At 67.4% G+C, this 55,291-nt stretch carries 56 protein-coding genes (1 of these 56 cut by a window edge); 35 read left to right on the forward strand and 21 right to left on the reverse strand.

Features of this window, described 5'->3' with window-relative positions; translation table 11 throughout:
* Positions 1-102: 102 nt before the first annotated feature.
* Together HWX03_RS25965 and HWX03_RS25970 are read right to left on the reverse strand one after the other, a co-directional pair.
* The gene (locus HWX03_RS25965; protein ID WP_175873198.1) at positions 103-753 is read right to left on the reverse strand and encodes a methyltransferase domain-containing protein; all 651 of its coding nucleotides are present in this window, start codon (positions 751-753) and stop codon (positions 103-105) included.
* 275 nt (positions 754-1,028) lie between these two features.
* A complete protein-coding gene (locus HWX03_RS25970; protein ID WP_175873199.1) occupies positions 1,029-1,847 on the reverse strand; it encodes an oxidoreductase in 819 nt (272 codons plus the stop codon).
* Between the two features lie 510 nt (positions 1,848-2,357).
* On the opposite strand from HWX03_RS25970, the gene HWX03_RS25975 reads away from it, so the two are divergent.
* Genes HWX03_RS25975 through HWX03_RS25995 form a run of 5 tightly spaced genes read left to right on the forward strand, consistent with a single transcriptional unit; the run spans position 2,358 to position 7,266 of the window.
* Entirely contained in the window at positions 2,358-3,107 is a 750-nt protein-coding gene (locus HWX03_RS25975) for an FkbM family methyltransferase (protein ID WP_175873200.1), read from the forward strand.
* Positions 3,108-4,106: a phosphotransferase gene (locus HWX03_RS25980; protein ID WP_175873201.1), complete on the forward strand. Its 999-nt coding sequence runs from the start codon at positions 3,108-3,110 to the stop codon at positions 4,104-4,106. It begins immediately after the preceding gene.
* Position 4,107: 1 nt separating this feature from the next.
* Entirely contained in the window at positions 4,108-4,986 is an 879-nt protein-coding gene (locus HWX03_RS25985; RefSeq protein ID WP_175873202.1) for a 4Fe-4S cluster-binding domain-containing protein, read from the forward strand.
* Entirely contained in the window at positions 4,983-6,050 is a 1,068-nt protein-coding gene (locus tag HWX03_RS25990; protein WP_175873203.1) for an asparagine synthase-related protein, read from the forward strand. Before HWX03_RS25985 ends, HWX03_RS25990 begins: the two co-directional genes overlap by 4 nt.
* Before the next feature lie 7 nt (positions 6,051-6,057).
* Positions 6,058-7,266 carry a glycosyltransferase gene (locus HWX03_RS25995; RefSeq protein WP_175873204.1) on the forward strand — a complete coding sequence of 403 codons (1,209 nt, stop codon included), beginning with the start codon at positions 6,058-6,060 and terminating at the stop codon, positions 7,264-7,266.
* Here the strand turns inward: HWX03_RS25995 and HWX03_RS26000 are convergent.
* Entirely contained in the window at positions 7,223-7,912 is a 690-nt protein-coding gene (locus HWX03_RS26000) for a CmcI family methyltransferase (RefSeq protein WP_175873205.1), read from the reverse strand. The two genes, HWX03_RS25995 and HWX03_RS26000, sit on opposite strands and share 44 nt — an antisense overlap.
* Positions 7,913-7,937: 25 nt before the next feature.
* Here HWX03_RS26000 and HWX03_RS26005 point away from each other — a divergent pair, with 25 nt between their 5' ends.
* Positions 7,938-8,903 (forward strand): phosphotransferase, encoded by a 966-nt coding sequence (locus HWX03_RS26005; RefSeq protein ID WP_175819751.1) that lies wholly within the window; start codon positions 7,938-7,940, stop codon positions 8,901-8,903.
* Between the two features lie 12 nt (positions 8,904-8,915).
* On the opposite strand, the gene HWX03_RS26010 is transcribed toward HWX03_RS26005, so the two are convergent.
* Both HWX03_RS26010 and HWX03_RS26015 read right to left on the reverse strand, forming a co-directional pair.
* Positions 8,916-9,494 carry a polysaccharide deacetylase family protein gene (locus HWX03_RS26010; RefSeq protein WP_175873206.1) on the reverse strand — a complete coding sequence of 193 codons (579 nt, stop codon included), beginning with the start codon at positions 9,492-9,494 and terminating at the stop codon, positions 8,916-8,918.
* Between the two features lie 16 nt (positions 9,495-9,510).
* Positions 9,511-10,065 carry a hypothetical protein gene (locus tag HWX03_RS26015; RefSeq protein WP_175819753.1) on the reverse strand — a complete coding sequence of 185 codons (555 nt, stop codon included), beginning with the start codon at positions 10,063-10,065 and terminating at the stop codon, positions 9,511-9,513.
* Positions 10,066-10,348: 283 nt separating this feature from the next.
* Between HWX03_RS26015 and HWX03_RS26020 the strand changes: the two genes are divergently transcribed.
* Positions 10,349-10,831, forward strand: coding sequence for a DUF2501 domain-containing protein (locus tag HWX03_RS26020; protein WP_174387778.1), 483 nt, complete (start codon positions 10,349-10,351; stop codon positions 10,829-10,831).
* A 148-nt stretch (positions 10,832-10,979) separates the two neighbouring features.
* Here HWX03_RS26020 and HWX03_RS26025 read toward each other — a convergent pair whose 3' ends face one another.
* Complete coding sequence (locus tag HWX03_RS26025) at positions 10,980-11,345, reverse strand: hypothetical protein (protein WP_006488152.1); 366 nt, start codon at positions 11,343-11,345, stop codon at positions 10,980-10,982.
* A 267-nt stretch (positions 11,346-11,612) separates the two neighbouring features.
* On the opposite strand from HWX03_RS26025, the gene HWX03_RS26030 reads away from it, so the two are divergent.
* From HWX03_RS26030 to HWX03_RS26040, 3 genes are all read left to right on the forward strand, one after another.
* Positions 11,613-13,049, forward strand: a complete 1,437-nt coding sequence (locus tag HWX03_RS26030; RefSeq protein ID WP_174431595.1) for an aldehyde dehydrogenase family protein — start codon at positions 11,613-11,615, stop codon at positions 13,047-13,049.
* Positions 13,050-13,172: 123 nt separating this feature from the next.
* A complete protein-coding gene (locus HWX03_RS26035; protein ID WP_175873207.1) occupies positions 13,173-14,363 on the forward strand; it encodes a nitronate monooxygenase family protein in 1,191 nt (396 codons plus the stop codon).
* 65 nt (positions 14,364-14,428) lie between these two features.
* Entirely contained in the window at positions 14,429-15,070 is a 642-nt protein-coding gene (locus tag HWX03_RS26040; protein ID WP_174387775.1) for an OmpW family outer membrane protein, read from the forward strand.
* A gap of 75 nt (positions 15,071-15,145) precedes the next feature.
* Here HWX03_RS26040 and HWX03_RS26045 read toward each other — a convergent pair whose 3' ends face one another.
* A complete protein-coding gene (locus HWX03_RS26045; protein WP_027784516.1) occupies positions 15,146-15,349 on the reverse strand; it encodes a DUF1289 domain-containing protein in 204 nt (67 codons plus the stop codon).
* Positions 15,350-15,767: 418 nt separating this feature from the next.
* Here HWX03_RS26045 and HWX03_RS26050 point away from each other — a divergent pair, with 418 nt between their 5' ends.
* The 4 genes from HWX03_RS26050 to HWX03_RS26065 all read left to right on the forward strand — a co-directional run bounded on the left by HWX03_RS26050 (position 15,768) and on the right by HWX03_RS26065 (position 19,851).
* Positions 15,768-16,862 carry a polyamine ABC transporter substrate-binding protein gene (locus HWX03_RS26050; protein WP_175819758.1) on the forward strand — a complete coding sequence of 365 codons (1,095 nt, stop codon included), beginning with the start codon at positions 15,768-15,770 and terminating at the stop codon, positions 16,860-16,862.
* Positions 16,863-16,949: 87 nt separating this feature from the next.
* A complete protein-coding gene (gene potA, locus HWX03_RS26055; protein WP_175819759.1) occupies positions 16,950-18,110 on the forward strand; it encodes a polyamine ABC transporter ATP-binding protein in 1,161 nt (386 codons plus the stop codon).
* Entirely contained in the window at positions 18,107-19,033 is a 927-nt protein-coding gene (locus HWX03_RS26060; protein WP_174387773.1) for an ABC transporter permease subunit, read from the forward strand. The genes potA and HWX03_RS26060 overlap by 4 nt, the downstream gene beginning before the upstream one ends.
* Positions 19,030-19,851, forward strand: a complete 822-nt coding sequence (locus tag HWX03_RS26065) for an ABC transporter permease subunit (RefSeq protein ID WP_089500223.1) — start codon at positions 19,030-19,032, stop codon at positions 19,849-19,851. The genes HWX03_RS26060 and HWX03_RS26065 overlap by 4 nt, the downstream gene beginning before the upstream one ends.
* A 101-nt stretch (positions 19,852-19,952) precedes the next feature.
* Here the strand turns inward: HWX03_RS26065 and HWX03_RS26070 are convergent, their stop codons facing one another.
* From HWX03_RS26070 to HWX03_RS26080, 3 genes are read right to left on the reverse strand one after another with little or no spacing between them, the layout of a single operon-like run.
* On the reverse strand, positions 19,953-20,759 hold the full coding sequence (locus HWX03_RS26070) for a sulfite exporter TauE/SafE family protein (protein WP_175873208.1): 807 nt from the start codon (positions 20,757-20,759) through the stop codon (positions 19,953-19,955).
* Positions 20,760-20,777: 18 nt separating this feature from the next.
* Positions 20,778-22,445, reverse strand: a complete 1,668-nt coding sequence (locus tag HWX03_RS26075; RefSeq protein ID WP_175873209.1) for a bifunctional protein tyrosine phosphatase family protein/NAD(P)/FAD-dependent oxidoreductase — start codon at positions 22,443-22,445, stop codon at positions 20,778-20,780.
* A 34-nt stretch (positions 22,446-22,479) separates the two neighbouring features.
* Positions 22,480-23,364, reverse strand: a complete 885-nt coding sequence (locus HWX03_RS26080) for an MBL fold metallo-hydrolase (protein WP_175873210.1) — start codon at positions 23,362-23,364, stop codon at positions 22,480-22,482.
* Between the two features lie 254 nt (positions 23,365-23,618).
* Here HWX03_RS26080 and HWX03_RS26085 point away from each other — a divergent pair, with 254 nt between their 5' ends.
* The 5 genes from HWX03_RS26085 to HWX03_RS26105 all read left to right on the forward strand — a co-directional run bounded on the left by HWX03_RS26085 (position 23,619) and on the right by HWX03_RS26105 (position 27,243).
* Positions 23,619-25,016 (forward strand): sigma 54-interacting transcriptional regulator, encoded by a 1,398-nt coding sequence (locus HWX03_RS26085; RefSeq protein WP_175873211.1) that lies wholly within the window; start codon positions 23,619-23,621, stop codon positions 25,014-25,016.
* Between the two features lie 83 nt (positions 25,017-25,099).
* Complete coding sequence (locus HWX03_RS26090) at positions 25,100-25,633, forward strand: DUF4124 domain-containing protein (protein WP_175873212.1); 534 nt, start codon at positions 25,100-25,102, stop codon at positions 25,631-25,633.
* Between the two features lie 155 nt (positions 25,634-25,788).
* Positions 25,789-26,349, forward strand: a complete 561-nt coding sequence (locus HWX03_RS26095; protein WP_174387767.1) for a DUF2975 domain-containing protein — start codon at positions 25,789-25,791, stop codon at positions 26,347-26,349.
* Positions 26,350-26,357: 8 nt separating this feature from the next.
* A complete protein-coding gene (locus tag HWX03_RS26100; RefSeq protein ID WP_012328573.1) occupies positions 26,358-26,582 on the forward strand; it encodes a helix-turn-helix transcriptional regulator in 225 nt (74 codons plus the stop codon).
* A complete protein-coding gene (locus HWX03_RS26105) occupies positions 26,557-27,243 on the forward strand; it encodes a hypothetical protein (protein WP_175873213.1) in 687 nt (228 codons plus the stop codon). The genes HWX03_RS26100 and HWX03_RS26105 overlap by 26 nt, the downstream gene beginning before the upstream one ends.
* A gap of 47 nt (positions 27,244-27,290) precedes the next feature.
* On the opposite strand, the gene HWX03_RS26110 is transcribed toward HWX03_RS26105, so the two are convergent.
* The 4 genes from HWX03_RS26110 to HWX03_RS26125 form a co-directional block, all read right to left on the reverse strand.
* On the reverse strand, positions 27,291-28,319 hold the full coding sequence (locus HWX03_RS26110; RefSeq protein WP_175873214.1) for a MerR family transcriptional regulator: 1,029 nt from the start codon (positions 28,317-28,319) through the stop codon (positions 27,291-27,293).
* Between the two features lie 124 nt (positions 28,320-28,443).
* Positions 28,444-29,997, reverse strand: coding sequence for an efflux transporter outer membrane subunit (locus tag HWX03_RS26115; RefSeq protein ID WP_175873215.1), 1,554 nt, complete (start codon positions 29,995-29,997; stop codon positions 28,444-28,446).
* 2 nt (positions 29,998-29,999) lie between these two features.
* Positions 30,000-33,179 carry an efflux RND transporter permease subunit gene (locus HWX03_RS26120; protein WP_175873216.1) on the reverse strand — a complete coding sequence of 1,060 codons (3,180 nt, stop codon included), beginning with the start codon at positions 33,177-33,179 and terminating at the stop codon, positions 30,000-30,002.
* Positions 33,176-34,285 carry an efflux RND transporter periplasmic adaptor subunit gene (locus HWX03_RS26125; RefSeq protein WP_175873217.1) on the reverse strand — a complete coding sequence of 370 codons (1,110 nt, stop codon included), beginning with the start codon at positions 34,283-34,285 and terminating at the stop codon, positions 33,176-33,178. Before HWX03_RS26125 ends, HWX03_RS26120 begins: the two co-directional genes overlap by 4 nt.
* Before the next feature lie 188 nt (positions 34,286-34,473).
* Here HWX03_RS26125 and HWX03_RS26130 point away from each other — a divergent pair, with 188 nt between their 5' ends.
* Positions 34,474-35,094 carry a TetR/AcrR family transcriptional regulator gene (locus tag HWX03_RS26130; RefSeq protein ID WP_175873218.1) on the forward strand — a complete coding sequence of 207 codons (621 nt, stop codon included), beginning with the start codon at positions 34,474-34,476 and terminating at the stop codon, positions 35,092-35,094.
* Positions 35,095-35,121: 27 nt separating this feature from the next.
* Here the strand turns inward: HWX03_RS26130 and HWX03_RS26135 are convergent, their stop codons facing one another.
* A complete protein-coding gene (locus tag HWX03_RS26135; protein ID WP_208449935.1) occupies positions 35,122-36,855 on the reverse strand; it encodes a ClcB-like voltage-gated chloride channel protein in 1,734 nt (577 codons plus the stop codon).
* A gap of 127 nt (positions 36,856-36,982) precedes the next feature.
* Positions 36,983-38,059 carry a YeiH family protein gene (locus HWX03_RS26140; RefSeq protein WP_175873219.1) on the reverse strand — a complete coding sequence of 359 codons (1,077 nt, stop codon included), beginning with the start codon at positions 38,057-38,059 and terminating at the stop codon, positions 36,983-36,985.
* A 112-nt stretch (positions 38,060-38,171) separates the two neighbouring features.
* On the opposite strand from HWX03_RS26140, the gene HWX03_RS26145 reads away from it, so the two are divergent.
* The 8 genes from HWX03_RS26145 to HWX03_RS26180 all read left to right on the forward strand — a co-directional run bounded on the left by HWX03_RS26145 (position 38,172) and on the right by HWX03_RS26180 (position 45,968).
* Positions 38,172-39,065, forward strand: a complete 894-nt coding sequence (locus HWX03_RS26145) for a LysR family transcriptional regulator (protein WP_174387756.1) — start codon at positions 38,172-38,174, stop codon at positions 39,063-39,065.
* A gap of 160 nt (positions 39,066-39,225) precedes the next feature.
* Entirely contained in the window at positions 39,226-39,990 is a 765-nt protein-coding gene (locus HWX03_RS26150) for a TIM barrel protein (protein WP_175873220.1), read from the forward strand.
* A 28-nt stretch (positions 39,991-40,018) separates the two neighbouring features.
* Positions 40,019-41,011, forward strand: coding sequence for a sugar kinase (locus HWX03_RS26155; protein ID WP_175873221.1), 993 nt, complete (start codon positions 40,019-40,021; stop codon positions 41,009-41,011).
* Positions 41,012-41,123: 112 nt separating this feature from the next.
* Complete coding sequence (locus HWX03_RS26160) at positions 41,124-42,404, forward strand: MFS transporter (protein ID WP_175873222.1); 1,281 nt, start codon at positions 41,124-41,126, stop codon at positions 42,402-42,404.
* 4 nt (positions 42,405-42,408) lie between these two features.
* Positions 42,409-43,374, forward strand: coding sequence for an NAD(P)-dependent oxidoreductase (locus tag HWX03_RS26165; protein WP_175873223.1), 966 nt, complete (start codon positions 42,409-42,411; stop codon positions 43,372-43,374).
* A gap of 331 nt (positions 43,375-43,705) precedes the next feature.
* Positions 43,706-44,749 carry a LacI family DNA-binding transcriptional regulator gene (locus HWX03_RS26170; RefSeq protein WP_175873224.1) on the forward strand — a complete coding sequence of 348 codons (1,044 nt, stop codon included), beginning with the start codon at positions 43,706-43,708 and terminating at the stop codon, positions 44,747-44,749.
* 54 nt (positions 44,750-44,803) lie between these two features.
* Positions 44,804-45,592, forward strand: coding sequence for a YhfC family intramembrane metalloprotease (locus HWX03_RS26175; RefSeq protein WP_175873225.1), 789 nt, complete (start codon positions 44,804-44,806; stop codon positions 45,590-45,592).
* A 13-nt stretch (positions 45,593-45,605) separates the two neighbouring features.
* Positions 45,606-45,968, forward strand: a complete 363-nt coding sequence (locus HWX03_RS26180; protein ID WP_174387749.1) for a DUF3022 domain-containing protein — start codon at positions 45,606-45,608, stop codon at positions 45,966-45,968.
* Positions 45,969-46,001: 33 nt separating this feature from the next.
* Here the strand turns inward: HWX03_RS26180 and HWX03_RS26185 are convergent, their stop codons facing one another.
* Together HWX03_RS26185 and HWX03_RS26190 are read right to left on the reverse strand one after the other, a co-directional pair.
* Complete coding sequence (locus HWX03_RS26185; protein ID WP_175873226.1) at positions 46,002-46,433, reverse strand: PGDYG domain-containing protein; 432 nt, start codon at positions 46,431-46,433, stop codon at positions 46,002-46,004.
* 132 nt (positions 46,434-46,565) lie between these two features.
* Complete coding sequence (locus HWX03_RS26190) at positions 46,566-47,117, reverse strand: Spy/CpxP family protein refolding chaperone (protein ID WP_175873227.1); 552 nt, start codon at positions 47,115-47,117, stop codon at positions 46,566-46,568.
* A gap of 247 nt (positions 47,118-47,364) precedes the next feature.
* Between HWX03_RS26190 and HWX03_RS26195 the strand changes: the two genes are divergently transcribed.
* Together HWX03_RS26195 and HWX03_RS26200 are read left to right on the forward strand one after the other, a co-directional pair.
* Positions 47,365-47,829: an Lrp/AsnC family transcriptional regulator gene (locus tag HWX03_RS26195; protein WP_006481526.1), complete on the forward strand. Its 465-nt coding sequence runs from the start codon at positions 47,365-47,367 to the stop codon at positions 47,827-47,829.
* 499 nt (positions 47,830-48,328) lie between these two features.
* Complete coding sequence (locus HWX03_RS26200) at positions 48,329-49,429, forward strand: saccharopine dehydrogenase C-terminal domain-containing protein (protein WP_175873228.1); 1,101 nt, start codon at positions 48,329-48,331, stop codon at positions 49,427-49,429.
* A gap of 116 nt (positions 49,430-49,545) precedes the next feature.
* On the opposite strand, the gene HWX03_RS26205 is transcribed toward HWX03_RS26200, so the two are convergent.
* Both HWX03_RS26205 and cydX read right to left on the reverse strand, forming a co-directional pair.
* A complete protein-coding gene (locus HWX03_RS26205; protein WP_175873229.1) occupies positions 49,546-50,163 on the reverse strand; it encodes an ATP-binding protein in 618 nt (205 codons plus the stop codon).
* Complete coding sequence (gene cydX, locus HWX03_RS26210; protein ID WP_063772904.1) at positions 50,160-50,306, reverse strand: cytochrome bd-I oxidase subunit CydX; 147 nt, start codon at positions 50,304-50,306, stop codon at positions 50,160-50,162. Before cydX ends, HWX03_RS26205 begins: the two co-directional genes overlap by 4 nt.
* Before the next feature lie 201 nt (positions 50,307-50,507).
* On the opposite strand from cydX, the gene corA reads away from it, so the two are divergent.
* Positions 50,508-51,485, forward strand: coding sequence for a magnesium/cobalt transporter CorA (corA, locus tag HWX03_RS26215; protein ID WP_174431568.1), 978 nt, complete (start codon positions 50,508-50,510; stop codon positions 51,483-51,485).
* A gap of 7 nt (positions 51,486-51,492) precedes the next feature.
* Here the strand turns inward: corA and HWX03_RS26220 are convergent, their stop codons facing one another.
* Positions 51,493-51,786: a YciI-like protein gene (locus HWX03_RS26220; protein WP_175819785.1), complete on the reverse strand. Its 294-nt coding sequence runs from the start codon at positions 51,784-51,786 to the stop codon at positions 51,493-51,495.
* A gap of 456 nt (positions 51,787-52,242) precedes the next feature.
* Here HWX03_RS26220 and HWX03_RS26225 point away from each other — a divergent pair, with 456 nt between their 5' ends.
* From HWX03_RS26225 to HWX03_RS26240, 4 genes are all read left to right on the forward strand, one after another.
* Positions 52,243-52,731 (forward strand): YbaK/EbsC family protein, encoded by a 489-nt coding sequence (locus HWX03_RS26225; protein ID WP_059723782.1) that lies wholly within the window; start codon positions 52,243-52,245, stop codon positions 52,729-52,731.
* 840 nt (positions 52,732-53,571) lie between these two features.
* Positions 53,572-54,273 (forward strand): energy transducer TonB, encoded by a 702-nt coding sequence (locus tag HWX03_RS26230; RefSeq protein ID WP_175819786.1) that lies wholly within the window; start codon positions 53,572-53,574, stop codon positions 54,271-54,273.
* 86 nt (positions 54,274-54,359) lie between these two features.
* A complete protein-coding gene (locus HWX03_RS26235; RefSeq protein WP_175873230.1) occupies positions 54,360-55,265 on the forward strand; it encodes a MotA/TolQ/ExbB proton channel family protein in 906 nt (301 codons plus the stop codon).
* A gap of 20 nt (positions 55,266-55,285) precedes the next feature.
* A protein-coding gene (locus HWX03_RS26240) for a biopolymer transporter ExbD (protein WP_011549764.1) crosses the window boundary here: on the forward strand, positions 55,286-55,291 show its start. It continues 417 nt past the right edge of the window; the window shows 6 of its 423 coding nt (coding positions 1-6); the start codon lies at positions 55,286-55,288; its stop codon lies off the right edge, out of view.

The raw sequence follows: 55,291 nt of genomic DNA on the forward strand, positions 1-55,291 counted from the left end.
CCAGTTTGCTATCCTGTTCGGCGAGCGATTTATGCAGGCGCGTGGATAACGTGCTGTTCAACCGCCTCGCCCACAAAAATGCGGACAGGTTCGCCGGACCGTTCAGTTCAACAACTTACGGCGCGTTATCCGATAGACGCCGGCCGGTGGAAGATTGAAATAGGTGGTGCTGACCCGCAAGGCTTTCAATCCGAGCCTGTCCAGCAGCCGGCGCGATACAGGGCAGCGCGCTCCGTATGTAAACTGGTAGAAGGCACCGTCGAATCGCAAATGATGAAACGCGCCGCGCAAAACGTTCGCCACCTTGCGAGGGGACATGGACAGTAGCGGCAAGCCGCTCACAACCGCGCCAGCCTTGCGCTCACTGAAGACGTCGAGTGACCTCAGAGACGCGGCGTCCTTATGAAGAAGCTTCGCCTTGGGAAACTGCTGGCGCAGTCCGGCCAGGAACTCGTCGCCACTTTCGATTAGGACGAGATCGTCCTCCGCTACGCCCCGGGCAAGCATTGCGCGTGCGAAGACGCCGGTTCCCGGGCCGAGCTCCAGCACAGGTCCGCTAGACGGAGAAATCTCCTGCGTGATGGCGAGCGCAAGATGGTTGCTCGACGGGATGATGGACGCCACCCGCAGAGGATTGGCAAGCCAGGCAAGGAAGAAATCGAAGCTGTGGGGGCGGCGGCAACCGCAACCGCCTTTGCCACCCTCCGCTTTTCCAGGGTCGATGTTTGTTTCGCTCATGACGTCTTGTGTCATCGGAGAATTTCCCCCGAGAATGTGCGGCTCCCAAGCCGATCGCTGTCATTCATTATCTGGAGAGCTCGACGCCATCCGGCGTGCCGCTTCTTTCCCACGCCCGAGCCGAATCCCGGGCCTTCCACTGGACCGGCCCGGCATTCCTTTCCGCCGTTATCGCGATATCCTGACGGGAATTCGATGGGTAGTAGTCGACAGGACTGGCTTTTACATCCGACTCCTACGCAAAGGAATTGCTCATCCGCCAGCATATTCACGGTCGTGAACAAGACGGGTTAGGCAATCGATACAATGATCCGATCAAACAGGCGATCCGGCAGAAGCCAGCGCAGGAATAGAACAGGCCTCGCCATGTAGCCCGCGGCGTATCGGGTCCGGGGCTTGGCTGCGGTTACCGCCTTGGCGATGGTTTGCGCGATGACCGAAGGGTCCGAGAGCTGCTTGCCGGCGTAGAGCTTGGCCATGCCATCGGCTGCCGTGGCCACCGCCGCAGCATACGCGCCCGACCCGGACGTCTTCCGGAGATGATCGACAGCGATAGCGCCCCATGGCGTTCGAATGCCACCCGGTTCAACGATAACGACATCGACATTGAAGGGCGCCGTCTCAATTCGCAGGGCATCCGACCAGCCCTCGAGCGCGTGCTTGGTGGCGTGATACCAAGCACCGAAGAGCGTATAGATTTTTCCACCGACCGATGTGACGTTGACGATCTTGCCGAAGCGGTTCTCTCGCATTTTCGGCAGGACCAGCTGGGTCAGGCGAGCAAGCCCGAAGATATTCACCTCGAACTGCCGCCGGGCCTCTTCGATGGTCACGTCCTCGACAGCGCCATAGGAGCCATAGCCCGCGTTGTTCACCAGAATGTCGATCCGGCCCTCTCGCTCTAGAATAGTTTCGATGCAGGTTCGAACCGATGTCTCATCCGTGACATCAAGCGGCAAGACATGAATGCCGGCAGCTTCCAGAGGCTTCATCTGTTCAACCCGACGCGCTGCGGCGTAGACGGTAAGTCCATTTTTTTTGAGAAGGCGGGCCGTGGCATCGCCGATCCCCGAGGAGGCACCGGTGACCAATGCGATTCTCGTATTCATTTTCAACTCCGTAATGGCGAGGCTTCGACGTTAGGGCTCGGCGGGAGCGTTGTCAGTAGCGAGTCGCGCCATTCTTCAATCGAAGTGCGCCAAGCATCGGGTGTGGGGCTTGCAGCGACAAAAGAAGGAGACTTCGACGAGAACGAAACGACAAGACACGACCGCGAGTTCGTGAGCGGGCTGGCGAACCGGATCATCGAAGTGAAGACGGACGGGACGTTGTTCGACTTCGGCGGGAATTATGGGGAGTTCCTGACGAGTCAGGGGCAGGAGTAAGTGTCCTGAGGTTTCGTCCGGTCGTGGGTCCGGGTCAGGCATCACCGCGCCGGGCGAACCGCCAGAAGCGCTACAGGCCTGTATCGACAGCAATGTCGATGCGGGCTTTTCATATCCGCCGCGGCAAAACCCGGCCACGCCGCGCATGCCAGTTTCCTCTGCTTAATCGACTTCAGGTAAATTACCCACCCAGCGCCACCCATCATTCCCCATTTCGCTCCGGAGCCGCCTTCGATGCAGGACCATCCTCTCCCGCTCGACCTGTCAGGCCTTGCGCCCAGCCTGTATGCGCAGGGCACCGAGGAGGGCATCCTGTCGCGCCTGATGGAGCGGATCGCGCCGACCAACCGCTTCTGCGTCGATATCGGCGCGAGCGACGGCCTGCGCAACAGCAATACCGCGCGGCTGCTGCGTGAACAGGATTGGGCCGGCGTACTGGTGGAAGGCAGCGCGTATCGGTTCGGCAAGCTTGCCGCGCACTACGCGGGTGTGGGGCGCGTCCGCCTGCATCACGATCGCGTCCAGCCCGACACGGTCGACCAACTGCTCACCGAGGCGAACGTACCGACCGACTTCGACCTGCTGTCGATCGACATCGACGGCAACGATTACTGGGTGTGGCGCGGCCTGCAGGCGTTTCAGCCGCGCATCGCCGTGATCGAATACAACCCGTACTACACGCCGCCCGAGCGCTGGGTCATGTGCTTCAATCCGGACCACGAATGGGACGGCTCGACCTATTACGGCGCGAGCCTCGAATCGCTCGTGCATCTCGGCAGGCAGAAGGGCTATGAACTCGTCTGCTGCGACGACATGGGCAACAACGCGTTCTTCGTGCGGCGCGACCTGTACCCGCTGCTCGGCATCGCGAACAACGATCCGTCGGTGTTGTTCCGGCCGGCGATGTACAAGCTGCGCTACGTCGGACACAACACGTTCCTGACCGGTCATCCGTATCGGCACGGGCCGGCCGAGCACATCTGAATGGATGCGCTCGCCGTCACCTTCGACGAGATTCGCGACGCCTACGGGCTCGATCGCGGCGGGCCGCCGACGCAGGTCAGTGAGCGGGTGTGGCATCTGCCGACTGACAGCGGCGCGGGCGTGGCGGTCAAGCTCTATGCACTCGAGCACCATGCGCGCGCGGTCAAGGAAACCGCCGTCCTCGCGCATCTGGAAAAGCATGGCGATACCCGCTTCCATGTGCAGACGCTCAAGCGCACGACGTCCGGCGCATCGCTGTGGTCGGGGCAGCATTCGCACGCGATGCTGACGCGCTGGGAAGCCGGGCAATTCAAGACCTACGATACGTTCTCGCCAGCCGAATGGGATGCGCTCGGCGCGAGTCTGGCCGCGTTGCACCTGAGCTTCGAACCACTGCATCTGCCGTCGCTCGATACGATCCGCGCGCGGCTGACCTCGATCGATGCGGATGCGGTACGCCGCAGCCTGCTGGATGCACTCGATCGAGCCGATGCGAACGCCACCGACGCCGCGAACCTGCGTCGCTACGTCGATCTCGCGCTGCGCATGCTCGACCGCTACTATCCGGGCAGCATCGATGCGTTTCCGGCCGAGGATCCGCAGCACCCGATCCACAACGACTACAACCAGTTCAACTATCTGTTCACGGGCACGCTGCCGCCGCTGATCCTCGACTGGGAAGCGTCGATCGGCGCGCCCCGTGAATACGAGCTGGTGCGATGCCTGAATCATTTGCCGCTGGAAGCGCCGCACCTCGCGGAAGCGTTCGTGCGTGCCTACGGGCGCGTGCGGCCGGTGAACCCGACGCACATCGCATGGGCGGTCGATGCCGCATGCTTGCAGCACGCGCTCAAGCTGTGGATCGTGCAAGGCTGGCTCGACGATCCGTCGCGCTTCGCGTCGCACCTGAACGGCGCGGTGACGATGGCGTCCGCGATGGTGGACGCGCGTGATCATCTGGTCGATTTCTTTTCCCGTTGCGTGGAAGCAGGAAGCTGATGTGAGTACGAACCCGAACGAGATCCCGAATCCGCCGCGGCCCGGTGAGCGGCAGCACGTGTTTCCGCCGCCGCTGGATCGCGATTATCGCGTCGAGGACGGGCGGGTCCAGACGCGTTCGCTGGAAGCGCATATCGTCGATCACTGCAATCTGACCTGCGCGGAATGCTGCTCGTTGTCGCCGCTCCTGCCGGAGTGGTACGCGAGCCCCGAATCGATCGAAGCCGATCTGCGCACGGCCGCGAAGGTGTTGCGCCCGCGCATGTTCAAGCTGGTCGGCGGCGAACCGTTGCTGCATCCGGCACTCGTCGAACTCATCGAACGCGTGCGCGGCACCGGCATCGCGCCCGTGATCTCGGTCACGACGAACGGCCTGAAGCTCGGCGAGATGCCCGACGCGTTCTGGCAAGCGGTGGATGCGCTGACGATCTCGCGCTATCCGAAGCCCGCGCTTTCCGCCGATCTGGTCGCGCATGTCGAGCATCAGGCCGCGCGTTTCGACGTGCGGCTGAACTGGAAGGTGCAGGACGTGTTCACGACGATGAACCGCGCCCAGCCCGGCACGGATCGCGACGAAGCCCGACGCCTTTATCACGATTGCTGGATCCGCGAGCGCTGCCATATGATTCGCGACGGCATGTTCTACACGTGCACGCGTCCCGCGCATTTCCATACGCTGTACAAGGGCGAGAAGGATTTCCAGGCCGACGGCCTGCCGCTGCGCGACGACGCGGGCATGCTCGACGCGATGCTCGCCTATCTGCAACGCGAGACGCCACTCGAAGCGTGCCTGCATTGCCAGGGCGGCAGCGCGCCGGTGGCGCCGCATCGCATCCTCAAACGCATTGAAGTGGACACCTTGAAGGCTCGTTATCCATGATCGTCGGCACGCGCGACCTGTTCGGTTTCGATCGTCTGCACTACCATCCGCGCAGCGGCGTGTCGGCGTCGGGCATCCGCGCCGTGTTGCGGGCGTCGGGGCAACCGGCCGGCGCGCCGGACACGGCCGCCATCGCGGGTTACCTGAGCGGCGAGCGCCCGAGTGGCCGCACCGTGCTGCGCGACGTGCTCGCGGTGCCGCCCGGTCATGCACTGATCCGGTCGCCGCACGGGCTGACGGTGGAGCCGACACACGAGCAGCCGCAGCCTGCCGACCTCGACACCGTGCTGCGCGCGTCGCTGCAACGCGCGCTCGACAGCGGCAAGCGCGTCGCGCTGGCGCTGAGCGGCGGGCTCGATTCGGCGCTGCTGCTCGCGTTGCTGCGCGAGCTCGGCGCATTGCGGCACGTGACGGCCTACATCCTCGCAACCGACATGCCCGATTACTGCGAACTCGACGCGGCGCTCGAACTCGCCACGCAGATGCAGGCGAACGTGAAGATCGTGCGCGCGGACGAGGCCGATTTCGTCGCGGCGCTGCCGAGGACGACCCATGCGGTCGAGGAGCCGATGTTCAACCTGCATCCGGTCGCGAAGCTGCTGCTGGCCGACGCGATGGCGGCGGACGGCGTCGAGGTGGCGATTACCGGTGACGGCGCGGATCAGGTATTGCGCCGCGACCGCTCGGCCAACTATCTGCCGCTGTGCCACGCATTGTTCGACGCCGCGTCGGTCGACCTGCATCCGCCGTTCGTCGATGCCGCCGTCGTCGCGCATCTGACGAGCATCGCGCCCGACCCGGACAAGCAGTGCCTGCGCGATCTCGGTGCGCGCCTGAACCTGCCGGAGCGTCTCGTGCACGGCCCCAAGCGCGGGCGGCTCGCGCCGGCGATGAATCTCGCGACGCTGCTCGATCGCGACCGCACGCATGCACTGGCCGACACGCTCGGCCTGGCCGCGCCCGCTTTGCAGGCGGATACCGAACGCGTGCTGTGGACGACGCTGACACTGATCCTCGATCATCTCGATCGCCTTCATCCCGATGCCGCGCATCGCCCAACCTGAGCCACTCATGAAACGCATCCTGTTCTGCGTGGTGCCCGAGAAGGGTCACGTCAATCCCTGCATCGGCCCCGCCCAACATCTGCGCGCGGCCGGCTGCGACGTCGCGTTCTATGCGCCGGCCGACATCAGCGAACAGCTCGACGGCGCCGGCGACTTCGCGTTCGTCGGGCCGCGCGAGACGCCCGAGCGCCGCGACCTGTCGCGCGGCGCGAGCTTCGCCGCGAACATTCGCGACGCCGACTGGCTGCGGCACTGGATCCGCACGCTGCTGATCGACCTCGCGCCCGCGCAGGTGGACGGCCTCCGCGCGGTGCTGCGCGAATGGCAGCCTGACGTGGTCGTAATCGATCCGCTGCTCTATGCCGCGGCGATTGCCGCCGAGCTGGAAGGGCTGCCGTGGGTGTCGATGTCCAATTCGCTGAATCCGGTGCTGCCGGACGATCTCGATTCGGAGCTGCTGCGCACGGTGCGATGGCTCGAACCGGAGCGCACGCGGCTGTTCGCGCGCTACGGCCTCGACGCCCGCTTTCGTGGTTGCGACGTGCTGTCGCCGCACCTGACGCTCGCGTTCACGACCGACGCGCTGGTCGGCGCGCCGCCGCCCGGTGTCGAACTGGTCGGTCCTGCCATGCCGTCGGGCCCGCGCGGCGACGAGACGGCGTTCCCGTGGGAACGCCTCGACGCGGATCGCCCGCTCGTCTACATGTCGCTCGGCAGTCAGCTTTACTACCATCCGGACCTGTTCGCGAAGGTGATCGACGCGACACGCGCGACCTCGGCGCAACTGGTGCTGTCGGTCGGCGAACTGATCGATTCGGATCTGCTGCCGGCCGGCGACGAACGCGTGATCGCGGTGCGTTACGCGCCGCAACTGGCGCTGCTGCGGCGCACGCGCGCGTTCGTCAGCCACGGCGGCGCGAATTCGGTGATGGAGTCGCTCGCGTGCGGCGTGCCGATGCTGCTGTCGCCGTTCTGCAACGACCAGTTCCATTCGGCGCACTTCGTCGAGCGGGCCGGCGCGGGTTGCGTGCTCGATCTGCAGCAGGCAGGCGTCGCGGAAATCACCGATGCGCTAGAACGTCTGTTGCGTGCCGGATCGTTGCGCGAGCAGGCGGCGCGGATTCGCGACAGCTATGCCGCGCGCGACGGCTCCGCGCAGGCCGCCCGCCTGATCAGCGCACTCGCTTCAGGAAGCCGCCTGGCGACAGCGTCATGAGCACGCGGTCCTCGATGTCGTCATCGACTTCGAACCGGTCGTCGCGGGCAAGGAATTCGCGTGTGGCCGTGGCCGGGTTGTTGCCTCGGCCGTACGGTTTGCCGTCGAACATCGACTCGGGCAGGTATTCCATGATGGTGTCCATCACGATCGCGTAGCTGCCGGGCGTCACGAACGGCGCATAGCATTCGAGTTCGCGCAGCACGTGCGCGTGCGTATGCGTGAGATCGAGGATCGCCATCACGCGTGCGTCGTCGCCGATCTGCGCGCGCACCGACGCGAGCGTGTCGGCCGCGCACGATTCGCCTTCGATCAGCACCATGCGATGGGCGAGCCGGTGCGCTTGCAGGCGCTGCCTGACCTCGTCGCGCAGGCGCGGTTCGATCGCGACGACGCGGCCCGGGTTGCCCGCCAGCTCCAGCATCGACGCGGTGAACACCACGCCGCCGCCCGCGGCGATACCGGTCTGCACGATGCAGTCGGGGCGCTCGCGCCAGATCAGTTCCTGCAGCGCGAGCATGTCGCCGGGCAGATGGAAGAAGCGCTCGCCGAGCCAGCGGGTCTGGAACAGATGGCCGAATTCGGCGGCGCGCGTCAGCCATTCGATGTTGATGTCCCGCATGCGGGCCGAAGGACGCTCTGACATGGTCAATGCAACGAGTAGGAGTGACGTGAAAACGCTGGAACCGTGGCTACACCGGTACTGGAACATCGGGCCGGCGCGCCTGCAGGCGCTGGCGTCGGGCCATACTAACAAAACGTATCTCGTCGAGTGCGAGGCGGGGCGCACGGTGCTGCGCGTGTCGTGGGCCGGCAAGCCGGTCGGGCAGATGCGGCGCGAGGCGTCGATACTCGGTCATCTCGGCGAGGCGCGCACGGCGTCGAAGCTGCCCGCGCTGCCGCGACTGCGACCGACCGTCGGCGCGCAAACCGGCGTGCAGACGCCCGACGGAAGCTGGCTGCATCTGTTCGAGCATATCGACGGCCGTCCCGGCCTGCCGGACGCCCCGCACGCGGGGGCGACCGATGCGATGCGCACGCTCGCGCATCTGCATACGGCGCTGGCCGCGATACCCGCGAGCGAAGCGGCGCCGCTGGCGTGGTTGTCCGCCCGTCATGCGCGCGTCGCGGCGCGCGCGATGCCGTCGCTGCCGGCCGACCTGCGCGACGCTTACGACACGGTGATCCGGCGGATCGGCGCGCATCTCGACGCGGCGGCCTCGTGGCTGACGGGGCCGGTGCATTGGCTGCACGGCGACTATCACGCGGGCAACCTGCTGTATGTCGGCAACGCGGTAAACGGCGTGCTGGATTTCGACGATGTGGGGCAGGGGGCGCAATGGCTCGAGGCGGCGTTTGCGTCGTTCGCGCTGTCGCGCGATGCGGGCCGGGACGATGGCTTCGTGTTCGACCGAGGGCGATGGGTGGCCGGCGTGCAGGCCTATGCGGCGACGCGGCCCGATGCGGCGCCGCAGTGGCTGCGCGACAACCACGACGCGCTGATGGCGCTGTTCTGCGCGGACCAGACGCTGATCCATCTCGAAGCCGCGCAGCGCGGCCTGTGGATGCCGGGGCCCGGCATCGGATTCCTCGGCGGCTGGCGCCGGTTGCTGGACGAGGCGGCGCCCGCCGGTTAGCTGGCCGTCGCGTCAGCGCTGCCGGTTCAGGAACAGCCGCACGGCTTCGACCGTGTTGGGCCGGGCGTCGCCGTGCCGCGATCCGTCGTGCAGGCAGAACAGCACGTCGCGATGCTGCGCCGCGCAGGCGTCGACGTGCGCGCACATCGCGTCGAACAGCGCCTGCGGCGATGGCGCCGGTCGCTGCCAGTCGTCCAGTATCGCGGTCCAGCCCGTGTGTTCGCGTTGCAGGTGCGCGAGCACGGCGGCGCGATCGTCCTGCGGCATCAATCCGTACGGAAGACGCAGCGGGATCGCGTTCGGCGCGGCAAGGCCGGCGCGGCGGTAGACGTCGCGAATCAGCGTATCGGTCGTGTGGATTTCGTCGATCAGTGCGGCGTCAGCGAGCGCGCCCGGCCTGGCATGCGAATGGGTGTGATTGCCGAGCCGATGGCCTTCGCGCACGATTCTCGTCGCGACGTCGAGCGCGCCCGCCAGGTGCTTGCCGAGCACGAAGAAGGTCGCCGCGCATGATGCATCGCGCAGCACGTCGAGCAGCGCAGGCGTCGAGGGGCCGGGGCCGTCGTCGAAACTGAGGTGAACGGATGTCATGGGTCGCCCGGGCCGCTCACTGAACCGGCTCGATGGCCAGCGGGCATGTGCCGACCGGACGCAGCCGGGCACCTGTCCATTCGTAGAAGAACCGGGCCGCTTTTGCGTTGCCGTCGTCACAATCGTCGTTGAAGCAGCCGGCGACGATCAGCAGCCTGCTGCCGGCACGGAAGTCGACGCGCTCGTCGTCGTTGCCCATCACGCCCGAGACGGCCTTCACGCCGGGCATCGTGTACGTCGCGCCCGTGTTCTTGTCGACGATCGCGAAATTTCGGCAATCCGTTCCGCAACCCCAGATCGCGACGCGGTAGTGACCGGCAAAATTGGCCGGTTGCGCGAATTCGTCGCGAATGACGGTTCGGTACAGGCGCGCTTCGTTGCTGGTGAGCCGAGGCGCGGCAGCCGGTTTGCGCGGCGCGGGGGCTGTGGCCGGTGCCGGATAGCGGTCGAACGAAGGCGATGCGCAGGCCGCGGCCGCCGTGGCTGCGGGCGCGGCACCGGCGGCACCGGCGCCGGCCATCAGCGCGGTTGATGCGCCCGCGCTCAGCAGAAGTCGATGGGCAAGCGCCACGCGAGTGTCCTTCATGTTCGAGGTGGATGTCGGGCCGCAGCGGCCGAATGGCCGGCGACGACGATTCTATGACGCTTCGCGCGGGCCGGCGACACGGAATGGCGGTCGCACGCCTGTCGAACCCGCGATGCCGCGTGAAATCGCCCGTCAAGCATTGTCAAATCGTCGCGATATCACGATGCCTGACGTTTCATGCCGGCCGCGAGGCTGTCATGCCCCGGTCGATTGCGTATCCTTGGATACGATTCGCGGTACTCACGCAGTCACAACCGGGAGGCTTTACATGAATGCACGTCTTTACCGCGCGACCGTTGCCGGCGCGCTGATCGGATTGCTCGCGCCGTTTTCGGTCGCCCATGCGCAGCTGGGCGACGTCCTGAAGCAGGTCGGCGGTGGCGGCGATTCGGGCGGCAGCGCGGGCGGGGCGCTCGGCAACCTCGGCGGCCTCGGCGGCGCGCTGACGGGCGGCGGCGGTGCGTCGCTGACGCCGGGCAGCACCGGCAACGTCGCGGGCCTGCTGCAGTTCTGCATCCAGAACAACTATCTCGGCGGCGCAACCGGCGGCGGCGCGTCGTCGGTGAAGGACGCGCTGTTGGGCAAGCTCGGCGGCAACGCGTCGTCCGACAGCGGCTATACGAGCGGCGCGAGCGGGATCCTCGACGCAGGCAACGGCAGCAAGCTCGACCTGAGCGGCGGCGGCCTGAAGGAGCAGGTGACCAAACAGGTTTGCGACAAGGTGCTGACGCAGGCCAAGTCGCTGCTGTAAACGCATCGGCACGCATCGCGCGTGCCGGCACAGGGGCGGTGCGCATGCACCGTACCCCGTCGTCATTCCGGCCGTTACGTTCGTCACGGCGAAAAGCGCGTCGCGCCAGGCGATGTCGCGACCCGCGCGCAGGCGCCGCCTGCGCGGCTCAATCGGCCAGCCGCTTGTCCGCGAGCGCCTTGCAGCAGTCTTCGTACACCCATTGCACGAGTTTGGCCCGATAGTCGAGATCGTCGGTATCGACGATTTCCTCGACCGCGTCGCGCGCCCACGACGCGTCGACGAACCCCGCATGCCGCTTCGCGATGTCCTGCGCGAGCGCCGCAAGCCTGGCGACCGACAGCCAGTCGGCCTGGCGGTGATGACGGTCGAGCCAGCGGTGCGCGGCCTGGACCTGGAACGCGGCGTCCGGCCAGGATTCGTTGAGGTAAAACGCGCCGAGGTTGCCGCAGGTGAGCCAGCAAAGCAGCTCCAGGCGGTCTTGCGAGCCGAGGGTATGGGATGCGTCGGACATGGCAGCGCTCACGAAGTGCGTCGATTCCGGGCGGCGCCGGTCGCAACGGGCCGGTGCCGATAATAAAAACATAGCACGATGCAGGCCCGGCCGCGCACCCGGGTGGATGTTGACGTGGCGGTGGCCACACAAATGCGTTGCCAGCATGTGCAACTGGCGGCGGAGCACTGGCGCGAGGGCGCGCCGGTTCTTTCGAACGGCTGTCATTCGTCACACCAGCCACCGAAACGCTCGCTAGAATGTCGGCTTCCCTGGAGGCGGAAAACGATGAAAATCTACGACCAGTTCTACATCGACGGCGCATGGCGCAAACCGGCCGGCACCGGCACGATCGACGTGATCGATTCGGGCACCGAAGCCGTGATCGGCCGGATTCCCGAGGGCGTCGCGTCCGACGCGCAGGACGCGATCCGCGCGGCGCGCGCGGCCTTCGACGCGTGGGCGGCCACGCCGGCCGCGACGCGCGCGGGCTACCTGCGCAAGATCGTCGAGCATCTGCAGGCACGCAGCGAGGAGCTCGCACAGTCGATCACCGGCGAAGTCGGCATGCCGATCAAGCTGTCGCGCGCGATCCAGGTCGGCGGACCGATCTACAACTGGAAGGCGTACGCGAAGCTCGCCGAATCGTTCGAATTCGAGGCGCAGGTCGGCAATTCGCTGGTGGTGCGCGAGCCGGTCGGCGTCGTCGCGGCGATCACGCCGTGGAACTACCCGCTCAACCAGGTCACGCTGAAGGTCGCGCCGGCGCTCGCGGCCGGCTGCACGGTGGTGCTGAAGCCGTCCGAAGTCGCGCCGCTCAACGCGTTCATGCTCGCCGAAGCAATCCACGCGGCGGGGCTGCCGGCCGGCGTGTTCAATCTCGTGTGCGGGTATGGCCCGGTCGTCGGCGAGGCGCTGGCCACCGATCCGGACGTCGACATGGTGTCGTTCACCGGCTCGACGCGCGCGGGCAAGCGCGTGGCCGAGCTGGCGGCCGCGGGCGTGAAGCGCGTCGCGCTGGAGCTGGGCGGCAAGTCGGCGTCGGTGATCCTCGACGATGCCGATTTCGCGACGGCGGTGAAGGGCACGGTCAACGCGTGCTACCTGAACGCCGGCCAGACCTGCTCGGCGCATACGCGGATGCTGGTGCCGGAAGCCCGCTACGACGAAGCGCGCGAGATCGCGAAGGCCGCGGCCGAAACCTACGTCGCGGGCGACCCGCGGCAGGACGCGACGCGTCTCGGCGCGCTGGCGTCGGCCGCGCAGCAGCAGCGCGTGCAGGCGTACATCCAGCGCGGGATCGACGAAGGCGCGGAACTCGTGACGGGCGGCACCGGGTTGCCGGAAGGGCTCGCGAAGGGCTTCTTCGTGAAGCCGACCGTGTTCGGCCGCGTCGATCCGAAATCGACGATCGCGCAGGAAGAGATCTTCGGGCCGGTGCTGTCGATCATCACGTATCGCGATGAAGACGAGGCCGTGCGGATCGCGAACGATTCGCCGTACGGGCTCGGCGGCGCGGTGTGGGCCGGTAGCGACGAACGTGCGATGCGTGTCGCGCGCCGCATCCGCACGGGGCAGGTCGACATCAACGGCGGCACGTGGAACGGCGCCGCGCCGTTCGGCGGCTTCAAGCAGTCGGGACACGGCCGCGAGAACGGCGTGTACGGGCTCGAAGAGTATCTCGAATACAAGTCGATGCAGTTGAAGCCGGCGAAGCCGGCCTGAGCGCCGCTCGCGGCCTGAATCGGAAACGGCACGTTCGCGTGCCGTTTTTTTATTGACGCCCGTCAAGGTGCGCGGCGGTGGATCGTCGATCATCGCGGTTCCGATGTTCCGACGAGGTTTCAGATGACCGTACGCACTTCCTTTCCGCCGCTGACGATTCGCGGCCGCACCTTGCTGCCCGTCGTGCAGGGCGGCATGGGCGTCGGCATCTCCGCGCACCGGCTGGCGGGCAGCGTCGCGCGCGAAGGCGCGGTCGGCACGATCGCGAGCATCGACCTGCGCCACCATCATGCGGATCTGCTCGCGCGTTGCCGCGCGCAACCCGATCGCGCGACGCTCGAAGCGGCGAACCTCGACGCGCTCGCGCGCGAGATCCGTCTCGCGAAAACGTACAGCGAAGGGCGCGGGATGATCGCGGTCAACGTGATGAAGGCGGTGAGCGCGCATGCGGACTACGTGCGGGTCGCGTGCGACGAGGGCGCGGACGCGATCGTGATGGGCGCGGGCCTGCCGCTCGATCTGCCCGACCTCACGCAAGGGTACGACATTGCGCTGATCCCGATCCTGTCGGACAGCCGCGGGATCGCGCTGGTGCTGAAGAAGTGGACGAAGAAGGGGCGCCTGCCCGATGCGATCGTGATCGAGCATCCGGCGCACGCGGGCGGGCACCTCGGCGTCATGCAGATCGACGACATGCACGACGGTCGTTTCGATTTCGCGCGCGTGCTCGACGAGACCGCGCAGGTGATGGCGTCGCTCGGCATCGCGCGCGACACGATCCCGCTGATCGTGGCCGGCGGGATCAACAGTCACGACACGGTGCGCGCGGCGTTCGCGGCCGGTGCGAACGGCGTGCAGGTCGGGACGCCGTTCGCGGTGACGGAAGAAGGCGATGCGCATCCGCATTTCAAGCGCGTGCTCGCCGATGCGACGCCCGACGACATCGTCGAATTCGTCAGCGTGACGGGGCTGCCGGCACGCGCGGTGAAGACGCCGTGGCTCGATCGCTACCTGCGCAACGAGACGCGCATTCGCAACAAGCTCGGCGCGCTGAAGCAGCGCTGCCCGACCGCGCTCGAATGCCTGAGCGTCTGCGGGCTGCGCGACGGCATCGAGAAATTCGGCCACTTCTGCATCGACACGCGGCTCGCGGCCGCGCTGCGCGGCGACGTCGCGAACGGGCTGTTCTTCCGCGGCCGCGAAGCGTTGCCGTTCGGCCGCGCGATCCGCAGCGTGCGCGATCTGCTCGACCTGCTGCTGACGGGCAGTGCGACCGAACCTGCGGCAAACCGTCCCACGTTTACGCTGGCTTGACCAATATCAAGATGACGAAAAGACCCTACAGGGAGAATGGAAACCATTCTTTGGGGGGCCGTACCATGCATAAAACGATTCGAACTTGTGTCACCGCTGCCGCCGTCGCGGCCGGCGTCGTCGCGATGCCGTCGCTGTCGCACGCGGCGTCGCCGGGCGACGGCATCAACCAGGGTGACGTACTGGTCCGGCTGCGCGCGATCAGCATCCAGCCGAACGAGCGCGCGAGCGATACGCTCGGCGCGATCAACACGGGCGTGAACAACGCGATCGTGCCCGAGCTCGACTTCACGTACATGATCCGCGACTACCTCGGCGTCGAGCTGATCCTCGGCACGTCGCGGCATCAGCTGACGTCCAGCCTCGGCAATCTCGGCGGCGTGGGCGTGCTGCCGCCGACGCTGCTGCTGCAGTATCACTTCAATCATGCGGGCAAGGTGCGCCCGTACGTCGGCGCCGGGTTGAACTACACGTACTTCTACAACAACGGGCTCAACGTCGGCGGGGAGGGCGTGTCGATCAACAAGAGCAGCTTCGGCCCCGCGCTGCAGTTCGGCGTGGACGTGCAGTTGACGAAGAAGGTGTTCATGAACGTCGACGTGAAGAAGATCTGGATGAGCACCGATGCGACGCTCGGCGACAAGGGCATCGGCACGCTGCACATCGATCCGCTGATCGTCGGCGTGGGCGTCGGGATGAAGTTCTAGACGCGACGGAACAAGAACAGAGTTGGGGTTGGCGGCATGGCGGTCGGCATGCCGCTCTTTTTTTGCGCGGCGGATTTACAGCTTGTCGTACTGGAAGCGCATCGCGGTGCCTTCGCGCGTGATGCGCTCCCACACCGCGCGCTTTTCGTCGTCGCTCAGGAACACCCAGTTCGACACTTCGCCGGCCGTGCGGCCGCAGCCCTTGCAGACTTCGTCGAAGAGCGTCGAGCACACGCCGATGCAGGGGCTGTCGGGGAGGTCGTGAAGATTGGAGGCCATCGAAAGGGTTCGCGCAGTTGAATCGTCAGCCGCCATTTTAATGCATCGCGGCGGCCCGGCCGGATGCGGGCGCCGGCATGCTGTCCCGGCGCGGGAGCGGGACAGTCCAGCCGGCGTCGGACGCGGGCGCCGAGCGGGCGCACCCGGCATGCGAACGCCGATTCGTCGCGGTCCGTTTTTCCCGGTGGACAGCCGCCGATTACCCGATAGAATTCCTCCGGAACGCCCCGCCGCGCGGGCGGCCCCACAGGCCGGCGGCGGGAATCTGTTCCGTTTGCGCGACACCGGCATGATTTTTTTGTGACGGGGCGCGAATGATGGTAGTTTTCGGGGTTTTCGAGGGGCGGCGCGCCATAATGCGCCGCCATGACGAGGCAGACGGCAGCCGGGCAACGCGTCCGGCCGGAGGGAGAACGGGATGAAAGCAAAGGTAGTGGGCCGGTTCGCAGCGCTCGCGCTGTGCGTGGGTGCATCGGCGGCAGCGGCGAAGGATACGCAGCTCAATGTCTATAACTGGTCGGACTACATTGCGAAGGACACGATCCCGAACTTCGAGAAGCAGGCAGGCGTCAAGGTCCGCTACGACAACTACGACAGCGACGACACGCTGCAGGCGAAGCTGCTGACGGGCAGCTCGGGCTACGACATCGTCGTGCCGACCAGCAACTACGCGGGCAAGCAGATCGCCGCCGGCATCTTCGCGCCGCTCGACAAGTCGAAGCTGCCGAACCTCAAGTACCTCGATCCGCAACTGATGGCGCTCGTCGCCGGCGCGGACCCGGGCAACAAGTACTCGGTGCCCTGGGCGTACGGCACGACCGGTCTCGCGTACAACCTGACGAAGGCGCAGCAGGCGCTCGGCAAGGTGCCGCTCGACAACTGGGACATCCTGTTCAAGCCGGAAAACCTGTCGAAGCTGAAGACCTGCGGCGTGTCGGTGCTCGACGCGCCGGACCAGATGTTCGCGGCGGCGCTGCACTACATCGGCAAGGATCCGATGAGCACGAACCCGGCCGACTACAAGGCCGCAATGGAAGTGCTGAAGAAGATCCGCCCGTACATCACGCAGTTCAACTCGTCGGGCTACATCAACGACCTGGTCGGCGGCGACATCTGCTTCGCGTACGGCTGGTCGGGCGACGTCGTGATCGCGAAGCATCGCGCGATCGAGGCGAAGAAGCCGTACAAGGTCGAGTACTACATTCCGAAGGGCGGCGCGCCTGTGTGGTTCGACGTGATGGCGATCCCGAAGGATGCGAAGAACAAGGAGGCCGCGCTGCAGTGGATCAACTACATCGAGGATCCGAAGGTGCACGCGGCGATCACCAATGCGGTGTACTACCCGAGCGCCAACGCCGAGGCTCGCAAGTACGTGCGCCCCGACGTCGCGAACGACCCGGCCGTCTACCCGCCGGCCGACGTCGTGAAGACGCTGTTCCTGCTCAAGCCGCTGCCGCCTGAAATCCAGCGTCTGCAGACGCGTCTGTGGACCGAGCTGAAGTCGGGCCGCTGACGCGAGCCGGAGTGAACCCGCAGTCCATGAAGCCCCTGGTGTCCCCGGGGGCTTTGTTCGTCTAACGCAGGAGAGAAGCAGCACATCATGAATAGCCAGTCGGGCGCGCCGGTCGCAGGCGCGCCGTTCTCAGTTTCCTCCTCCGGCGCCGATGCGCGCGCCGAGAACTTTGTCCAGATCGTCGACGTCGTCAAGAAATTCGGCGACACCGAAGCCGTGCGCAGCGTCAACCTGACCGTGCGCCAAGGCGAGCTGTTCGCGCTGCTCGGCAGCTCGGGCTGCGGCAAGTCGACGTTGCTGCGGATGCTCGCGGGTCTCGAGACGGTCACGTCGGGCAAGATCCTGATCGACGGCGAGGACCTCGCGCAGATGCCGCCGTACAAGCGGCCCGTGAACATGATGTTCCAGTCGTATGCGCTGTTCCCGCACATGTCGGTCGAGTCGAACGTCGCGTTCGGGCTGAAGCAGGAAGGCACGCCGAAGGCCGAGCTGAAGGCGCGCGTCGCGTCCGCGCTCGAACTCGTGCAGATGGGCAAATATGCGAAGCGCAAGCCGCACCAGCTGTCCGGCGGCCAGCAGCAGCGTGTTGCCTTGGCCCGCTCGCTGGTCAAGCGCCCGAAGCTGCTGCTGCTCGACGAGCCGATGTCCGCGCTCGACAAGCAGATCCGCCAGCGTACGCAGATCGAGCTCGTCAACATCCTGAACAAGGTCGGCGTCACCTGCATCATGGTCACGCACGACCAGGAAGAGGCGATGACGATGGCGAACCGCATCGCGGTGATGAGCGAAGGCCAGATCGTGCAGATCGGCTCGCCGAACGAAGTGTACGAATACCCGAACAGCCGCTTCTCGGCCGAATTCATCGGCTCGACGAACCTGTTCGACGGCGTGACGGTCGAGGACGAACCCGATCACGTGTACATCGAATCGCCGGAACTGCCGAGCCGGCTGTACGTGAGCCACGGGATCTCGGGCCCGCTCGGGATGCCGGTCACGGTGTCGGTGCGCCCCGAGCGGATCGCGCTCACGCGCAAGCCGCCCGAAGGCGCATTCAACTGGGCGCGCGGCCGGATCAGCAACGTCGCGTACATGGGCGGCTATTCGCTGTATCACGTGAAGCTCGATGGGGGCAAGACGGTGATCGCGAACGTGTCGAGCCTCGCGATTTCCGAACTCGACACGCCGTCGCTCGGCGACGAGATCTACGTGCGCTGGAGCGCGACCGCCGGCGTGGTGCTGACGTCATGAACGCGTTCAAGTCCCTGCTCGAGTGGCCGGTGCGGCGCTTCAACCTGACGGGCGCCTCGGCGGTCGTCGCCGGGCCGTTCACGTGGCTCGTGCTGTTCTTCCTCGTGCCGTTCGTGCTCGTCGTGAAGATCAGCTTCGCGGAGCTGCAGCTCGGCATCCCGCCGTATACGGAACTCGCGTCGTACGCGGACGGCGTCGTGCACGTCGCGCTGAACCTGTCGCACTACGCGTTCCTGTTCACGGACAGCCTGTATTTCGCGACCTACGTGAACTCGGTGTGGGTCGCCGCGATCACGACGCTGCTGTGCCTGCTGCTCGGCTATCCGATGGCGTACTACATCGCGCGCTCGAACCCGGCTACCCGCAACCTGCTGATGATGGGCGTGATGCTGCCGTTCTGGACGTCGTTCCTGATCCGCGTGTACGCATGGATCGGGATCCTGAAGAATAACGGGCTCCTGAACAACTTCCTGATGTGGATCGGGCTCACCCATACGCCGATCGAGCTGTACCGCACGAACTACGCGGTGTACATCGGGATGGTGTATTCGTACCTGCCGTTCCTCGTGATGCCGCTCTACGCGCACCTCGTGAAGATGGACCTGCGCCTGCTCGAAGCCGCTTACGACCTCGGTGCGAAGCCGTGGAAGGCGTTCGTGCAGATCACGCTGCCGCTGTCGAAGAACGGGATCATCGCGGGCTGCCTGCTGGTGTTCATCCCGGCAGTCGGCGAGTACGTAATTCCGGAGCTGCTCGGCGGCGCGAACACGCTGATGATCGGCCGCGTGATGTGGAATGAGTTCTTCAACAACGCGGACTGGCCGATGGCGTCTGCCGTGACCTGCGCGATGGTGCTGCTGCTGCTCGTGCCGATGGCGATGTTCCAGCACTTCCAGGCGAAGGAGCAGGGAGGCCGCCGATGAAACCGAATCGCTACCTGCAGTTCGCGGCGCTGTTCGTCGGCTTCGCGTTCCTGTACATCCCGATCATCAGCTTGATCGTCTATTCGTTCAACGAGTCGAAGCTCGTCACCGTGTGGTCGGGTTTCTCGTTCCGCTGGTATGAGGCGCTCGTCGAGGACGACGAGCTGCTGACGGCCGCGTGGCTGTCGCTGAAGATCGGCGTGCTGACCGCGTTCGCGTCGGTGTTCATCGGCACGTGGGCCGGCTTCGTGCTCGCGCGGATGGGCCGCTTTCGCGGCTTCGCGCTGTTCAGCGGGATGATCAACGCGCCGCTCGTGATTCCCGAGGTGATCCAGGGGATCTCGCTGCTGCTGCTGTTCATCGAGCTCGCGAAGTGGATCGGCTGGCCGGCCGAGCGCGGTGTGTTCACGATCTGGCTCGGCCACGTGATGCTGTGCATCTCGTACGTCGCGATCATCGTGCAGTCGCGCGTGCGCGAGCTGAACCCGTCGCTGGAGGAAGCCGCGCTCGATCTCGGCGCGACGCCGCTGAAGGTGTTCTTCACGATCACGCTGCCGCTGATCTCGCAGGCGCTGATCGCGGGCTGGCTGCTGTCGTTCACGCTGTCGATCGACGACCTCGTGCTGTCGGCGTTCCTGTCGGGCCCCGGCTCGACGACGCTGCCGCTCGTCGTGTTCTCGCGCGTGCGCCTCGGCCTGAACCCGGAGATGAACGCGCTCGCGACGCTGTTCATCATCGCGGTGACGGCCGGCGTCGTGATCGCGAACTTCGTGATGCTGCGTCAGGAACGCAAGCGGCTGGCGGGGTTCGCGGCCTGACACGCCGGTTGCGGCCGTCATGAAAAACGCCCGGTGCCGACGACGAGTCGGGCCGGGCGTTTTGTTTGGCGGCGCGTGACGCTGCCAGCCGTCGCCGGCGTTCATGCGCCGAACGCGGCCTTGGCCAGCAGCCCGAGCGCGACGCACACGAGCACGGCCGCAAAACCGGCCTGCACGTGCCGCGCGGCGAGGTGGCGCGACGCGCCGCGGCCGGCGGCCATGCCGAGCGCGGTCGCGACGGTGAACCATAGCGTCACGTCGAGCGGCGCGCGCGTGCCCGACACGAGCGTCGCGAGCACGCCGCCGGTGCCGACCAGCGCGATCACCATCAGCGACGTCGCGACTACGCCATGCATCGATACGTTCGTGAACTTGCGCAGCATCGGCACGATCACGAAGCCGCCGCCGACGCCGAGCAACCCCGTCATCAAGCCCGTGACCGCGCCGGTCGACGCCAGCGCGACGCCGACCGGCCAGGACCACACGAGCCGGCCGGTATCGGGATTGATGCGGCCGACGCACAGCGGCGACGCGTCCGCATCGACGGCCGCCTGTCGCAGCGCCTGTCGCAGCAGGCGGCCGGCGACGACCAGCATCGTCAGCGCGAACAGCGTGAGCAGCAGGCGCTGCGGCAGCACGTGCGCGAGCCGCACGCCAAGCGTGGTCAGCGGCACGCCGGCCACGGCCATCAGCAGCGCCGCGCGATAGCGCACGAGCCCGCGGCGAAAGCCTTCGAGCGCGCCGAGCGCGGCGCTGCCCGCCACCGCGACGAGCGCGACGGGCGTGGCCTGCTGCATCGGCCAGCTCATCCCGACGACGAGCGCGGGCACCGCGAGAATGCCGCCGCCGGCGCCGGTCAAACCGAGCACGGCGCCGACGAAGCCGCCGAGTACGAAGGAAATCAGCATGGCGTCATCGCGCTCCGGTCAACGTGCGATCGCGGGCTTCGCGAGCCATTCGCGGCCCTTGAGCATCGCCTTCCAGTAGAGCGGCGGCAGCACGCGCTCCTTGAGCAGCCACGCGAGCCGCGACGGGCGCTTGCCGTCAATCAGCCAGGCGGGGAAGGTCGGCGCGACCTTGCCGCCGTACAGGAATTCGGCGAGCACGATCTTGCCGCGCTCGACGGTGAGCGGGCACGAGCCGTAGCCGTCATACGCGGCGTCGCCGTGCGCGCGGCCCAGCGACGCGAGCAGGTTGTGCGCGACGACAGGCGCCTGCTTGCGGGCGGCCGCGGCCGTTTTCGCATTGGTCGTGTTGGTGACGTCGCCGAGCGCGTAGATGTCGGGAAACTGCTTATGCCGCAGCGTCGCCGGATCGACGTCGATCCAGCCGGCCGCGTCGGCGAGCGGGCTCGCGCGCACGAAGTCGGGCGCCTTCTGCGGCGGCACGACGTGGATCATGTCGAACGAGCGCTCGACGGTTTCCTTGCCGCCGTCCGGCAGCGCGCGCGAGAACGTCGCCCGGCGCGCGGGCCCGTCGATCGCGACGAGGTTGTGGCCGAACGACAGCGCGATGTCGTAGCTTTTCACGTACTCCATCAGCGCGGGCACGTAATCGGCGACGCCGAACAGCGCGCCGCCCGCATTCAGGAATTCGACGTTCGCGGCGTCGAGGCGCCCGGTGCGCCGCCAGTGATCGCACGACAGGTACATCGCCTTTTGCGGCGCGCCCGCGCACTTGATCGGCATCGGCGGCTGCGTGAACAGCGCATTGCCGCCGCGGAACGCGCGCACGAGCTCCCACGTGTACGGCGCGAGATCATAGCGGTAGTTCGACGTGACGCCGTGGCGGCCAAGCGTGTCGGCGAGGCCGTCGATCGCGTGCCAGTCGAGCTTGAGCCCCGGGCACACGACGAGCTTGCGATAACCGATGCGCCGGCAGCCGTCGAGCACGACCGCGTGCGCGTCGGGCTCGAAGCCCGCGACCGCGGCGCGGATCCGCTGCACGCCGCGCGGCAGCACGTCGGCCATCGGCCGCGCGGTGGTGCCGGGCTGGAACACGCCCGCGCCGACCATCGTCCAGCCGGGCTGGTAATAGTGGACGTCGGCCGGATCGATCACCGCGATGTCGAGCGATGCGTCGCGCGCGAGCAGGCTCGACGCGACCGCGATGCCGGCCGCACCGGCGCCGACGATCACGATGTCGTGCCGCGCGTCCACGGCCGGAGCGGCATGGGCGCTGCCTTGCGCGAGACGCGGGGCGAGCGCGCCGAGGTCGTAGCCGGCCGCGGCGGCGATCGCGATGAGGTCGCCCGCCGGACGCCGGCCCGCCTGCGACAGCGCCCACAGCGTGGCCGAACGCGTGCCGCTGCGACAGTATGCGAGCACGGGCCCGTCGAGCGACGCGATCAGCGCGCCGAATTGCGCGGCCTGGTCGTCGGTCACCTTGCCGGTATCGACCGGCAGGTAATGCACGTCGATGCCGAGCGGCGCGGCGGCCGCGCGGATCTCGGTGACGGTCGGCTGGTCGGCGCCTTCGCCGTCGGGCCGGTTGCAGATGATCGCGCGGATGCCCGCCGCGTGAAGCGCGGGCAGGTCGGCCGCCGCGATCTGCGGCGAGACCGACAGCGTGTCGGTCAGCGTGCGGATGGTCATGTCGGGGTTCTCCGGTGGGGGCGGGGCGTGCGGCTCAGATCGCGTCGAGCGGGATCTTCAGGTAGCGCACGCCGTTGTTCTCGGGTTCGGGCAGGTGGCCGGCGCGCATGTTGACCTGCACGGACGGCAGCATCAGCACGGGCATGTCGAGCGTCGCGTCGCGCGCGGTGCGCATCGCGACGAAATCGTCCTCGGTCACGCCGTCCTTCACGTGCACGTTCGCGCGGCGCTGCTCGGCGACGGTCGTCACGAATTGCACGTCGCGGCCGCCCGGCTGGTAGTCGTGGCACAGGTACAGGCGCGTGTCGGGCGGCAGCGCGAGCACGCGCGCGATCGAGCGGTACAGCGTGCGCGCGTCGCCGCCGGGGAAGTCGCAGCGGGCCGTGCCGTAGTCGGGCATGAACAGCGTGTCGCCGACGAACGCGGCGCGCTGCGTCGCGTCGTCCACGCAGTAGGTCATGCACGCGGGCGTGTGGCCCGGCGTGTGCAGCGCGCGGATCGTCAGTGCGCCGAGCGCGAGCGTGTCGCCGTCGTCGACGAGCCGGTCGAACTGGCGGCCGTCTTCCGCGAAGCCGGGGCCCGCGTTGAACAGCGTGCCGAATACGTGCTGCACGCGGCGCACGTGCGAACCGATCGCGATCCGGCCGCCGACCCGCGCTTTCAGGTACGGCGCGGCCGACAGGTGGTCGGCGTGCACGTGCGTCTCCAGCAGCCAGTGCACGGTCGCGCCGAGTTCGGCGACACGCGCGATCAGCCGGTCGGCGCTGGCGGTGTGCGTGCGGCCGGACTTCGGGTCGTAGTCGAGCACGCTGTCGATCAGCGCGCATGCGCGGCTCGCCGTATCGAGCAGGAGATAGCTGACGGTGTGGGTCGCCGGGTCGAAAAAGCCTTCGACCGACAGGGCGGGGGCGTTGCTCACGGGGTGTCCTCGATCGGGTTCTGCATCTGCAATTCGCGATCTTTGTCTCAAGAAGCGTGCCAGCGTGCGGCGCGGTGCCGGCCGATGTGGCAGGGGCTTGATTCGGCTCGGGTTTTCGGTGCGTCGGCAGCCCTGTGAGGGCGACAGCGGCATCCGGCGGCGGACAAGGACTGCCACAACTGGCAGTGTCGTGGCAGAATTGGCAGCCAGCCTGGCAGTCCGTCCGGGCGCCTCTTCGCCGAGCGAGCCGCCGCATGAATCCGCACGACACCATCCCGATCGTCCCCGCCCCGCGTCGCGACGCGATGCCCGACGTACGCGCGCTCGTCGCGTATCTCGAGCAGGACCCGCAGCCGATGATCGTGGTCGACCCCGACTACCGTATCCTCGCGGCGAACGATGCGTACCGGCGCCAGTTCGGGGTGGCCGGCGTCGAGCACGTGGGCCGGCACTGTTTCCAGGTCTCCCATCACTACGACGTGTCGTGCGACCAGGCCGGCGAGCATTGCCCGATGAAGCAGGCGCTCGAATCGCGCGGGCTGAACCGCGTGCTGCACATCCACCACACGCCGCGCGGCCCCGAGCATGTCGACGTCGAGCTGCGGCCGATCTTCGATGCGGACGGCAACGTGATCGCATATGTCGAGCGGCTGACGACGGTGCGCAGCGCGTCCGCGCAGCCGAGCGCGGAAGGGCTCGTCGGCGGCGCCGATGCGTTCAATGCGGCGCTCGGCGCGCTGCAGCGCGTCGCGCCGTCGACGCTGCCGGTGCTGCTGCTCGGCGAATCGGGCACCGGCAAGGAGCTGTTCGCCCGCGCGCTGCACGAAGCGAGCGATCGCGCGATGGGGCCGTTCGTCGTTGTCGATTGCTCCGGGATCGCCGAGACGCTGTTCGAGAGCGAACTGTTCGGCTACGAGAAGGGCGCGTTCACGGGCGCGAACCAGCGCAAGCCGGGCCTCGTCGAAACCGCGCAGGGCGGCACGCTGTTTCTCGACGAGATCGGCGACGTGCCGCTGCCGATGCAGGTGAAGCTGCTGCGGCTGATCGAATCGGGCACGTTCCGGCGCGTCGGCGGCGTCGAGGCGCTGCGTGCCGATTTCCGGCTCGTCGCGGCCACGCACAAGCCGCTGCGCGAGATGATCGACGACGGCCGGTTCCGGCAGGATCTGTACTACCGGATCAACGCGTTCCCGATTCCGCTGCCGGCGTTGCGCGAGCGGCGCGGCGACGTCGCGCTGCTGGCCGAATCGATCCTGCAGCGGATCGCGAACGCGCGCGGCAAGGCCGGCGACGCTAATGCCCGGCCATTCGCGGCCCGGCCATTCATGCTGACCGAGCGCGCGCGGGCGTGCCTCGACGCGTATGCGTGGCCCGGCAACATCCGCGAGCTGCGCAACGTGCTCGAACGCGCGTGCCTGTTCGCGGACGACGGGACGATTCGCGTTGAACATCTGCCGGCCGAGCTCGTCGCGGCAGCGGCGGCGCCGCACGCGCAGGCGGTGGACGCGCGCGGCGTGTCGGATGCGGAGCTCGTCCGTATCGCGCGCGCGTTCGATGGCACGCGCAAGGCGCTCGCCGAGCAGCTCGGATTGAGCGAACGGACGCTGTACCGGCGGATGAAGGCGCTCGGCCTCGGCTCGCGCGAGCGCTGAACGGGCATGTCGCGCGCGGCTGGCGGCGGCACGCGGCTTTGCCGATAATGGCGCGTTCGATTCCAGCGCTTTCGCCATCGCCGATGAAAAAACATGCCCTCTCGCGTTGCCTGTTGCTTGCAACCCTTGCAATCACAGCGCTGGCCAGCCCGGCGCACGCCGCCGACTACACGTGGACCGATGCGGCCGGCACGCACGCGGTGACGCTCGCCAGAACCGCGTCCGGCGACGACGTCGAGCTCAAGGTGTCCGCGACGCTCGACGGTCACCCCGACTGGACGGTGCGCGACTACGTGAAGGCATGTCCGGTCGACGTGATTCTCGACGTCGTACCGAAGTCGATCGAAATGCGCGACCTGCTCGGCAACGGCCGCAAGCAGTTCCTGTTCGCGTACAAGATCGGTTGCCGCGGCGACGTGAGCGCCGATCAGGTCAAGTACTTCCTGATCGACGCGGGCACGAAATACGTGCTGCGCGGCGAGGAAACCGTGACGGTCAACGGCAAGTTCGTCGACGGCGGCGCGGCGCCGGTACCGAATGCGGACCTGAAGGCGCAGCCCGCGTTTCTGCGCTACATGTCGAAGCGCTGGCGCGGGATCAGCGCGCGCAACGACTAGGCGGGCGTCCGGCCGGTGCATGCGACAGGGGCGGATCGACGCTGGTCGAGCATGCCGGGCAATAAAAAATCACAACAAGACGACAATTAATTATCGTTTTACGATAATTATCGACGTACAATCGATGCTCGTTCATTCGTCGTCGAGGAGACGTCATGCATTCCGATCGCATTGCCCGTATCAGCCAGCAGATGGCCACCGTCACGCTGGGGTTCATCGTCTGCATGCTGGTGCTCAACGCTGCGTGCTGGCTGTTTCCGTCGCTGGACACAGCGTCGGGGCCCGGCTTCGTCTTCGGCCTCACGGATTCGGTGCTCACGAACCTGCACGTGGACGTTGCCGCGTTCCCGTGGTGGCAGAAGGCGGTCGGCATCCTGCTGTCGAGCGTGCCGCTGATCGCGCTGGCAAACGGCCTGCGTCATCTGCGCGCGCTGTTCCGCACGTATGCGCGGCGCGACTATTTCTCTGCGCAGGCGGCCGGCCATCTCGGCAAGACGGGGCGCGCGATCGGCCTGTGGGTGGTGCTGAGCCTGGTGTGCGAGCCGCTGCTGAGCGTGTGGGCGACGCTGCGCGAACCGGTCGGCCATCGTGTGGTGAGCATCGGCTTCACCATGCCGTACGTGGTCGCGCTGTTCACGGCCGCGTGCATCGCGGTCATCGCGCACATTCTCCGGCAGGCGAGCGAGCTCGACGCCGAGCATCGGCAATTCGTCTGAGGCGCGCGATGACGATCGTAGTCAAGCTCGACGTGATGCTCGCGATGCGCAAGGTTCGCTCGAAGGATCTGGCCGCAGCCGTCGGCATCACCGAACAGAATCTGTCGCTGCTCAAGCAGGGGAAGGTGAAGGGCATCCGCTTCGCGACGCTCGAGGCGATCTGCCGTTATCTCGACTGCCAGCCGGGCGACCTGCTCGCGTTCAGCGATGACGGCGGCGGCGAGCCCGACTGACGCAGCGCGCACGCGGCGTGTCGATGCGGCGGGGCGCCGTCGGTCGCGTGTCGTCGCGCTGGCTGTCGCGGTGTCCGTGTCGATCCACCTGCTCGGATGGTTCGTGCTGCAATGGGCACCGACGCCGGCCGGCCCGAAAACGAGCGAGAAGCCGCGGACCGTGCTGCGCGTCGAGTTGATTCCCGCGCGGCCGAAACCCGAGGTGATCGCACGCGAGATCGGGCGGGCCGGCCCCAGCGCAGGCGGGCGAGGCGCCGTGCAATCGGCGAAACGTGCTGCTGCGGTGGCGAACGCGCGTAGGGCGGCGCGTTCGTCTCCGGATGCGCCGAGTACGCCACACAGGCAAAACGAGACGACCGCCGATGCACGTGACAACGCTCCGGCGACCGCTGCCAGCCCCGATCTCGACTGGCGTCGCGATCTGGACGCGATCGGTGCACCGCAACGCTCAGCGCGCAGCCCCGCGCAGGCGGCCGTCGGCGCGCTGGGCGCATCGTCCGGCGGCGTGTTGCCGCGTCGTCGCACCGTCGATGCAAAGCTGGCCGACGGCATGTCGGGCGCGCGTCGTGCCGATTGCCGGAACGCGTACGCGGGTGCGGGCTTGCTCGCCTTGCCGATGCTCGCGCTGGATGCGGTTCGCGATACCGGCTGCCAATGGTGAAACGGGCGGCACACGGGACACCCGCTTGCCGCCCGCCAGTCATGCGATCAGCGCACGGGCGCCAGTTGCGCCATCGCTGCGCGCACGAAACCGAGCAGCGTGTCGTCGGTCCACGAATCCTTCGTCAGCGCCGGCTCGTTCATCAGCGCCTGGCGGAATTTCGCGTGCGTGGCCGGATCGTGGCCCGCGTAGCTGCAGAACAGCTCGAGCCAGCGCTGCGCGAGCGCGCGGCCTTGCGGCGAATCGGGCTGCGTGCCCGCGTCGATCGCGTCGCGCACGTCGGCCATCAGTTGCGGCCATTCCATCGCGCGTTCGCGGTAGTGCGCCCGCATGAAGCGGATCTCGTCCGGCGCGAGGTACTTCTCGAAGAGCCGCATCTTCGTTTCCGACGAAGCACGCAGCACATAGTCGCGCAACGCGGTCGAAATGCCGATCTTCGACTGCATCGACGGTTCGTGCTCGTGCATCAGGTTCAGCTTCGCGAGCAACCGCGGATCGTTGTTCGTGTCGCGCACCAGCAGCGCCATCCAGCGCGCGGCGAGCGCACGGACGCGCTCGTCCTCGGCGGGCACGCCCGCATCGTGCAGCACACGGACCTCGTCGACGAGCGCGATCCATTCCGCGTCGCCTGCCTGGCTCTTCTGGTACATCGGCAGGCGCGCGAGTTCCGCCTCGGAGAAATATTTGTCGTACACGGTCATCAACTCCAGTGTGGTGAGCCAATCGGCCAGTTCCGGCTCGGTGCCCGCCGCGAGCTGCGCATGCAGGCGCGCGAGCCGCTCGCGCAGCTGCGCGGTTTGCGCGAGCTGCCGGTCGAGCGACGCGATCTGCTTCGCGACGAGATCGACGAGCGGGGTACCGGGCTGGTTCAGGTAGTCGCCGATTTCGGCGAGCGACAGTCCGAAGCGACGCAGGGCCTGGATCTGGTGGAGCCGGGCGATGTCGTCGCGGTCGTACAGCCGGTAGCCGTTGTCGGCGCGCGCCGAAGGCGTCAGCAGACCGATTGCGTGATAGTGATGAAGCGTGCGGACGGTCAGCCCGCTGCGTTTCGCCAGTTCTCCCACTTTCAGCCGCATTCGTTCCTCCGTTCGGTGCGCACACTGGAGTCTCGAACGTTACGCTACGTGAGGGTCAAGTGGAAGATCAGCGATCGGACGGGCGCTGCGGGGAGCCGCACGCGCGTCCGATCGAAGGGGCGGGTTACTGCGCCGAAGGCGCGGCGTCGGGCGTGGCGGCGGCGCGCGCGTCCTTGCCGGCGGCGCTCGCGGTTTTGCCGGACTTGTCGCCGTTGTCGACCGGCGGCGTGCCCATCGCCTGGTAAAGCCGCGCGGTATCCGCGAACCGTGCGCCGGTCGCGCGAATCTCGTCGAGCCGCGCATTGCGGTACTGCAACTCGCTCGCGCGCGCGGCCGACGGCGGCAGCGCACCGAGCCGCACGCGAGCGGCCGCGTCGTCGTATGCGCCGCGTGCGGACAGCGCGGCGCGCGACGACGCATCGAGCGCCTCCGCGTCGTGCTCGAGTGCCGCGAGCGAATCGGCGACGTTCTGGAACGCGCCCAGCACCGCCTGCTTGTACTGGTCGACCGCGGCCTCGTAGGTCGCCTTCGCCGCGCGGCGCTGGGCGAGCAGCGCGCCGCCGTGGAAGATCGGCTGGCTCAGCGACGCGCCGACGTTCCAGATCGCGCCGGCGCCCGACAGCATTGCCGGCCAGCTGAAGCCGCCTTTGCCCATCGCCGCCGACAGCGACAGCTGCGGGAACATCTGCGCGGTCGCGAGGCCCACTTCGGCGGCGGCGGCCTTCAGCCCCGCGTCGGCGGCCTGGATGTCCGGGCGGCTTTGCAGCAGGTCCGACGGCACGACGACGGGCACCTGCTCGGGCAGGTGCAGATCGGCGAGCGCGAGATCGGCCGGCGGCCGGTCGGGCGTGCGGCCGACCAGCACCGCGAGCGCATGGCGCGCCGAGTCGCGCTGCTGGCGCAGCGCGGGCAGGCTCGCCGCGAACGTGTCGGCGCTTTGCCGGGCATTCAGCGCGTCGCTGCGCGAGGCCGAACCCAGCGCATGGCGGCGCTCGGCGTCGTGCGCCTGGTCGTTCGCGAGCGCGACGAGCCGCTCGGTCGTCTCGATCTGCGCATTGAGCACCGACACGGTGATCGACGCGGTCACGATGTTCGCGGCCAGCGCGCGCCGCGCGGATTCGAGCTGGAACGCGCTGACGTCGACGCGTTTCGCAAGCGCGCGGTTCGCGAAGCGCGACACGCCGAACAGGTCGACCGTGTAGCTCGCCTGCAGTTGCCCGACGAACGTGTCGTACAGCAGCGTCGGCGCGCCGAGCGCGGGAATCGGCACGCCGAGCGCACGCTGGCGCGTGGCCTGGCCGACCGCGTCGATCGACGGCAGCATCGAGCTGCCGATCTGTCCGCGCAACTGCTCGCGCGCGGCATCCAGCGAATGCGACGCCGCACTCAGCGTCGGGCTGTTGCGCAGCCCTTCGTCGACGAGCGCGTTCAGCGCATCGGAACGGTACTGCTTCCACCAGTCCGGCACCGGTTGCGCGCCGACCTCGAACTGCTGCGCGACGCCTTGCGCGGACACGGTCTGCTCGACTTGCGGCGCGGCGCCGTAGTGCGCGGGCGACGGCATCGCGGGCGGCTCGCCGCTCGGTGCGAACCACGCGCAGCCCGCGAGCGGGCCGGCGACGCTCGCCGCCGCGAGCAGCCGCACGGCTTTCGTTTTCAGGGTCATCGATCGATCCATGGTCAGGCTCCCGACGGCGCGGCCGGCGTGCTGCCGCCTGGCGGCGGGCCGTCCTGCGGGTCGCGTTCGTCGCGCTTCACGCGGAACCACGTCGCGTACAGCGCAGGCAGGTAGAACAGCGTCAGCACGGTCGCGCTCGTGATGCCGCCCATCAGCGCGGTCGCCATCGGCCCGAAGAAGTTCGAGCGCAACAGCGGGATCAGCGCGAGCACGGCGGCCGCGGCCGTCAGCGTGATCGGCCGGAAGCGCCGCACGGTCGCGCCGATGATCGCGTCGACGCGGCCGTGGCCGACCGCGATGTCCTGCTCGATCTGGTCGACCAGGATCACCGAGTTGCGCATGATGATCCCGAACATCGCGATCACGCCGAGCATCGCGACGAAGCCGAACGGCTGGCCGAACAGCAGCAGCGTCGCGACCACGCCGATCAGCCCGAGCGGCGCGGTCAGCACGACCATCAGCACGCGCGAGAAGCTCTGCAGCTGGATCATCAGCAGCGTGAACACGGCAATCGCCATCAGCGGCATCTGCGCGTTGATCGACGTCTGCGCCTTCGCGCTTTCCTCGACCGAGCCGCCGATGTTGATCTGATAGCCGACCGGCAATTGCGCGCGCAACGTGTTCAGCTTCGCGTCGACCGCATGCGTGACGTCGATGCCCTGCGCGCCGGCGCGCACGTCCGACTGCACGGTGATGGTCGGCTGGCGGTCGCGTTCCCACACCACGCCGTATTCGAGCGTCGGCGTGAAGCGGCCGAGCGAGCCGAGCGGCACGGGGCCGTTCGGCGTCGGCAGCGCGAGGCCCGCGAGTTTCGCCGGATCGACGCGGTCGGCGCGCGGCGCGCGCAGGTCGACGGCGATCAGCTTGTCGCGCTCGCGATACTGCGTGACGGTCGTGCCGGACAGCGTCATCGCGAGGAAGCTCGACACGTCCTGCGACGTGACGTTCAGCTCGCGCGCCTTCTTCTGGTCGAGCTCGAAACGCACCGAGCGCTCGGCCGGCTCGTCCCAGTCGAACTGCACGTTCACCGTGCGCGCATCGCCGCGCATCGTCGCCGCGACCTTCTCGGCGATCGAGCGGACCGTCGCGATGCTGTCGCCGCTCACGCGGAACTGCACCGGATAGCCGACCGGCGGGCCGTTCTCGAGCCGCGACAGGCGCCAGCGCACGGCAGGGAACGTGTCGCGCAGCGTGGTTTCGAGCCAGGTCGCGAGCTTCTCGCGATCCTCGACCGATTTCGCGGTGATCACGAACTGCGCGAAGTTCGGCAGTTGCAGTTGCTGGTCGAGCGGCAGGTAGAAGCGCGGCGCGCCGCTGCCGACGAAGCTCACCGAATGGTCGATCTCGGGACGCTTGTCGATCGCTTTCTCGAGCCGCTCGGTCTCGCGCAGCGTCGCCGCGAACGATGCGCCTTCCGGCAGCCGCAGGTCAACCAGCAACTCGGGCCGGTCGGAGCTCGGGAAGAACTGCTGCGGCACCAGCGAGAAGCCCATCATCGCCACGACGAACAGGGCGCCCGTGATCAGCAGCACGACGAAGCGCCGCTCGATGCACCAGTCGATCCAGCCGCGCAGCCGCCGGTAGAAGCGGGTGTCGTAGATGTCGTGCTCGTGATCGTCGGGCAGGTGCGCCTCGTGCGCGTGCCGCTTGCGCTCGGGCAGCATGTGGAAGCCCAGCAGCGGGATCAGCACGACGGCCGCGAACCACGACGCGATCAGCGCGATCGCCGACACCTCGAAGATCGAGCGCGTGTATTCGCCGGTGCTCGATTTCGCGAGCGCGATCGGCAGGAAGCCCGATACCGTGACGAGCGTGCCCGTCAGCATCGGGAACGCGGTGCTGGTGTACGCGAACGCGGCGGCGCGCGCCCGGGTGTAGCCCTGTTCGAGCTTCACGGCCATCATCTCGACCGCGATGATCGCGTCGTCGACGAGCAGCCCGAGCGCGAGCACGAGCGTGCCGAGCGACACCTTGTGCAGCCCGATGTCGAACAGGTACATGAACAGGGCGGTGACCGCGAGCACGACCGGGATCGAGATCACGACGACCATCCCGGTGCGCAGCCCGAGCGACACGAGGCTCACGACCAGCACGATCGCGACCGCTTCGGCGACCGCTTCGAGGAAGTCGTCGACCGAATGCGAGACCGCGTGCGGCATGCTCGATACCAGCGTCAGCTTGAGGCCGACCGGCAGTTGCGCCTGCAAGTCCTTCGATTCGGCGTCGAGCGCCTTGCCGAGCCGGATCACATCGCCGCCCGGTTGCATCGTGACGCCGATGCCGAGCACGGCTTTGCCGTTCGTGCCTGGACCGGCCGTGCCTGGACCGGCCATCCGCATTTGCGTGACGGTCGGATCGTCGTAGCCGCGCCTGACGGTGGCGAGATCGCCGAGCCGGAACGTGCGGCCGTTGATGCGGATCAGCGTATCGGCGATCGCGCCGACGTTGTCGAACTGGCCGCTCGGCCGCACGAACACGCGATCGTCGGCGGTCGTCAGCACGCCGGCCGACGAGATGTCGTTCTGCGCGTTGATCGCCTGCCCGAGCTGCTGCGGCGAGATGCCGAGGCGCGTGAGCTGCGCATTGTTGACCTCGATGAAGATCCGCTGGTCGGGGTCGCCGAAATAGTCGACCTTGCCGACGCCCGGCACGCGCAGCAGCACGGTGCGCAACTGGTCCGCGTAGTCGTGCAGCTGCGCGGGCGTGAAGCCGTCGCCCTCGAGCGTCCAGATGTTGGTGTAGACGTCGCCGAATTCGTCGTTGAAGAACGGGCCCTGCACGCCGGGCGGCAGCGTATAGCCGATGTCGCCCACTTTCTTGCGGATCTGGTACCAGGTCTCGGGCACATCCTTTACAGGCGCCGAATCCTTCATCGTGAAGAAGATCAGCGATTCGCCGGGGCGCGAATAGCTGCGCAGGAAATCGATGGCCGGTGTTTCCTGCAGCTTGCGGCCGATCCGGTCGGTTACCTGTTCCTGCACCTGCCGCGCGCTCGCGCCGGGCCAGAAAGTCCGGATCACCATCACGCGGAACGTGAACGGCGGGTCTTCGGATTGCGCGAGCCGCGTGTACGCGAGGATGCCCGCGAGCGTCGCGAGCGCGATCAGGTAGACGACCAGCGCCTGGTGGCGCAGCGCCCATGCGGACAGGTTGAACCGGCCTTCTTCGTGGGAGACGCTCACGATGCGAAGTCCTCCGGATGCAGCGGCGCGATCGCGCGCACCTTCTCGCCCGCGCTGACCGTATGCACGCCCTGCAGCACGACGCGCTCGCCCGGCTGCAGCCCGTGCGACACGGTGACGGTGCGCTCGTTGAAGCGGGCGACGTCGACGCGGCGCAGTTCGAGCGTGTCGTCCTTGGTGCGCACGACCCATACGGCCGGTTGCGCGCCGTCGTGGAACAGCGCGGTCGCGGGCAGCGTGATCGGCTGCGTATCGCCGGCGGCCGGCGCGCCGTCGAACGCGACGTCCGCGGTCATCCCGAGCCGGATCGCCGGATCAGGTGCGCCGAGCGTGAGCTTCACGCGGTAGGTGCGGCTTTGCGGATCGGCGGCCGGCGCGATTTCGCGCACCTTCGCGGCGAACCGGCGGCCCGGCAGCGACGGCAGCGTGACGGTGGCCGCATGACCGGGCGCGAGCGATGCAAGCGCGGCCTCGGGCACGTCGCTGACCACGTCGACGTCGCCCGACCACGCGAGCTGGTAGACCGCCTGGCCGGCCGACACGTTCTGGCCGGTATCGGCCTGTTCGGCGGTGATGGTGCCCGCATGGTCCGCGACGAGCGTCGCGTAGCGGAGCTGGTTCTTCGCGAGCGCAAGCTGTTGCTGCGCCTGGTCGCGCTGCGCGAGCGCCGACGTGTAGCTGTTCTGGGTCTGTTCGAGCTGCGCGGTCGCGATCAGGTTTTCGCGGGCCTGCGCGCGATCGCGGTCGAGCTGCTGCTTCGCGAACGAAAGGCTGTGCGTCGCGGCATCGAGTTGCGCCTGCGCGCTCGCGGCGTTCTTCTCGACGTCGGACGGATCGAGCAGCGCGACGACCTGGCCGACCTTCACCGTATCGCCGAGCCGCACCCGGCGCTCGATGATCTTGCCGGCGATGCGGAACGACAGCGGGGTGGCATAGCGCGGCTGGATGTCGCCGGGCAGCGTGCGCGCGGCCGCGAGGGTGTCGGCCCGTGCGGGCAGCGCGACGACGGGGCGCGGGGCGGGCGGCGCGGATTCTTTCGGATGACAGGCGGCAAGGACGAGCGCGGCGCCGATCAGCAGCGCGGCGCGGGAACCGGAGCGATTCACGAAACCCCCAGGTGAGGTGGAGCGGAACGAAGCCGGCAAGCGCGGCGGGCGCTTGCCCCAAGCGGCGCCGGCACCGGCGCACGCGGACAGACGAACGACATCTTCAGAAACTGTGGCGGATTCTAATACACACCTGTATCTGAATGCAAAGATGAATCTGAAAGGGAAGGGATGCTAGACTGCGCGGCATGAAACCACAGCGCTTAACTCGCGAGCAGAGCCGGGACCAGACGCGCGAACGTCTGCTGAAAGCCGCGCATCGCATTTTTCTGAAGAAAGGCTATGTGGCCGCGAGCGTCGAGGACATCGCGGCGGCGGCGGGCTATACGCGCGGCGCGTTCTACTCGAATTTCCGCAGCAAGTCCGACCTGCTGCTGGAATTGCTGGAGCGCAATCACGCGGAGGTGCAGGCCGACTTCCAGGCGATTTTCGAAGGGGGCGGCACGCGCGAGCAGATGGAATCGATGGCGCTCGCGTATTACCGGACGCTGTTTCGCGACGACGAATACTCGCTGCTGTGGGGCGAGGCGAAGCTGCAGGCCGCGCGCGACGCGAAGTTCCGCGTGCGCTTCAACCAGTTCCTGCACGGCAAGCGTGTGCAGATGGCCGAATTCATCCAGCGCTTCGCCGAGCGCTCGGGCACGCCGTTGCTGCTGCCGGCCGACACGCTCGCGTTCGGGCTGATGTGCCTGTGCGACGGCGTGCAGTCGTACTGCACGGCCGATCCGCAGCACGTATCGGTCGACGTGGCCGAATCGGTGCTCGCGGGGTTCTTCGCGCGGGTCGTGCTCGGGCGCGCGCCGGACTGACCGGCGCGGGCGGTGCGGCGATGCGCGTCAGCGCTCGCCGGTCATCCGCCGGTAGGCGTCGAGCAGCGACGTCTTGTAGACGACGCCCGCGAGCGTCGGCTCGGCTTCGCTCTCGATCACCGGCAGCCGTTCGCCCTGGAACGCCATGAAGCGTTCGAGCGCGGTCGCGAGCGGCATGTCGGGCGTGAGCAGCGGAAACGGCGTATGCGCGTAGTGCGCGGCCGTCTTGTCGGTCGTGTCGCGCTTGTCGAGCAGGTCCGACGTGATGTCCTTCAGCGCGACCGCGCCGCGGAAGCGCCCGGCGTCGTCGGTCACGTACAGGTACTTCACCGGATATTCGAGAAACACGCGCGTCATGTCGGCGACGCTCGCGGTGAGCGGCACGACCGTCTGCGCGGGCTGGATCAGCTCGCGCATCTGCGTGGTGCGCAGCCGCTGCCGCTCCTGCGCGTCCTGGTAGTGGTGCTGCGTGATTTCGTACATCGACGTCGTGCCCGTCGCGCGTGCGACGAAATACGCGAACACGCACGACACCAGCAGCGGCAGCACGACCTGGTAGCTCAGCGTCATCTCGAAGATCATCAGGATCGCCATCAGCGGCGCCTGCGTGGCGCCCGCCATGAACGCGCCCATCCCGACGATCGCGTACGCGAAATACGCGGACGTATGGCCCGGCCACAGCGCGTCCATCGCGAGCCCGAACAGCGAGCCGAACACGGCGCCGACGAACAGCGTCGGCGTGAACACGCCGCCGATCGCGCCCGAGCCGGCCGTCGCGGCGGTCGCGATCACCTTGAACACGAGCACCGCGACGAGCGCCTGCCAGGTCCACGGCGAATGGAGGATGTGGTTCACGACGCTGTAGCCGTTGCCCCACACGTCCGGAATCCATACCGAGATCACGCCGACCACGAGGCCGCCGAGCGCGAGCCGCACGGGCAGCGGCACCGGCAACCGCTTGAACTGCGTCTTCGACGCGTCGAGCAGGTGCAGGAACTGCGGCGCGAGCACGCCGCACAGCGCGCCGAGCACGACGAACGGCAGCACCTCGGGGCCCGTCACGGCCGGAAACACCGGCATCTCGTATGGCGGCCGGTAGCCGGCGAATTCGCGCATCACGATGTTCGCGACGACCGACGCGACGACCATCGGCCCGAAGCTCTCCATCGCGATCGTGCCGAGCACGATCTCCGACACGAAAAAGGCGCCGGCGATCGGCGCGTTGTACGCGGACGTGATACCGGCCGCCGCGCCGCACGCGACCAGCAGGCGCAGGCGCGGCGGATCGAAGTGCACGAACCGGCCGACCAGCGACGCGGCGAGCGCCGCGAGCTGCACCATCGGGCCTTCGCGGCCGATCGAGCCGCCGCTGCCGATCGTCAGCAGCGACGACACGCTGCGCCACAGGCTCTGCCGCACCGGCACGACGCCGTTGCCGAGCGCGACCGATTCCATGTAGTCGGTCTTGGCGGCCTGCTGGTCGCCGCGCGTCGCGAGCAGCAGCACGCAGCCGGCGAGGAAGCCGCCCGCGGCCGGCATCCAGAACCGCACGTACCACGGCAGGCTCTTGGCCATCTGCACGAAGCTGCCGCTGTGCCCCGAGATTAGGCGCTGCATCAGGTCGATGCCTTCGCGGAACGCCATCGTGGCAAAGGCGCCGCCGACGCCGACGATGGCCGACCAGATCAGCATCGTATGGGCGTCCGACAGGCGGAACAGCGTTTGCGCGCGAGTGCGCAGCTTCAGCAGGAACGAGAGCACGGCTGAAAGAGGGCGATGGAAAACGACGCGAAGCATAGCACTGCGCCGCGCCCGCGGGACCTCCCCGTCGGGCTTCCCGTAGGGCTTCCCGTCGGGCGCGGCGCGCGAACCGTCACGGACAGGCGGCTCAGCCAAGGCAGTGCTGCACGGCCCAGGTGATCCCGTAGCCGCCGACGATCAGCCACACGTACAGGATCAGGCCGGTCATCAGCGCACGCGGGCCGGCTGCGCGGATCTGCGCGACGCGCGTCTCGATGCCGAGTGCGGTCATGGCCATCGTCAGCGCGAAGGTGTCGAGCACGTTCAGCGTATGCGTGACATCCGCGGGCAGCACGTTCAGCGAATTGACGATCACGAAGCCGAGGAAGCCGAGCGCGAACCAGGGAACCGCCACCTTGGGCTTGCCTTGCGCGCCGCCGGCCGCGTCGTGCGCCGAGCGCGCCGAACGGGCGAGCCACCAGCCGAGCGCGAGCAGCACCGGCACCAGCAGCATCACGCGCGTCATCTTCACGATCGTCGCGACGTGCGCGACCTGCGGGCTGATGTCGCTCGCCGCGCCGACCACCTGCGCGACTTCGTGGATCGTGCCGCCGAAGAACAGGCCGAGGCCGGCCGGATCGAGGTTCAGCAGCCCGGCGTGATAGGCGAGCGGATACAGGAACATCGACAGCGTGCCGAACAGCACGACGCTGCCCACGGCCATCGCGCTCTGGTGCGGCTTCGACTGCTGCGTCGATTCGAACGCGAGCACGGCGGCCGCGCCGCAGATCGCGCTGCCGGCGGCGGTCAGCAGCGCGGCGTCGCGGTCGAGCTTCATCAGCTTCATGCCGACCCAGGTGCCGATCACGAGCGTGCTGACGACGACCAGCACCGACACCGCGAGGCCAGGCAGCCCGACCTGCGCGATTTCCTGCAGGCTCACGCGCAACCCGAAGAACGCGACCGCGATGCGCAGCAGCTTGCGTGCGGAGAAATTGACGCCGGCCGCCCAGCTGGCCGGCATGCCGTCGCGCAGGCCGTTGCCGTACAGCGCACCGGCGACGATGCCGACGATCAGCGGCGACAGGCCGAGCCCCGCGATCGCGGGAAGCTGGGACAGGCTCGTGACGGCGGCGGCGAACAGCGCGACGAACAGCACGCCGTTCAACTGGCCGCGCATCGACGGCGCGGCATGGCTGAGAGGGGGAGTCGGAGCAGTGGACATGGAAGCACCGTGATGGAGCGTGTGGCGATGCTGTAATCCTAATTTTGTTATATCGATATGAAAAATTGTGATTTGTGACGTAAACTATCCGGAAAGCCGATAATTCATCCCCATGACCCCGGATCAACTGATAACGTTCGCCGCCGTCGCCGAGCATCTGAACATCAGCCGCGCCGCCGTGGCGCTGCATCTGTCGCAGCCGGCCGTGTCGGGCCAGTTGCGGCTGCTGCAGGACGAGTTCGGCGAGCCGCTGTACCAGCGCGACGGCCGCGGCATCCGCCTGACGCCGGTCGGCGAACAGCTCGCGCAGTATGCGAAGGCGCAGCGCGACACCTTCGCGCAGGCGCGTGCGTTTCGCGACGCGGTACGCGGGCTGGAAGCCGGCACGCTGCGCATCGGCGCGAGCACGACGCCCGCGAGCTACCTGCTGCCGTACCTGATCGCGGCGTTCCAGCCGCGCGCGCCGCGCGTGTCGATCCAGACGATGAGCGGCAATACGGCCGACGTGGTCGCGGCGCTGCCGTCGCTCGACATCGCGCTGATCGAAGGGCCGCCCGGCGAGGCGCTGCCACCGGGCACGGCCGTGCACGCGTGGCACGAGGACGAGATCGTCGCGATCGTGCCGGCCGGCCATCCGCTCGCGGCGCCCGGCTACGACGCGGGCGTGACGCTCGACGCGCTCGCCGCGCATCCGCTCGTGCTGCGCGAGGCGGGCTCCGCCGTGCGGCAGCTCGTCGAGCGCGCGTTCGCGCATGGCGGCGCGCCGATGCGCGTCGCGTTCGAGATCGCGGGGGTCGAGGCCGTGAAGGAGGCCGTGCGTGCGGGGATGGGCGTCGGGTTCGTGTCCGCGATGTCGCTGCGTCACCAGGATGCGGCGCTCGTGTTGCGCTCGCTGGCGCCCGCGCCGCTCACGCGGCATTTCTCCATTCTCGTGCCGCATGGCGGCGCACCGTCGCGGGTCGCCGCGCAATTCCTCGAAATGAGTCTCGCGCAGGATCTCGCGTAGGCGGCCGAAGCCGCTCCGGGAACACGCATTGCACGCCGTCGGACGCGTATTTGCGCGCCAACCAGTCTTAGGGATTTCCTCTATGGCGTGGGTCTGAAGCGAAGCGCACCATCCGTCTCAAGCAAATGGAACCGGTTCCATTCCGGTGAAAAAGGGCAACATGGCAGACATCGTGATCGTGGCGAGCGCATTCGGGATGGACCGGGTGCGCCAGGAGGGCCACAGTGCATTCATCGCCACCGTGGCGGCATCCGGTGCGTCCGGTTTCGAGGTGCGGCGCGAGCTGTTCGCGTCGGACGACGACACGGCGCCCGGCGCGCTGGCCGCGCTCGGTGCGCAAATCGCCGGCCACGGGCTGTGGTCGGTCTATTCGACCCCGGACTCGCTGTATACGGAAACGGGTGCGCTCGATGCCGACGCATTGCGCGACGCGCTCGTGCAAGCGGACGCGCTCGGTGCGCGCTTCGTGAAATTCCAGCTCGGCGGCTTCGCCGGCGACGCGCACGCGGCCGAGATCGTCGCGCTGTCGCGCGGCGCGCGGGCCCGCGTGGTGGTCGAGAACGGCCAGCCCGAGGTCGGCGGCGCGTTCTCGCAGTTCCGCGGGCTGTTCGACGCACTGGCCGATGCCGGCATGCCCGATGCGCTCGGCATGACGTTCGACATCGGCAACTGGCAGTGGCGCGGCGAAGCGCCGCTCGACTGCGCACAGGTGCTCGCGCCGCATGTGGAATACATTCATTGCAAGACCATCGAAGGCGAGGGCGCGCGTCGTTTCGCCGCCGCGCCGGCGCCGAACGATCCGCTCGTGACCGGCGTGCTCGCCGCGCTGCCGCAGCACGCGCCGCGCGGCATCGAGTTCCCGTTCGACGCGGCCGACCTGGCCGGCGATGCCTGCCGGCGCGTCGCGTGGCTCGCGACCGCGTGACGGCAGCAGGATCCAGAGGAGTTCAGTCATGAAAGCAGCACTCGATGTCGTGACCTATGGCGAAGCGATGGCGATGTTCGTCGCGACGGAACCGGGCCATCTCGCGCACGCCGGGCAATTCGCGAAGCGGATCGCGGGCGCCGATCTCAATGTCGCGATCGGCCTGTCGCGGCTCGGCTTCCGGGTCGGCTGGATGAGCCGGGTCGGCCGCGATTCGTTCGGCCGCTACGTGCTCGACACGCTGGCGCGCGAGGGCATCGACGCATCGTGCGTGACCGTCGACCCGCGCTATCCGACCGGTTTCCAGCTGAAGTCGCGCAACGACGACGGCGGCGACCCGATCGTCGAATATTTCCGCAAGGGCTCGGCGGCGAGCCACCTGTCGTGCGACGACTACGTGGCCGACTACGTGCTCGGCGCGCGCCATCTGCACCTGACGGGCGTCGCGCCGGCGATCTCGGCGACGTCGTGCGAACTCGCCTTCCGGCTCGCGCGCGAGATGCGTGCGGCCGGCAAGACGATCTCGTTCGACCCGAACCTGCGCCCGACACTGTGGCCGTCCGCCGACGTGATGGCGAAGACCCTGAATGCACTCGCGACGCTCGCCGACTGGGTGCTGCCGGGCCTGGCCGAAGGGCGGCAACTCACCGGGCACGACACGCCGGCCGACATCGCGGGCTTCTATCTCGCGCGGGGCGCGCGCGGCGTCGTGATCAAGCTCGGCGAGCAAGGCGCGTATTTCCGCACGGCCGACGGCCGCGAAGGCATAGTCGCCGGCGAGCGCGTTGAAAAGGTCGTCGATACGGTCGGCGCCGGCGACGGCTTCGCGGTCGGCGTGGTCAGCGCGCTGCTCGAAGGCCGGAGCGTCGAGCAGGCGGTCGCGCGCGGCAACCGGATCGGTGCGCTCGCGATCCAGGTGATCGGCGATTCGGAAGGGTTGCCGACGCGCGACGCGCTCGACCGGCTCGAAAATGTCAGCAATCACGCCGATCGCTTAGAGGAAACCGTCACCGCGCAATGAGAGGCCGGACACGGCACAATCCGCGGATCCATTTCGTGCTTCATGCACGGTTTTGCATGAGACCGGACGACGCAACGATGCGCCGATGCCGGTCTACTCAGGAGACACTCTGATGGCAGCCAATCTCGCAGCTCGACGCTGGTGGACGATCATGCCGATCGTCTTCATCACGTACAGCCTCGCTTACCTCGATCGCGCGAACTACGGGTTCGCGGCCGCAGCCGGCATCAACCAGGATCTCGGGATCAGCAAGGGCCTGTCGTCGCTGATCGGCGCGCTGTTCTTCCTCGGCTACTTCTTCTTCCAGATTCCCGGCGCGATCTACGCGGAACGCCGCAGCGTGAAGAAGCTCGTGTTCGTCAGCCTCGTGCTGTGGGGCGGCTGCGCGGCACTGACCGGCGTGGTCAGCAACATCCCGTCGCTGATGGCGATCCGCTTCGTGCTGGGCATCGTCGAGGCGGCCGTGATGCCGGCGATGCTGATCTACATCAGCAACTGGTTCACGAAGAACGAGCGCTCGCGCGCGAACACGTTCCTGATCCTCGGCAACCCGGTCACCGTGCTGTGGATGTCGATCGTGTCCGGTTATCTCGTGCATGAATTCGGCTGGCGCCACATGTTCATCGCCGAAGGCGTGCCGGCCGTCGTCTGGGCCGTGTGCTGGTGGTTCCTCGTGCAGGACAAGCCGGCCGATTCGCCGTGGCTCAGCGCGCAGGAAAAGCGCGACCTCGACGCCGCGCTCGCGGCCGAGCAGGCGGCGATCAAGCCGGTGCGCAACTATGGCGAGGCGTTCCGCTCGCCGGCCGTGATCAAGCTGTGCGCGCAGTATTTCTGCTGGAGCATCGGCGTGTACGGCTTCGTGCTGTGGCTGCCGTCGATTGTGAAGAACGGTTCCGACCTCGGGATGGTCGCGACCGGCTGGTTGTCCGCGCTGCCGTATCTCGCCGCGACGATCGCGATGCTGGCCGCGTCGTGGGCGTCCGACAAGGTCGGTTCGCGCCGCGGCTTCGTGTGGCCGTTCCTGCTGATCGGCGCGGCCGCGTTCGCCGCGTCGTACGCGCTCGGCTCGTCGCATTTCTGGATCTCGTATGCGCTGCTGGTCGTCGCGGGCGCCGCGATGTATGCGCCGTACGGCCCGTTCTTCGCGATCGTGCCGGAACTGCTGCCGAAGAACGTCGCCGGTGGCGCAATGGCGCTGATCAACAGCATGGGCGCGCTCGGCTCGTTCGTCGGCTCGTACTTCGTCGGTTACCTGAACGGTGCGACCGGGTCGCCCGTCGCGTCGTACGCATTCATGAGCGCCGCGCTGGTCGCCGCGGTGATCCTCACGCTGTCCGTCAAACCCCAGGCGCGCGATGCGCATCCGCTCGCCGCGCCGCTGCAAGGAAAATGAAACGATGAAGCCCCGTATCGTCGCGTACAAGCCGCTGCCCGATGACGTTCTCGCGTACCTGCGCGAGCATGCAGAGGTCGTGCAGGCCGCCGGCGCCGATGCGCTCGCTGCTGCGCTCGGCGACGCGGACGGCGCGATCGGCGCGAGCCTGAAGGTCACGCCGCAGATGCTCGACCGCGCCCCGCGGCTGAAGGCGTGGTCGACGATCTCGGTCGGCTACGACAACTTCGACGTCGCCGATCTCACGCGGCGCGGCATCGTGCTCGCGCATACGCCGGACGTGCTGACCGAATCGACGGCCGATACGGTGTTTTCGCTGATCCTGGCTTCCGCCCGGCGCGTGGTCGAACTGGCCGAGTGGGTGAAGGCCGGCCACTGGCAGCGCAGCATCGGCCCGGACCTGTACGGCACCGACGTGCAGGGCAAGACGCTCGGCATCGTCGGGCTCGGGCGGATCGGCGGCGCGGTCGCGCGGCGTGCGGCGCTCGGCTTCCGGATGCAGGTGCTGTACGCGAACCGGTCCGCGCATGCCGAGGCCGAGGCGCAGTACGGCGCCCGGCGCGTGACGCTCGACGAACTGCTCGCGCAGTCGGATTTCGTGTGCCTGCAGGTGCCGCTGTCGCCGGACACGCGCCACCTGATCGGCGCGCCCGAATTCGCGAAGATGAAGCGCAGCGCGATCCTGATCAATGCGTCGCGCGGGCCCGTCGTCGACGAAGCCGCGCTGGTCGACGCGCTGCGCGCGGGGACGATCCGCGCCGCGGGGCTCGACGTGTTCGAGCAGGAGCCGCTGCCGGCGGATTCGCCGCTGCTGCAGATGAAGAACGTCGTCGCGCTGCCGCATATCGGCTCGGCGACGCACGAGACGCGCCATGCGATGGCGCGCTGCGCCGCGGAAAACCTGGTCGGCGCGCTGGCCGGCACGCTGCGCACGAATCTCGTCAATCCGGATGCGCTGGCGCACGCCTGAGCCGCCCCCGGCAACCGGCCGGCGCGGTGCCGGCGCCGTTAGAGTCGATGATCTTGGTGCCGGCGGGCTGGCTGCGTTATGATCGCCCGCTCGCGTCGCATCGACGGCGGCCACGCGGCCGGTAGCGTCGCGCGACGGGCATCCGCGCCAGGTCCGGTGCGGCCGACTGCTGTAGCACGCGACTGGCGGGCGCTGCTCGACCGTGAAGCACCGGGCCAGCGCAGGCGCCGATGCGCCAGGACAGGGGAGGCCGCCGGTTGGCTTACGTTTCCAACAACAAAGGTCCGTCTGCTCACGAAGCGGCGCGGATCGTACGTCGCGAGGCACGACAGTGACCGATTCGCAACCTTCCACGACGCGTCCGGCGACGATCAGCGACGTCGCGCGCGAGGCCGGCACGGGCAAGACCAGCGTTTCGCGCTACCTGAACGGCGAGACGCATGTGTTGTCCGTCGATCTGCGCCAGCGGATCGAGGCGGCCATCGCGCGGCTCAACTACCGGCCGAACCAGATGGCGCGCGGGCTCAAGCGCGGCCGCAACCGGCTGCTCGGCATGCTCGCGGCCGACCTGACCAATCCTTACACCATCGAAGTGCTGCAGGGCGTCGAGGCCGCGTGCCATGCGCTCGGCTACATGCCGCTCATCTGTCACGCGGCGAACGAAGTCGAGATGGAGCGCCGCTTCCTGCAGCTGCTCACGACCTACCGCGTCGAAGGGCTGATCGTCAACGCGCTCGGCGCCGACGAAGACGTGCTGCGCCCGCTGCGCGGCGCGGGCATTCCGGCCGTGCTCGTCGACCGCACGGTCGAGGGTTTCGAGGCCGACCTGATCGGCCTCGACAACGGCGACGCGATCGAGACGGCGCTCGCGCACCTGGTCGAACACGGTTTCGACGCGATCCATTTCGTCGTGCAGCCGTTCGAGCGCGTCAGCTCGCGGCGCGTGCGCGAGGCCGCGTTCCGCGCGGCGCTGGCGGCGCGCGGGCTGGCGGTGCCGTCGACGGTCGTGCTCGACCTGGACGAACCCGACGCGGCCGCGGCGGCGCTCGCCGACGTCGATGCGCGCATCGACGAAGCGGCGCGGCGCGGCGTGCGCGCGGCGCTGTTCGCCGCGAATGCACCGGTCGCGCTTGCGATCGCGCGCCACCTGCGGGCACGGTTCGGCGCCGCGTGGCAGCAGCAGGCGGCGCTGCTGTCGATCGACGATCCGGAATGGGCCGAGCTGATCGGCATCACGACGATCCGTCAGCCGACCTACGAAATCGGCTACAAGGCCGTCGAATTCGTGCACGAGCGGATCGACGGCGCGGCGGGCGACGTGCGCGTCGCGATGCTGCCCGGCGAACTGATTGCGCGCGCGTCGACCGCAAGCTGAGTATCATTCGGGGCACGCGGCGCGTCAGGTGCGCCGCCCCGAACAAGGAACTACATGACTGTCGCTCCCGTCACGCTGGCGGCGCTGATCGCCGCCACGCTGATCATCGCGCTGCTGCCGCTCGTCCTCTACCGCATCCTGCGCAAGCCGCTTGCGCTCAACCGCCGCGACACGATCGTCGGCGTCGCCGTCTTCACGCTGTTTGCGATGATCCTCGAGCGCGCGTTCCACGGGCTCGTGCTGAGCCACACGCCCGAGGACGGCTGGCTGACGCAGCCGCTCGCGTTCGTCGCGTACGGCGCGCTCGCGACCGCCGTGTTCGAGGAAGTCGGCCGCTATCTCGGGATGCATGTCCTGAACCGCCGCTATGGCGCATCGGCCGGCGACGGCCGCGGGATCGGCTACGGAATCGGCCACGCCGGCGCAGAAGCGTGGTTCGTCGGCGTGCTGGTGTGGGGCCAGTGGTCGTATCTCGCGTGGCTCGCGAGCCGCGGCCAGCTCGAGACGCAGTTGTCCGACCTGCCGGTCGACACCGTGGTGCGGCTGCACATGATGCTCGCGACGCTGTCGGCCCAGTCGATCCTGCTGTTGCTGCTCGAACGCTGCGCGGCGTTCGCGGTGCAACTGGCGCTGTCGGTGCTGGTGTGGCGCGGCGTGCGGGCCGGCCGAATGGCCGTGCTGCCGCTCGCGATCGTGCTGCATGCGCTCGCGGCGACGCCGACGCTGCTGTACCAGGTGGGCGTGCTGCCGGCCGCGTGGGCCGAGACCGCGTATTTCGTGCTGGCCGCGGTCCTGGTGGTCGTGCTGGTGAAGACGTGCCGGCCGTCGCGTGCGGCGGCCTGACGGGGAAGACGCAATGGACGACTATCTGATCGAATGCCAGAGCGCGGAATTCGACGCGCTCGCGCGCGTGATCTGCGATCTCTTTCCGGAGCAGACGCGCTTCGCCGAAAGCAGCGATGCGCGCGGGCGCTTCCTGTCCGTCCACTGGCTGGCGATGCGTTTCGGCGCGACGCCGAAGCGGATGACGCTCGACATCCGGGTCGTGCCGGCCGCGCTCGCGCGCTACCTGGCGCTCAAGCCGATGCAGCGCGCGCGCAGCCATGCGGTGCTGCATGCGTATACGGAAGCGATGCTCGGGTCGCTCGAAGAGCGGCACGCGGCCGGCGAGGCCGTCGAGCGCGACGCGGAACTCGAACTCGACGAAGACTTTGCGTGAGCAGCGGCGCCGGCCTCGGGCCGGCGCGGTGCGTTACGCGTCGCGGTAGACCTGCGCGAAGCGCTGCGCCTGCACGACACCGTAGTCGCCGGGCGCGTATTGCATCACCCAGTCGCCGGCGACGCCGCGCAGCGTGTCGCCGTTTTCCGAGCGGGCGATCGTAAACGGTTCGTCCATCCGGCGCGCGAGCACGACGGCCGGCCGGTTGCGGTAGGCGCCCGGCGCGCCGTGCGCGAGCGCCGGATCGGCGGGCAGGTATTTGGCGTCGAAGCGCGCGCGCGACACGACCCAGCGGTCGCCGGTCGAGCCAGTGATCAACGCGTCGCCCGCACCATAACGGTTCGGGCCTTCGAGGCTCATCAGTTCGCCGTCGGCGTCCGCGAAGGACACGGCGACGGTTTCGTCCTTGACGACGCGACGGGCCTGCGGATCGGTACGCAGATCGAGTTGCTTGAGTTCGAGCATGGGGAAGGGCGGGAAAGCGGGAAAAGCCGGGAGCTTATCCCGAATTCGGCGCGCCGTGTGACGCGCCGGTCGCCCATAGCGGCGCGGCGCCGTTCGGCCCGGGCGGGCAGCACGGCGCCGGCGGGGAGGGCGTCAGGGCTGCGCGGGTGCGCTCGCGGCCGGCGCGGCGGCCGCCTTGCCTTCCTTGCCCTTCGTCTTGCCCTTGCCGCGGTGCTCGCCGCCGTGGTGCAGCCAGCTGCGGAAGGTCGTGTCGGCCAGCGCCTTCTGCTCGGCCGGGAAGCTCTCGTAGAGCGGCGCGAAGGCGTCGGCGAGCTTCTTCGCGCCGTCGGCGTTCGCCTGCGACAGTTCCGCGTACTGCTTCATGTCGTCGAGCGCGGACACGTCGTGCTTGGCCATCCGTTCGCTATAGAGGCGGCCCATCGTTGCGCCGTTGTCGCGCATCGTGTCGGCGAACGTCTTCCATTGCGGCTCTTGCGCCGACGTGATCTTCAACTGGTCGTGCAGATACTTGATGCGCTGCTCGATGCGCGCTTCGTGGCGTGCCGCGCGCTCTTCGGCGCTCGGGGCCGACGCCGCGGCCGTCATGGCCGGCGCCTGGGCGGGCGCTTGCGGCTGCGCCGGGGTTTGCGCGAATGCGCTGGCTGCAACGACGAGCGTAGCGAGGGTGAGCGAAATTTTCTTCATGGTTGGCTCTCCGGGGTGGTGTCGTGCGAGCGGGCGCGGCGGCCATTGCCGCAAGCGCATCTCGCGTCGCCCGATATTAGTAGCACGTTGCCCGTAGTGCGGCAGTGAATGCGACACTTGCTTACAACCGATACGAATCGAAATCGAACGGTTCGAATCCGGGCCATGCCGGTTGGGCGCACCGGCGTTCGGCGCTATCATCGCGTCACTTTCCACTCCGCCGGCACATGCGTACCGGCCCAGCGTCATGCGTCCACCCCGCCTCGACCAACTCGACGATCTCGACCGGCAACTCGTCGCGCTGCTGCAAGCCGATGCGCGCGCCAGCGTCGCGGATCTCGCGCGCCAGCTCGACGTGGCGCGCACGACGGTCGTCGCACGCATCGCGCGGCTCGAACGCACCAACGTGATCGCCGGGTACAGCGTGCGGCTCGGGCAGGACGTGCTCGACGCCAGCATCTATGCGTACGTCGGCATCATCCTCACGCCGAAGTTCGGCAAGGACGTGTTGCGCAAGCTCGACCGGATGCCGGAAGTCCAGCTGCTGTGCGCGGTGAGCGGCGAGTACGACTACGTCGCGTGGCTGCGCGCCGATTCGCCCGAACGGCTCAACGATCTGCTCGACCAGATCGGCACGCTCGAAGGCGTCGAGCGCACGACGACGTCGATCATCCTGTCGCGCAAGATCGATCGCGGGACGATCGGCGGCTGACCATTCTATTGCACGCTGCGCCGCGCATGACGGCGCAAGCGCATGCGCGGCACAGGTTTCGTTGCGTCACGGGCGCCCGGATTGGCGTCGGGTATGTGCTCGCACGCATTCGTATCGGCCTTTGCCGTCCATCATGACCGGCACGGGCATCCGCCATCATCCTTCCGCGCACTTCGCGCCTCTCTCCCGAATCTCCTTTGGTATTCCGCTTCGACCGGCGTGCCGCACCTGACGCATGGGCAGTTCGTGCGTCCGGCGCCACGCCGTGCGTTCTCGCTTTCGTCGTCGCGATGCGCAACCGCCAACGGCCGGTTTGCGACAGCGCCTCTACGCGATTTTTAGACGAATGTGTCATTTCGGCGAAATATATCGTCATAACGTCGAAATTATCGGTCGTTTCGCATCATTCTTCGTCTTGGAACTGATTTTGAGCGTCCCTACACTGTGTTCATGGCTCAACGCCGTCCACAACACCAACCCATCATCAGGAGATAAGCGCATGAAAATCGCCATCGTCGGCGCAGGTCTGATCGGCCACACCATTGCTCACATGCTGCGCGAAACGGGCGACTACGAAGTCGTCGCGTTCGACCGTGACGCGGATGCGCTCGCGAAGCTGTCGCGCGAAGGCATCGCGACGCAGCGGGTCGATTCGGCCGACGCGAATGCGATTCGCGAAGCGGTGAAGGGCTTCGATGCGCTCGTCAACGCGCTGCCTTACTACCTCGCGGTCAACGTGGCCGCCGCCGCGAAGGCTGCCGGCGTTCACTACTTCGACCTGACCGAAGACGTGCGCGCCACCCACGCGATCCGCGAACTGGCCGACAGCTCCGACCGCGCGTTCATGCCGCAGTGCGGCCTCGCGCCGGGCTTCATCGGCATCGCCGCGCACGAACTCGTGAACGGCTTCAGCGAAGTGCGCGACGTGAAGATGCGCGTCGGCGCGCTGCCCGAATATCCGACCAACGCGCTGAAGTACAACCTGACGTGGAGCGTCGACGGCCTGATCAACGAATACTGTCAGCCGTGCGAAGCGATCCGCGACGGCCGCAAGCAGTGGGTGCAGCCGCTCGAAGGCCTCGAACACTTCTCGCTCGACGGCACCGAATACGAAGCGTTCAATACGTCGGGCGGCCTCGGCACGCTGTGCGAGACGCTGTCGGGCAAGGTCGAGACGCTCGACTACAAGTCGGTGCGCTACCCGGGCCACCGCGAGCTCGTCCAGTTCCTGCTGGAAGACCTGCGCCTGTCGACCGACCGCGACACGCTGAAGTCGATCATGCGCCGCGCGGTGCCGTCGACGAAGCAGGACGTCGTGCTCGTGTTCGTCACGGTGACGGGCGTGAAGGACGGCCAGCTGGTGCAGGACGTGTTCACGCGCAAGATCTTCGCGAAGGACGTGTGCGGGATGCACATGAGCGCGATCCAGATCACGACGGCCGGCGCGATGTGCGCGGTGCTGGATCTGTTCCGCGAAAAGAAGCTGCCGCAGAGCGGTTTCATCCCGCAGGAAAAGGTGTCGCTGAAGGCGTTCCTGTCGAACCGCTTCGGCAAGCTGTATGAAGGCGGCACGATGGAGCGCATGCACGCGGTTGCCTGACCGCAGTTGTCAGATCATTCGCCAGCCTCTGGCACGAGGGCCGTACGACGCCGGGAGCGCAGCAGCGCTTCCGGCGTTGTTTTTTGAGGAAGCGGGAACAGCGCCTGGCGGCGCGATCAGGCCGGCAGCGGCGGGACGATCGTCGCCGGTTGCGGCGGCGGCACGATGCGGTACAGCAGCGCGTCGACGTCCGCGTCGGACGGCGCGGTGTTGTCGAACATCACGATGCCGTCGCATTCGCGGCCGGTCGGCACGAAGCGGCGCTGCCGGTATTCGTCCCAGTGCGCAAGCTTGTACGCATCGTTCGGGTTGGCGCGCGCGACGATCCGCTGGTGCGCGATATCCTCCGACGTGTGAACCCAGACGACCGTCAGCGTGACGTCCGGCGCGATGCCGAGCCACGTGCGGTCGAGGATGCGCCGGTCGCGCACTTCACGCGACAGCGGGCCGACGACGAGCGCGCCGATGCCGAGCGAGAGATTTTCACGGGCCGTATCGAGCAGGCCCTGATATTCGGGATCGCGAAGATGTTTGAGGTAGAGCGGGCTGTCGCGGTCGTTCGGATCGTTCGTGAGCGCGCCCATCGCGGCGGCGCTGTAGCGACCGTACAGCGTGTCCTTGTCGAGCAGGCAGAACGCCTCGCCGGTCGCGCGCATCAGCGGCCCGATGAGCCGCTTCGCGAGCGTGGTCTTGCCGGTGCCGGCGTGACCGCAGAAGAACACGAGATGCGTCACGAATACCGGCTCCCCGCCTCCTGGCGCGACGTGTCGCTGCGCTTGTCGCCGCGCGAGAACACTTCCGCTTCCAGCCACATCGCGTTGATGATGCCGAAGCCGAGTGCCACGCCGATGCCGAGTATCCACGAGAAATACCACATAGGTCTGTCTCCTTGACGGTTGAGCCGTACGGCCGTTGTGCAGCGCGCAATGCAGGCCCGGCGCGCCTGTCGCCGTGCCGCGACGCGCGTGCTGCGGCGCACGCAGCCCGATCATGACCAATATCGACGTGCCGCGCAAGCCGGGCCGTCCGTGCAGCAAACCGGTAAACTGATGTGCAAACCGCAACATCGTGGGACAACATGCTGATCAACTGTGCTGCTTACCAGGACGGCCGCAAGCTGGCCGATATCGACATCGACGCCATCAGCGATTACGTGTCGAAGCCCGAATGCTTCGTGTGGGTCGCGCTGAAGGATCCGACGCCCGAGGAAATCGACCTGATGGGCGAGGAGTTCGGATTGCACGAACTCGCGCTCGAGGATGCCCGCAAGGGTCATCAGCGGCCGAAGATCGAGGAATACGGCGACTCGCTGTTCGCGGTGCTGCATACGGTCGAACTCGATGAGGACGACGAATTCAAGGTCGGCGAATTGAACGTGTTCGTCGGCCCGAATTACGTGCTGTCGATCCGCAACCATACCGAGCAGGATTTCCGCGACGTGCGCAAGCGTTGCGAGCGCGAGCCGCATCTGCTGCGAGAGGGGGCGGCGTTCGTGTTCTACGCGTTGATGGACCAGGTCGTCGACCGGTATTTCCCGATCCTCGAAACGCTCGGCACCGAGCTCGAGGAACTCGAGGATCGCATCTTCGCGAAGGCGACGCCCGCGTCGTCGCGCGCGATCATCGAGGATCTCTATTCGCTGAAGCGCCGGCTCGTGCTGCTGTACCAGCATACGGCGCCGCTGATGGAGCCGCTCGCGAAGCTCACCGGCGGGCGTGTGCCGCACGTCTGCAGCGGGATGGCGGCCTACTTCCGCGACGTGTACGACCATCTGCAGCGGATCGTGAAGACGATCGAAGGGCGCCGCGAGATGGTCGTCACGGCGATCCAGGTCAACCTCGGGATGATTTCGCTCGCGGAGAACGAGGTGACCAAGCGGCTCGGCTCGTTCGCCGCGTTGTTCGCGATACCGACGATGATCGCCGGCATCTACGGGATGAACTTCGCGAACATGCCCGAGCTGCACCTGAAATACGGGTTCTACGGCTGCATCGCGGTGATGGCCATCGCCGACCTCGCGCTGTGGTGGCGTTTCAGGCGGGCAGGGTGGCTGTAGCCCGATTTCACGCGGGACGTGGCGCGTGCTTGCCGATCACGACGCGCCACGGCCGCACGCGCCACGATTTCACGAGGCCGTTCTGCACGTACGGATCGGCGCGCGCAAACGACTCGGCCGCTTCCGGTGAATCGCCTTCGAACACGAGCACGGCCTGGTCGGCCGGGTCTGCCAGCGCGCCGGCGAGCACGAGTTCGCCGCGCTCGGTCGCGGCCTGCGCGAGCGCCAGATGCTCCGCACGGAACGGCTCGCGTCGCGACAGGTAATCGTCGACGAGTTCGTAGATCAACTGGTAATGCATGATCGCTCCGGAAGTCGGTTTCCGCCGCGGGATGGTGGGCGTCCGGCTCAGTATAGGGCACCGGGCAAGCCGTTGGCGGCGTGGTTTGCCGACGTGACGGCAGGCATTCGCGGGTTGGTTTTTTTGAACGACGTATCCCGGACGGTATCCCGTTGCTTTCTTAGGACGCAACTAACGGTCTGGTTTCCCGACGTCGGCAAAGTGCCGGCTCATTCGCGTCTACGTAAGCACTGCCTGAAATCTGTCTACAGAAATGAGGGGTCCTTCCAAGCAAATTCCGGGTCCGGATCTCGCATGCCGGCGAGGGACGAGTGGATGAAAAAGGACGGGAGCCGGCTGCCGGGCCATCTGAACCGGGCGTCGCGCGAGGGCGTTTCCATTGGGCCGGAATGCGACCTATGCTGAACGAATCCGGAGCGAACGCCGTTCGCCCGATTCGCCCAGACGAGGTGTGCCATGCCGGTCTCAGCCACCCTGCAGGATTGCCTGCGCCAGAAGTCATCGCGGTACGAAGTCGTGTACCACCCCTATAGCCATACGAGCATGGAGACGGCCGCCGCCGCGCATATTCCCGGCGATCGGCTCGCGAAAACCGTGCTCCTCGAGGACGCCGAGGGCTACGTCGCCGCCGTATTGCCGACGACGCACGCCGTGCGCCTGTCGGATCTCTGGGTGAAGACGGGACGCCATCTCGTGCTCGCCCGGGAGGTCGAATTGCGCGAGCTGTTCAAGGATTGCGACATGGGCGCGCTGCCGCCGGTCTGCATGGCGTACGGAATGAAGACGTTCCTCGAGGAACGCCTCGCGCAGCAGCCGGAAGTCTATTTCGAGGCCGGCGATCACGAAGCACTGATTCACATGATGCAGGACGAATTCCTGATGCTGATGGAGACGGCCGAGCGCGCGCATTTCTCGCACCGGATGCAGGGGATGATGCTGTCCTGAGCGACGTCGGTCGTTCGTCGATGAAGCATGCGCGCGGGCATTTTCACGCCGGCTTCGGTGGGGCGGAGATGCCTGCGCGCGCAGAGGGTTGGGCAATGAGTTCATGCTGACGCAGTGGTATCCGGCGTCAGAAAATAGATTCGTTATGCAAATCATTGAGTTGATTCGTCGATCGACAAGTTTTCCAATTTTTATTTGGAATCCTTGATAAAGAGACGATCGGTGCCTCGTCGGAAAATCGCGTGAACAGGCTCGGCCCTGGCCCCGCATGACAATGAGTCAACGAAACGCATCCGACAACGCTCGTTTCCGGGGCCGATTCGGTGCGCTGCACTAAATTGGGGATTATTTATGCGCAAATCACTGAATTAGTGCGACAACCATACAAATCAATTACCAAATCAATGGGAGGTTGTTTAAGGAAGCTTACTAACTCGTTATTCGAGTAGGGCCTCCAAACTTTGTATTTGAGTATCAAATAAAGTTTGACGCCCAGATTTTTTCCTTGCTATCTTCTGCACCCAAGACGAACGGCCTGGCTGACATCGGCGTGTAACGAAGATCCAAGCATCACGAGAAAAAGGTGCCGGTGTCGACGCGGTTGCAATTGCCTGAACGTGCCGGTGCGGGGTAGACGCCGGATAGGGCGGCTATCCCGTCGCGGTTGAAACGATTCCTTGAAATTGAATGAATTTGGATCCGAATTCGATGCTTCCAATTCGGATTTCAAGTTGAATTGAAAATGAAATTTCGCATTGAGGCGGAGACGGAGCCGACCCGGTTCCGGAGCCCGCCATCATCGCGAAACTGGGCGATTCGCTTGGGGGATGGATAGTGGGCATGAAAGTCGAAGAGCATCTGGTTGCTTCGAATAGCGGACTGGCCACGCTGGGGCGTCCGCGGGAATTCGGCAAGAAGCAGCAGAATCCGGTGCGCCGTTTCGGCGGCATCGCAGTCGTCCTCCTGTTGCATGCAGTGCTGATCTACGCATTGCTCAACGGCCTCGCGACCAAAGTCGTGCAGGTGATCCAGCATCCGATCGAAACCCGCATCATCGAGCCGGTGAAGCCGCCGCCACCGCCGCCGATGCCGGTCGTCAAGCTTCCGCCGCCGAAATTCGCGCCGCCGCCGCCGCCGTTCGTGCCGCCGCCGGAAGTGCCGGTGCAGGCGCCCCCGCAGCAGGCGACCATCACGCACCAGTCGGCACCGGTGCCGTCCGCGCCGGCCGTGCAGGCGCCGGTCATCGCACCGCCCGCGCCGCCCAAGCCGGTCAGTCACGAAGTGGGTGTCGTCTGCCCGAATTCGGACTCGATGCGCGCGTCGATGCAGTACCCGAAGGAAGCGCAGGAAAACAACATCACGGGTGACGTGACGATCGAGTTCGTCGTGGATGCAGAAGGGAACATTACGAACGAGCGCGTGGCCCAGTCGGCCGACCCGGTGCTCGATCGTGCGGCCTACAACACCGTGAAGCGGTTCAAATGCGTGGCGCAAGGCCAGGCAGTACGGGTCCAGGTGCCGTTCTCGTTCAACCTGAATTGATGCAGTGGGCGGTCCGGCGGGAGCCGGACCGGGGAAAACCGGCTTGAACTTAAATCGTAAGTTCAACGAAAGAATTGGAGTGGGGTATGACGAAGCGTTCTCTGGCCGCGCTGGCGGCAAGCCTGTTGATGTCCGTCGCTGCAATCGACGGGCTCGTTGCACCGCAACTCGCTTACGCGCAAGCGAGCGGATCCATGACGACATCCGACGCGTCGACACCGGCCGCGGCGCCTGCGCAGGCGACCACCGCCGCCGAGCCGGCCCCGCCCCCGGCGCCGGCCACGACCGAAGCGGTCGAGAATCCGTACGGGCTCGGGGCGCTATGGAAGAACGGCGACTTCGTCGCGCGCTTCGTGCTGATCCTGCTCGTGATCATGTCGATGGGCAGCTGGTACATCATGGTCACGAAGTTCGTCGAGCAGTTGCGGGCGAACCGCCGCGCGAAACTTGCCGACGCACAGCTCTGGAGCGCGCCGTCGCTGGCCGAGGGCGCGAAGCTGCTCGACGAGGCATCGCCGTTCCGCTTCATCGCCGAAACGGCGATCGAGGCGGGCGAGCATCACGACGAGGCGCTGCTCGAAGCAGTGGACCGCAACACGTGGATCGACGTGTCCGTCGAGCGCTCGATCACGAACGTGTCGAACCGCATGCAGGACGGGCTCGCGTTCCTGGCGACGGTCGGCTCGACCGCGCCGTTCGTCGGGCTGTTCGGCACGGTCTGGGGGATCTATCACGCGCTGACGGCGATCGGGATCGCGGGCCAGGCGTCGATCGACAAGGTCGCAGGCCCGGTGGGCGAGGCGCTCATCATGACGGCGATCGGCCTGGCGGTCGCGGTGCCTGCCGTACTCGGCTACAACTTCCTGGTCCGGCGCAACAAGTCGGTGATGGAGCGGGTCCGCAACTTCGGCGCCCAGCTGCACACCGTGCTGCTGGCCGGCAGCAAGCGTCCCGCTCGCGTGCCGTCGGCCGCCGCGTCGCTCGTGAACTGACCGGCTGACGGAGGCGCGCGATGGGC

It is taken from the genome of Burkholderia sp. BCC0397, from assembly GCF_902832865.1.
GTDB lineage: Bacteria > Pseudomonadota > Gammaproteobacteria > Burkholderiales > Burkholderiaceae > Burkholderia.

Bases quoted from the DNA above. Each gene is read 5' to 3' on its own strand.
- HWX03_RS25965 (WP_175873198.1), bottom strand. From the start codon at position 753: ATGACACAAGACGTCATGAGCGAAACAAACATCGACCCTGGAAAAGCG.
- HWX03_RS25970 (WP_175873199.1), bottom strand. From the start codon at position 1,847: ATGAATACGAGAATCGCATTGGTCACCGGTGCCTCCTCGGGGATCGGC.
- HWX03_RS25975 (WP_175873200.1), top strand. From the start codon at position 2,358: ATGCAGGACCATCCTCTCCCGCTCGACCTGTCAGGCCTTGCGCCCAGC.
- HWX03_RS25980 (WP_175873201.1), top strand. From the start codon at position 3,108: ATGGATGCGCTCGCCGTCACCTTCGACGAGATTCGCGACGCCTACGGG.
- HWX03_RS25990 (WP_175873203.1), top strand. From the start codon at position 4,983: ATGATCGTCGGCACGCGCGACCTGTTCGGTTTCGATCGTCTGCACTAC.
- HWX03_RS25995 (WP_175873204.1), top strand. From the start codon at position 6,058: ATGAAACGCATCCTGTTCTGCGTGGTGCCCGAGAAGGGTCACGTCAAT.
- HWX03_RS26000 (WP_175873205.1), bottom strand. From the start codon at position 7,912: ATGTCAGAGCGTCCTTCGGCCCGCATGCGGGACATCAACATCGAATGG.
- HWX03_RS26010 (WP_175873206.1), bottom strand. From the start codon at position 9,494: ATGACATCCGTTCACCTCAGTTTCGACGACGGCCCCGGCCCCTCGACG.
- HWX03_RS26020 (WP_174387778.1), top strand. From the start codon at position 10,349: ATGAATGCACGTCTTTACCGCGCGACCGTTGCCGGCGCGCTGATCGGA.
- HWX03_RS26025 (WP_006488152.1), bottom strand. From the start codon at position 11,345: ATGTCCGACGCATCCCATACCCTCGGCTCGCAAGACCGCCTGGAGCTG.
- HWX03_RS26030 (WP_174431595.1), top strand. From the start codon at position 11,613: ATGAAAATCTACGACCAGTTCTACATCGACGGCGCATGGCGCAAACCG.
- HWX03_RS26035 (WP_175873207.1), top strand. From the start codon at position 13,173: ATGACCGTACGCACTTCCTTTCCGCCGCTGACGATTCGCGGCCGCACC.
- HWX03_RS26040 (WP_174387775.1), top strand. From the start codon at position 14,429: ATGCATAAAACGATTCGAACTTGTGTCACCGCTGCCGCCGTCGCGGCC.
- HWX03_RS26045 (WP_027784516.1), bottom strand. From the start codon at position 15,349: ATGGCCTCCAATCTTCACGACCTCCCCGACAGCCCCTGCATCGGCGTG.
- HWX03_RS26050 (WP_175819758.1), top strand. From the start codon at position 15,768: ATGAAAGCAAAGGTAGTGGGCCGGTTCGCAGCGCTCGCGCTGTGCGTG.
- potA (WP_175819759.1), top strand. From the start codon at position 16,950: ATGAATAGCCAGTCGGGCGCGCCGGTCGCAGGCGCGCCGTTCTCAGTT.
- HWX03_RS26060 (WP_174387773.1), top strand. From the start codon at position 18,107: ATGAACGCGTTCAAGTCCCTGCTCGAGTGGCCGGTGCGGCGCTTCAAC.
- HWX03_RS26065 (WP_089500223.1), top strand. From the start codon at position 19,030: ATGAAACCGAATCGCTACCTGCAGTTCGCGGCGCTGTTCGTCGGCTTC.
- HWX03_RS26070 (WP_175873208.1), bottom strand. From the start codon at position 20,759: ATGCTGATTTCCTTCGTACTCGGCGGCTTCGTCGGCGCCGTGCTCGGT.
- HWX03_RS26075 (WP_175873209.1), bottom strand. From the start codon at position 22,445: ATGACCATCCGCACGCTGACCGACACGCTGTCGGTCTCGCCGCAGATC.
- HWX03_RS26085 (WP_175873211.1), top strand. From the start codon at position 23,619: ATGAATCCGCACGACACCATCCCGATCGTCCCCGCCCCGCGTCGCGAC.
- HWX03_RS26090 (WP_175873212.1), top strand. From the start codon at position 25,100: ATGAAAAAACATGCCCTCTCGCGTTGCCTGTTGCTTGCAACCCTTGCA.
- HWX03_RS26095 (WP_174387767.1), top strand. From the start codon at position 25,789: ATGCATTCCGATCGCATTGCCCGTATCAGCCAGCAGATGGCCACCGTC.
- HWX03_RS26100 (WP_012328573.1), top strand. From the start codon at position 26,358: ATGACGATCGTAGTCAAGCTCGACGTGATGCTCGCGATGCGCAAGGTT.
- HWX03_RS26105 (WP_175873213.1), top strand. From the start codon at position 26,557: ATGACGGCGGCGGCGAGCCCGACTGACGCAGCGCGCACGCGGCGTGTC.
- HWX03_RS26110 (WP_175873214.1), bottom strand. From the start codon at position 28,319: ATGCGGCTGAAAGTGGGAGAACTGGCGAAACGCAGCGGGCTGACCGTC.
- HWX03_RS26115 (WP_175873215.1), bottom strand. From the start codon at position 29,997: ATGGATCGATCGATGACCCTGAAAACGAAAGCCGTGCGGCTGCTCGCG.
- HWX03_RS26130 (WP_175873218.1), top strand. From the start codon at position 34,474: ATGAAACCACAGCGCTTAACTCGCGAGCAGAGCCGGGACCAGACGCGC.
- HWX03_RS26140 (WP_175873219.1), bottom strand. From the start codon at position 38,059: ATGTCCACTGCTCCGACTCCCCCTCTCAGCCATGCCGCGCCGTCGATG.
- HWX03_RS26145 (WP_174387756.1), top strand. From the start codon at position 38,172: ATGACCCCGGATCAACTGATAACGTTCGCCGCCGTCGCCGAGCATCTG.
- HWX03_RS26150 (WP_175873220.1), top strand. From the start codon at position 39,226: ATGGCAGACATCGTGATCGTGGCGAGCGCATTCGGGATGGACCGGGTG.
- HWX03_RS26155 (WP_175873221.1), top strand. From the start codon at position 40,019: ATGAAAGCAGCACTCGATGTCGTGACCTATGGCGAAGCGATGGCGATG.
- HWX03_RS26160 (WP_175873222.1), top strand. From the start codon at position 41,124: ATGGCAGCCAATCTCGCAGCTCGACGCTGGTGGACGATCATGCCGATC.
- HWX03_RS26165 (WP_175873223.1), top strand. From the start codon at position 42,409: ATGAAGCCCCGTATCGTCGCGTACAAGCCGCTGCCCGATGACGTTCTC.
- HWX03_RS26175 (WP_175873225.1), top strand. From the start codon at position 44,804: ATGACTGTCGCTCCCGTCACGCTGGCGGCGCTGATCGCCGCCACGCTG.
- HWX03_RS26180 (WP_174387749.1), top strand. From the start codon at position 45,606: ATGGACGACTATCTGATCGAATGCCAGAGCGCGGAATTCGACGCGCTC.
- HWX03_RS26185 (WP_175873226.1), bottom strand. From the start codon at position 46,433: ATGCTCGAACTCAAGCAACTCGATCTGCGTACCGATCCGCAGGCCCGT.
- HWX03_RS26190 (WP_175873227.1), bottom strand. From the start codon at position 47,117: ATGAAGAAAATTTCGCTCACCCTCGCTACGCTCGTCGTTGCAGCCAGC.
- HWX03_RS26195 (WP_006481526.1), top strand. From the start codon at position 47,365: ATGCGTCCACCCCGCCTCGACCAACTCGACGATCTCGACCGGCAACTC.
- HWX03_RS26200 (WP_175873228.1), top strand. From the start codon at position 48,329: ATGAAAATCGCCATCGTCGGCGCAGGTCTGATCGGCCACACCATTGCT.
- cydX (WP_063772904.1), bottom strand. From the start codon at position 50,306: ATGTGGTATTTCTCGTGGATACTCGGCATCGGCGTGGCACTCGGCTTC.
- corA (WP_174431568.1), top strand. From the start codon at position 50,508: ATGCTGATCAACTGTGCTGCTTACCAGGACGGCCGCAAGCTGGCCGAT.
- HWX03_RS26220 (WP_175819785.1), bottom strand. From the start codon at position 51,786: ATGCATTACCAGTTGATCTACGAACTCGTCGACGATTACCTGTCGCGA.
- HWX03_RS26225 (WP_059723782.1), top strand. From the start codon at position 52,243: ATGCCGGTCTCAGCCACCCTGCAGGATTGCCTGCGCCAGAAGTCATCG.
- HWX03_RS26230 (WP_175819786.1), top strand. From the start codon at position 53,572: ATGAAAGTCGAAGAGCATCTGGTTGCTTCGAATAGCGGACTGGCCACG.
- HWX03_RS26235 (WP_175873230.1), top strand. From the start codon at position 54,360: ATGACGAAGCGTTCTCTGGCCGCGCTGGCGGCAAGCCTGTTGATGTCC.